The 57,671-nt window shown below is 33.6% G+C and carries 45 protein-coding genes and 1 pseudogene (2 of these 46 cut by a window edge); 8 read left to right on the top strand and 38 right to left on the bottom strand.

What is annotated here, in order from left to right; genetic code table 11:
* From ABD816_RS10350 to ruvB, 28 genes are all read right to left on the bottom strand, one after another.
* Window positions 1-244, bottom strand: the 5' end (the start) of a protein-coding gene (locus ABD816_RS10350; RefSeq protein WP_344927095.1) for a glycosyltransferase family 4 protein. Its footprint begins 929 nt before the window's first position; 244 of the gene's 1,173 nt are visible here — the first part of the coding sequence; it begins with the start codon at window positions 242-244; the stop codon falls past the left edge of the window.
* 28 nt (window positions 245-272) lie between these two features.
* Window positions 273-1,469 (bottom strand): hypothetical protein, encoded by a 1,197-nt coding sequence (locus tag ABD816_RS10355; RefSeq protein WP_344927097.1) that lies wholly within the window; start codon window positions 1,467-1,469, stop codon window positions 273-275.
* A 55-nt stretch (window positions 1,470-1,524) separates the two neighbouring features.
* Window positions 1,525-2,709, bottom strand: a complete 1,185-nt coding sequence (locus ABD816_RS10360; protein WP_344927098.1) for a lipopolysaccharide biosynthesis protein — start codon at window positions 2,707-2,709, stop codon at window positions 1,525-1,527.
* A gap of 393 nt (window positions 2,710-3,102) precedes the next feature.
* On the bottom strand, window positions 3,103-4,230 hold the full coding sequence (locus ABD816_RS10365) for an MraY family glycosyltransferase (RefSeq protein WP_344927101.1): 1,128 nt from the start codon (window positions 4,228-4,230) through the stop codon (window positions 3,103-3,105).
* A gap of 584 nt (window positions 4,231-4,814) precedes the next feature.
* A complete protein-coding gene (locus tag ABD816_RS10370; RefSeq protein ID WP_344927102.1) occupies window positions 4,815-5,786 on the bottom strand; it encodes a ketoacyl-ACP synthase III in 972 nt (323 codons plus the stop codon).
* A 258-nt stretch (window positions 5,787-6,044) separates the two neighbouring features.
* Window positions 6,045-6,605, bottom strand: coding sequence for a serine O-acetyltransferase (locus tag ABD816_RS10375; RefSeq protein WP_344927104.1), 561 nt, complete (start codon window positions 6,603-6,605; stop codon window positions 6,045-6,047).
* Window positions 6,606-6,781: 176 nt separating this feature from the next.
* Window positions 6,782-7,006 carry a phosphopantetheine-binding protein gene (locus ABD816_RS10380; RefSeq protein ID WP_344927105.1) on the bottom strand — a complete coding sequence of 75 codons (225 nt, stop codon included), beginning with the start codon at window positions 7,004-7,006 and terminating at the stop codon, window positions 6,782-6,784.
* A gap of 6 nt (window positions 7,007-7,012) precedes the next feature.
* Entirely contained in the window at window positions 7,013-7,645 is a 633-nt protein-coding gene (locus tag ABD816_RS10385; protein ID WP_344927106.1) for an acyltransferase, read from the bottom strand.
* 251 nt (window positions 7,646-7,896) lie between these two features.
* Window positions 7,897-8,139, bottom strand: a complete 243-nt coding sequence (locus ABD816_RS10390) for a hypothetical protein (protein ID WP_344927108.1) — start codon at window positions 8,137-8,139, stop codon at window positions 7,897-7,899.
* 43 nt (window positions 8,140-8,182) lie between these two features.
* Window positions 8,183-8,725, bottom strand: a complete 543-nt coding sequence (locus tag ABD816_RS10395) for a DUF420 domain-containing protein (protein ID WP_344927109.1) — start codon at window positions 8,723-8,725, stop codon at window positions 8,183-8,185.
* Window positions 8,726-8,728: 3 nt separating this feature from the next.
* Window positions 8,729-9,463 (bottom strand): SCO family protein, encoded by a 735-nt coding sequence (locus ABD816_RS10400; protein WP_344927111.1) that lies wholly within the window; start codon window positions 9,461-9,463, stop codon window positions 8,729-8,731.
* 60 nt (window positions 9,464-9,523) lie between these two features.
* Window positions 9,524-10,177 (bottom strand): hypothetical protein, encoded by a 654-nt coding sequence (locus tag ABD816_RS10405; protein WP_344927113.1) that lies wholly within the window; start codon window positions 10,175-10,177, stop codon window positions 9,524-9,526.
* 108 nt (window positions 10,178-10,285) lie between these two features.
* Window positions 10,286-10,642 (bottom strand): cytochrome C oxidase subunit IV family protein, encoded by a 357-nt coding sequence (locus ABD816_RS10410; protein ID WP_344927114.1) that lies wholly within the window; start codon window positions 10,640-10,642, stop codon window positions 10,286-10,288.
* Between the two features lie 21 nt (window positions 10,643-10,663).
* Window positions 10,664-11,731 carry a cytochrome c oxidase subunit 3 gene (locus tag ABD816_RS10415; RefSeq protein ID WP_344927117.1) on the bottom strand — a complete coding sequence of 356 codons (1,068 nt, stop codon included), beginning with the start codon at window positions 11,729-11,731 and terminating at the stop codon, window positions 10,664-10,666.
* A gap of 47 nt (window positions 11,732-11,778) precedes the next feature.
* Window positions 11,779-12,360, bottom strand: coding sequence for a cytochrome c oxidase subunit 3 (locus tag ABD816_RS10420; protein ID WP_344927119.1), 582 nt, complete (start codon window positions 12,358-12,360; stop codon window positions 11,779-11,781).
* Complete coding sequence (gene cyoE, locus ABD816_RS10425; RefSeq protein ID WP_344927318.1) at window positions 12,351-13,253, bottom strand: heme o synthase; 903 nt, start codon at window positions 13,251-13,253, stop codon at window positions 12,351-12,353. Before cyoE ends, ABD816_RS10420 begins: the two co-directional genes overlap by 10 nt.
* Before the next feature lie 670 nt (window positions 13,254-13,923).
* A complete protein-coding gene (locus ABD816_RS10430; protein ID WP_344927121.1) occupies window positions 13,924-14,103 on the bottom strand; it encodes a hypothetical protein in 180 nt (59 codons plus the stop codon).
* 217 nt (window positions 14,104-14,320) lie between these two features.
* Window positions 14,321-15,073: an energy transducer TonB gene (locus ABD816_RS10435; protein WP_344927123.1), complete on the bottom strand. Its 753-nt coding sequence runs from the start codon at window positions 15,071-15,073 to the stop codon at window positions 14,321-14,323.
* A gap of 270 nt (window positions 15,074-15,343) precedes the next feature.
* On the bottom strand, window positions 15,344-16,258 hold the full coding sequence (locus tag ABD816_RS10440) for an energy transducer TonB (protein WP_344927125.1): 915 nt from the start codon (window positions 16,256-16,258) through the stop codon (window positions 15,344-15,346).
* Window positions 16,259-16,375: 117 nt separating this feature from the next.
* Window positions 16,376-17,101, bottom strand: coding sequence for an energy transducer TonB (locus ABD816_RS10445; protein ID WP_344927127.1), 726 nt, complete (start codon window positions 17,099-17,101; stop codon window positions 16,376-16,378).
* A 157-nt stretch (window positions 17,102-17,258) separates the two neighbouring features.
* On the bottom strand, window positions 17,259-17,645 hold the full coding sequence (locus tag ABD816_RS10450; protein WP_344927128.1) for a VanZ family protein: 387 nt from the start codon (window positions 17,643-17,645) through the stop codon (window positions 17,259-17,261).
* Window positions 17,638-18,018 carry a glycine cleavage system protein GcvH gene (gene gcvH / locus ABD816_RS10455; protein WP_344927130.1) on the bottom strand — a complete coding sequence of 127 codons (381 nt, stop codon included), beginning with the start codon at window positions 18,016-18,018 and terminating at the stop codon, window positions 17,638-17,640. The genes ABD816_RS10450 and gcvH overlap by 8 nt, the downstream gene beginning before the upstream one ends.
* A gap of 136 nt (window positions 18,019-18,154) precedes the next feature.
* A complete protein-coding gene (gene sov / locus ABD816_RS10460) occupies window positions 18,155-25,279 on the bottom strand; it encodes a T9SS outer membrane translocon Sov/SprA (protein WP_425549115.1) in 7,125 nt (2,374 codons plus the stop codon).
* Between the two features lie 47 nt (window positions 25,280-25,326).
* Window positions 25,327-25,908 (bottom strand): Holliday junction branch migration protein RuvA, encoded by a 582-nt coding sequence (ruvA, locus tag ABD816_RS10465; RefSeq protein WP_344927134.1) that lies wholly within the window; start codon window positions 25,906-25,908, stop codon window positions 25,327-25,329.
* A 127-nt stretch (window positions 25,909-26,035) separates the two neighbouring features.
* Window positions 26,036-28,348 carry an NADP-dependent malic enzyme gene (locus ABD816_RS10470; RefSeq protein ID WP_344927136.1) on the bottom strand — a complete coding sequence of 771 codons (2,313 nt, stop codon included), beginning with the start codon at window positions 28,346-28,348 and terminating at the stop codon, window positions 26,036-26,038.
* Window positions 28,349-28,628: 280 nt separating this feature from the next.
* Window positions 28,629-29,552, bottom strand: coding sequence for a tRNA epoxyqueuosine(34) reductase QueG (queG, locus tag ABD816_RS10475; protein WP_344927137.1), 924 nt, complete (start codon window positions 29,550-29,552; stop codon window positions 28,629-28,631).
* An 8-nt stretch (window positions 29,553-29,560) separates the two neighbouring features.
* The gene (locus ABD816_RS10480) at window positions 29,561-30,892 is read right to left on the bottom strand and encodes a cytochrome P450 (RefSeq protein ID WP_344927138.1); all 1,332 of its coding nucleotides are present in this window, start codon (window positions 30,890-30,892) and stop codon (window positions 29,561-29,563) included.
* 22 nt (window positions 30,893-30,914) lie between these two features.
* Entirely contained in the window at window positions 30,915-31,937 is a 1,023-nt protein-coding gene (ruvB, locus tag ABD816_RS10485; protein WP_344927140.1) for a Holliday junction branch migration DNA helicase RuvB, read from the bottom strand.
* Window positions 31,938-32,336: 399 nt separating this feature from the next.
* On the opposite strand from ruvB, the gene ABD816_RS10490 reads away from it, so the two are divergent.
* The 7 genes and pseudogenes from ABD816_RS10490 to ABD816_RS22300 form a co-directional block, all read left to right on the top strand.
* Entirely contained in the window at window positions 32,337-34,121 is a 1,785-nt protein-coding gene (locus tag ABD816_RS10490) for a type VI secretion system Vgr family protein (protein ID WP_344927142.1), read from the top strand.
* Between the two features lie 3 nt (window positions 34,122-34,124).
* Complete coding sequence (locus ABD816_RS10495; protein WP_344927143.1) at window positions 34,125-35,483, top strand: tetratricopeptide repeat protein; 1,359 nt, start codon at window positions 34,125-34,127, stop codon at window positions 35,481-35,483.
* Window positions 35,480-35,740: an immunity 17 family protein gene (locus tag ABD816_RS10500; protein ID WP_344927144.1), complete on the top strand. Its 261-nt coding sequence runs from the start codon at window positions 35,480-35,482 to the stop codon at window positions 35,738-35,740. Before ABD816_RS10495 ends, ABD816_RS10500 begins: the two co-directional genes overlap by 4 nt.
* A gap of 36 nt (window positions 35,741-35,776) precedes the next feature.
* On the top strand, window positions 35,777-36,031 hold the full coding sequence (locus ABD816_RS10505; RefSeq protein ID WP_344927145.1) for a hypothetical protein: 255 nt from the start codon (window positions 35,777-35,779) through the stop codon (window positions 36,029-36,031).
* Between the two features lie 19 nt (window positions 36,032-36,050).
* Window positions 36,051-40,592 carry a DUF6531 domain-containing protein gene (locus ABD816_RS10510; protein WP_344927147.1) on the top strand — a complete coding sequence of 1,514 codons (4,542 nt, stop codon included), beginning with the start codon at window positions 36,051-36,053 and terminating at the stop codon, window positions 40,590-40,592.
* Window positions 40,593-40,602: 10 nt separating this feature from the next.
* A complete protein-coding gene (locus ABD816_RS10515; RefSeq protein ID WP_344927149.1) occupies window positions 40,603-41,037 on the top strand; it encodes a hypothetical protein in 435 nt (144 codons plus the stop codon).
* Window positions 41,038-41,074: 37 nt separating this feature from the next.
* Window positions 41,075-41,277: pseudogene (locus tag ABD816_RS22300) on the top strand (hypothetical protein); the annotation flags it as partial.
* Window positions 41,278-41,321: 44 nt separating this feature from the next.
* Here ABD816_RS22300 and ABD816_RS10520 read toward each other — a convergent pair.
* From ABD816_RS10520 to ABD816_RS10560, 9 genes are all read right to left on the bottom strand, one after another.
* Window positions 41,322-42,833, bottom strand: a complete 1,512-nt coding sequence (locus tag ABD816_RS10520) for a hypothetical protein (protein WP_344927151.1) — start codon at window positions 42,831-42,833, stop codon at window positions 41,322-41,324.
* A 206-nt stretch (window positions 42,834-43,039) separates the two neighbouring features.
* Window positions 43,040-44,866, bottom strand: a complete 1,827-nt coding sequence (locus tag ABD816_RS10525; protein ID WP_344927152.1) for a cytochrome c oxidase subunit I — start codon at window positions 44,864-44,866, stop codon at window positions 43,040-43,042.
* A 41-nt stretch (window positions 44,867-44,907) separates the two neighbouring features.
* Entirely contained in the window at window positions 44,908-45,984 is a 1,077-nt protein-coding gene (locus ABD816_RS10530) for a cytochrome c oxidase subunit II (protein ID WP_344927154.1), read from the bottom strand.
* A 30-nt stretch (window positions 45,985-46,014) separates the two neighbouring features.
* Entirely contained in the window at window positions 46,015-47,382 is a 1,368-nt protein-coding gene (locus tag ABD816_RS10535) for a quinol:cytochrome C oxidoreductase (protein WP_344927155.1), read from the bottom strand.
* 41 nt (window positions 47,383-47,423) lie between these two features.
* Window positions 47,424-48,095 (bottom strand): c-type cytochrome, encoded by a 672-nt coding sequence (locus ABD816_RS10540; protein WP_344927157.1) that lies wholly within the window; start codon window positions 48,093-48,095, stop codon window positions 47,424-47,426.
* Between the two features lie 5 nt (window positions 48,096-48,100).
* On the bottom strand, window positions 48,101-48,637 hold the full coding sequence (locus ABD816_RS10545) for a DUF3341 domain-containing protein (RefSeq protein WP_344927158.1): 537 nt from the start codon (window positions 48,635-48,637) through the stop codon (window positions 48,101-48,103).
* Between the two features lie 5 nt (window positions 48,638-48,642).
* Window positions 48,643-50,370, bottom strand: a complete 1,728-nt coding sequence (nrfD, locus tag ABD816_RS10550) for an NrfD/PsrC family molybdoenzyme membrane anchor subunit (RefSeq protein WP_344927319.1) — start codon at window positions 50,368-50,370, stop codon at window positions 48,643-48,645.
* Between the two features lie 33 nt (window positions 50,371-50,403).
* Window positions 50,404-53,544 (bottom strand): TAT-variant-translocated molybdopterin oxidoreductase, encoded by a 3,141-nt coding sequence (locus ABD816_RS10555; protein ID WP_344927160.1) that lies wholly within the window; start codon window positions 53,542-53,544, stop codon window positions 50,404-50,406.
* Between the two features lie 51 nt (window positions 53,545-53,595).
* On the bottom strand, window positions 53,596-54,927 hold the full coding sequence (locus ABD816_RS10560; RefSeq protein WP_344927162.1) for a c-type cytochrome: 1,332 nt from the start codon (window positions 54,925-54,927) through the stop codon (window positions 53,596-53,598).
* A gap of 234 nt (window positions 54,928-55,161) precedes the next feature.
* On the opposite strand from ABD816_RS10560, the gene ABD816_RS10565 reads away from it, so the two are divergent.
* Entirely contained in the window at window positions 55,162-55,593 is a 432-nt protein-coding gene (locus tag ABD816_RS10565; RefSeq protein ID WP_344927164.1) for an SPOR domain-containing protein, read from the top strand.
* Window positions 55,594-55,836: 243 nt separating this feature from the next.
* Here the strand turns inward: ABD816_RS10565 and infB are convergent, their stop codons facing one another.
* Window positions 55,837-57,671, bottom strand: partial view of a translation initiation factor IF-2 gene (infB, locus tag ABD816_RS10570; protein WP_344927166.1) — the 3' portion only. Its footprint extends 943 nt past the window's final position; the window shows 1,835 of its 2,778 coding nt (coding positions 944-2,778); its start codon lies beyond the right edge, outside the window; it ends in the stop codon at window positions 55,837-55,839.

Here is a 57,671-nt window from a genome sequence, read left to right on the forward strand (position 1 = left end):
TACCCGTCTGCCACAATAAGCGTTCTGGTTTATAAAAATAATTTCTTGTCTTTATCCATCTAATACCTTCTTTACCCTTTTTGGAAGCATAGGTATAAGGTATCGGTTCAATACCTCCTTGTTCTTGGGTATCTCCAAAAAATGTAAACTCATATTTCTCAGTTACAGCACTAAGACTCTGAAAGACCCCTAATCGATAATAGGACATTAATTTACAGGCCATAGCAACATTAACTTTTTCCATTGAATGAATTTTAAGTATATAAAATTTCTTACTGTATTATAGTTGAAATACGATTTTTATTCTCCTTAGAATCTTTTTTAATGCGAACTCTTACAGTCGTATTATTAATAATAATTATAAAATAAAATAAGCAAGCAATTAGCATAAAAGGTTGCACTAAAAAACTTTCAAAAGTTGCACCTACGAGAATGCTAGCGACAATACTTCTATTAATAGTCGTTAATGATTTCCAAGTTTTTAAAATAATCTTGATAAAAAAGAAGATAATTATAACTCCTCCACCCGCAACTAATTCTACATAAGAATTGTGAAATGATAAAGAATTTAAGCTGTCTAAATAATAAAGTCCTATCCCCTGATTCTGCTTTAATATAATATCATTTAGATTAAATAAACCATTACCAAGAATCAGAAAACCTCTGGCAAACATTTCCTCAAAAGCTAAAACCCAAATACTATATCTTCCCGACGTGATTTCAATAATCTCTTTTTCTGATATATCCTGAAAAAGAAAATTCACATTAACCCCAATAATTACTATTGTGAAAAGAAAAACCCGATAAAACTTATTTTTAATCTTTGAGATTATAAAGTAATAAAATACAGCAACTAGTATGATCAAAAAGGCGTTTCTTGAGGTAAATAAAGCCATTCCACCATACATAAATAATAATATTAAATTAAAATAAGAAGTATCTCTTATAGTATCATTATATCGAAAATACAAAGAAATTAAAAAGCCGGTTACTACAAAAAAACCAAAATGAATTTCATCCTGAAAAAAACCTCCGAAACCTCCACTTTCTTCAAACATAGGAATTCTTCCTACAATTGCAATAGCAAACCAGAAAAAGAAATTGATGTATAAAGCTTTTCTAAAAACTGATAATATCCTGAATTGAATTACTTTAGATAAATCCCATTTATTATTTATTTCTATAGATCTTAAAATAAGCTTCACCAGAAAATAATAAAAAAGAAAATAAACAGGAAAAGCTAAATTAGGTAGCATATTAGTGCGAGAACCAGTCAACAAAATATAGCACGTGGCGAATATTAAAAGAAGAGAAAAGATGATTATGGATTCTTTTCGTCTAATGAATTCTATTTTAATTTTCTCTTTATTAACTAATAAAATAACAGCCCCAATAAAAAGTAAGCAAAAAAGTAGCTTTCCTACACTACCAATTGTGGTAATCAAACTACTAAACTTTATTGAGTTCATTATGACTAATGATAAATAAACGAATAATGAACCTTCTAATATGCGTTTTTCAACTTTATTCATGTATCAAATTACTATTAATTATTTTTGTGTACATAATATAATAACATATTTGATAAAATAAATTTTCCAAAATCATAGTATAAAAAACTCCAGAAATTCCATAGTTAGAAATAAATAAATATCCTAATCCTACAGAAATCAAACTTCTCGGAATTAAGATCCAAAAATTAATATCTGTCCTTTTAACTGCATTTAAAGCAACTTTATAAGGTTGAAAAACAACATTAATAGCTTGTACAATGAAAGGATAGAGTACTAATATCCCTAAATTATCAAATTTTCCTCCAAAAAGTAATTCTATAATTTGTTGTCCGAATATATATCCAATAAAAATTAGCATTAGGCCCATACCTCCAAAAAGAACAACCCATTTTCGAACATTATTGCTGATACTTTTATAATTTTTATTCAGTTTCACAAATAATGGCAAAAGATAAGAACTCAAAGCTGTTAAAATAGGGTTAACCAAACCTGCAATACTCATCAAAACACCAAAAATAGCAATATCATTCTTGTTAGTTATATATAGTAATAACCAAGGATACGCATTAGAACTAATATGAAATAAAAAATTGGAGCCTAATAGCCATTTACCTATTTTCCAATTAAGATTCCAATAAAAATGATATTGATTTTTTAAAATTTTAATTCTTTCAATGTTCCTATACAAATATATTGTTGTAATAATGATATAAATTATTGAAGCTAATATCAAAAAATAACTTATTTCCTGAGTTTTACTAAAAAAAATGACTAACAATAATACAATAATGCTGATAGAACATACTAATCCGTAAACTAAATTTTGTTTAGTCTTTCGTTCACTTAAAAGAGCTTCTCTTACAAAAAAGTATGATGAATGTGCAATAATATAAAATAGAAATAAAAAAAACTTATAACCATCGTGTTGATCAAATGAAAAATAATAGAGCAATGGAAATATAAAGATGATTGCAATAGTAAATACTAGTTTTAGATTTATATTAAAATAAAAATAACTTTTAGAATGATGCTCCTTAAAATCATTTAGGTTAATAGCATATGGTTTAGAAATTATAGCACTTTGAAAACCTAGTATAAAAAGTGTTATTGAAAAAAGTAATACTAAGTCTGCATAACTTGTTTTACTATATGTCCTCGCCAAAACAACTGTAGTGAGCAAAGTGGTGACACTCATAAAACCCTGGTCCACTAGTACACTTAGTAGTTTTGGTAGTTCTTTATTTTTTCTAAAATTGTATTTTTTTAACACTAAAAGTGAATTTATTCTGTAATGAAACTTTAAAATCTATAATTCTTGCCCCAGTATTAATTTATATTACCTCCAATAACATTAAGAAATTTTTCTCAGAACCTTCCATATAGTAAAGCAATCCTCTTTTTTAATTAGAATCATAAACACTCAAAATAACTTAAACATTTGTTTTTAATTTTAAGCGATTGCTAAGGTTACACAGATTATTAGACTTTTTAAAAAACTTTATAACACAGTTGATCACGAAATAAAAGATACACACACTTTTATAATGATAATAAAAGCGTAAAAAACTTGAATTAAAATTTACTGTAATCAAAAAGTTAATTTTGGAAATGTGAATCGAATATTTCCCTTTTTCTGTTCCAACACAAATGGGAAAAGATATAAAACAGGTGCCAATAACAATACTAATAGCAATTCAATATTCGCATTCATATAAAAAGAATCAATTAATAATGTGGAAGAAATCATTAGAGAGGAAATCGAAACAATGATAATTGTTGCAGAAGTATGACTAAAACCAAGATCAATTAGACGATGATGTATATGATTTCTATCTGCACTAAAAGGACTTCTACCTTTTCTAATCCTTATTAAAAAAACTCTTACCGTATCCAAAATAGGAAATGCTAACACCGACAGCACCAAAATAGGCAAACAGTTGAAGGTAAAATTAACTGTCGTTATACTATTCATGGCTAACAGCGATATCCCTTGAAATGCTAATATAAAACCAACAAACATAGACCCTGAATCTCCCATAAATATCTTACGAGTATTGGATAAGTTAAAACTTAAAAAACTCAACAAACCTCCAATTAACGAAAATGAGATCAATACCATGAAAACATCTCCGTTCATCATAAAATAAAAACCAAATACCAAACTTGACATAATAGCCACAGAGGCTGCTAATCCATCAATACCATCCGTTAAATTAAAAGCATTAATAATAAAAACAAATGAAAAGATAGAAAAAAGCATAGAAAACCATGCTGCTAATTCACCAACACCTAAAATACCACTAAAATCATATATCTTCACATCAGTCATAATTACAACTATAGCCGCAGCAGCAATTTGACCAATTAACTTTTTTCTGGGTGACAATACTAAAAGATCATCTTTAATTCCTAGAAAAAGGAGTATGATAACACCAGCAAGCAAAGACAGTATCTTAATTAAATCCGGTTGTTCTAGTTTTTTGAAAACGGCAAATAATATCAATGTAATTGAAAAAGAAATAAATACTCCAATACCTCCCAATGTAGGAGTCTTATTTATATGTGAACTTCTTTCCTCTGGATCATCCATTAAATTCTTAGTATTAGATAAATATATAATGGCAGGGAATATCCTAGATGATATGAGAAATGCGACTCCAGCTGAAATGAATAAAAGAAAATAAATATTCGAAGTGATTGATTCTAGAAAATTCATTTTGTTGAGTTTTGGGGGTTGTGTGATTTGTATACTTAGTTACAAAAAAGTTAAATTTTAAGCAAATTATTAACCTATAATTTATAAGCAGACCTAGGGCTTTAATAACGTTCACAACCTAGGAATGTTGTTATGTTTGGATTAATTTATTTTTAAATTTAACTTAATGGTTCTTTGTTGTTTATATCTATTACAAAATTAAAAGATAAAATTTTAAACAAATTGCTATTTAAAAAATAATTTTGACTTATTCGATGATCTCAATTTTTACTCGACGTAAGACACAAAAAATTAAAAAAAAGATGAAATAGCCATCTTTTTCTTTTCTTTCTATTTAACCAAAACAACTTGACTAACAATATGTTATAAAATATATTTTTATGAATACCTCATATATTCAGCTAATAAAATAAGAGTTCTGTGAAAAAATATTGTTATTATTTACTATTTGATATTAATAAAGCTAATTACCAATATTACTCATAAAATATTGTTAAAACACAAGATTCATAATATCACTTAGTATTTACAGTTGCGAAAACATTATAATTAATGAATACATATAGAAACAAACACTTTATAAATTAGTTTTTTTCAAGAATACAACCTGCCCAAGAATACCCAACTCCAAATCCGGCTAATAGTATCTTATCATCCGCATCGAAAATTTTGTCTTTCAAAACTATTGGAATAGTAGATGAAACAGTATTACCTGTCCTTTTCATGTCGTTATGAAATTTATTCTTTTCTATTTTACACAATCTCCTCATTGTATTAAGCATAAAACTGTTCGCCTGATGAAACACAAAATAATCTATATCTTCTTTATCTAATTTATTTTTATTTAAAACGTTTTCTATTAGCAAAGGAACCGACTTCAATGTAAAATTAAATACATTACTACCATTCATATACAAATAATCATCGGGATTATAATTAGTGTCCATACTTAGTTTATTCCTTGCTCCACCATTTTTAACAATTAAATCCCGAGAACCAGAACCATCACTGCCAAAAATAAAATCACCTATATCTAACAAGCCTGTAGTTGAGATTAAAGAAGCAGCAGCTGCATCGCCAAATATTGCTCTATTACTTTTATCACTATGATGAATATATTTTGAATATGTTTCTGAAGTAATCAACAATACATTATTACAAATACCTGAGCTTACTAGCCCCTTGGCCAATGAAAGGCCATAAACATATCCTGAACATCCCTGGTTAATATCTAACGCCCCAGTTGATTTTGATAATCCAAGCCTCTCATGTACTAAACATGCCGAAGTGGGAAGAAAATAATCCGGACTTTGTGTACACAAGATCACGTAATCGATTGATGACTTATCAACATCATACTCCTCAAATAGCTTTACTGCAGAATTAACAGCCAAATCAACTGATGTTTCACTTTCAGAAGCAATATGTCTTTTTTCAATACCAATTTTGTCGGTGATCTTATCTACAGACCATTCAGGAAATTCTATTGACAACTCCTGATTACTTAATGTTTTTTCTGGTAAATAATATGAAATTCCTCTAATACTTGCATTCATATGTTATAAGTTAATATGGTTAAGAAAGGTTTAAACAATATTATATTCTGATTTATATATTTTCTACTTTAGCTATAACGTAATCAGTTTTAATCACACCGTTAACTAATTTATTATTAATAAATCCTAAATTTCTCATTTCCTTTTTGCACTAATAGAAACACTGATATCCTACAATTGATTTTTGAAACTTTCAATAATACCTCTAATTTAAAGGTTCTTATTTCATAACATTTTTAATATGATAGGACAACAAAATTAATTAATCGCATAAAATTGAGTATGCTCTAATCCTTTCATGTTTAATATCTTTGCGGGAATTCCACCCACAACAGCATTATCGGGAATATCATTCACAACCACTGCGTTTGCTCCAATCATAACATTATTTCCAATAATGATATCTCCTAACACTTTAGCTCCAGTCGCAATTACCACATTATTTCCAATAGTAGGAACTCCTTTACCTCTAACAGAACCGATGGTAACACCATTGAATATTGTACAATTATCTCCGATCATCGCAGCAAAGTTAATGACCGTTGATGAATAATGTACAAAAGTCAAACCTTTACCTATGTTAGTTTCAATAGGGAGCTGAATTCCTGTTTTAAATTGATTCTTTCTATGTATTAGAAAAATGAATGGATACAGTAATTTAAGTAGGCGTTGTTTTTTTATATAGCCTCCTATTCTGAACCAAAAAGTTATTTTAAACGAGGCGTTAAATAATAAGTATTTAATCAGATTTAATTTAGAATATGGTGTCATCCGCTCCAAATCTGATTTAATTAGATTTTTAAGACCAACATTATCCATATTTTACAAGTTTTGTTTTAAATGATATCTAAATTTTCTTCGATTTAAGACTACCTCTTGTACATTTCTGCTCAGACGAATACTACACTTTTTTTATAGTTTCAAGTTCAATTCTTGATTATAAGATGACATTTTCTACAAGCAAAAACAGTATGCTCTACACTATCATTTACTTATTACGAGTTGATGATATGATTAAAAAGGTCTAAGACAGTATTACATTCTCCTATTTCTGTTGCAGTAATATCCGTGTCATAATCAGTTTTCACCATTCCAATAACTAACATAGTAGTTAATGAATCCCAATTATCTAAATCTTTAAAATTTGTTTCTGCACTAATGGGAACACTCGTGTCTTCTAACTGATCCTTGAAGTTTTCAATAAAACTTTCTAATTTCATAATTCTTTATTTTAAATTATTTCTTATTTCCTTAATCCTTTTAATGAAATGCTTTTCATAATTAATTTGTAACAACTCTAAATCTAATCGTTCCTCTGGAGCATATAACTTTTCTTCATGAATTATAGTCTCATCTGGTGAAAATTTAAAACCAACTACTTTAGCAACATTTCCTTGAACAATAGCATAGGGAGGTACATTATTTCTACAAATAGAACCACTTGCTATTATCGAACCTCTACCTACTACAACACCTGGGAGTAAAGTGACATTTGTCCCTATCCAAACATCTTCTTCTACTATAATATCCTTTGCAACTTGAATATCTTTTGCTGCATCTATAATAAAAAACTCTCCTACTTTATAAGGATGGGTTCCTGTTATTACAGTTAAGCCTTCAGCTGCACCAGAGTTTTTTTTAAGAATAAATTTTGCTTTACTCGAAATTATTTTTGAGGACCCCATAATATGCGAATTCTCATAAATATATACGTTTTGAATCCCTTTAATTAACGCTGGAAAACGGATTTTTGCCGATTTATGTATATATCCAAACTTTCTTCTTTTAGCAAAGAAAAAGTTCTGATATATGGAGTGCAAAGCTGATAAGAAAAAGTTTTTTTTTAAAGTATTGATCAATTTAAAATTATTTAATTAGAACCTAGTACGTCAACGAACAAAAGTAAACTTTATTATCTAATAGATAATGATTGAACCACCCTCTGAAAGCTTCAAACACAGAGGATAAAGTCAAAACATGACCCTAACTACTCTAAATTATCTGTCTTCATAAATATGAAAACAAACAATCTATATCAAATTCATTTTTATAGCTCTATTAATCAATAAACAAAGGATAAAAAACTACTTTTTTGACAATATCATAAATTTTATTCTACCTGATCTACTTGCTTTTTTGTTTGACTCTTAATGCTTCGATATATAAAATACCCAACTATCCCAATAAGAACATAAGGAATAATCATTAAATAAACAATCCCATCATTAACACCTTGCGCAGTTTTTTGACCTTCTTCACTTTCTAAAACGGCACGACACATAGCGCATTGTGCATCCACTTGCCATGAAAATAACAGTACTACTAACCATATGTATACATTTCTATGCTTCATTAATTACGCATTATAAATACACTACTTACATTTTACAAAATCTTTATACATAATACGGAGATATCATTACATACACAATTACTCCTGTTATCGCTACATACAACCAAATAGGAAAGGTTATTCTTGCGATTTTGCGATGTTTATCAAAACGTTGACTTAATGCTTTGACAAAAGTTACAAGAACAAATGGAATCACAACAATGGATAAAATAATATGTGTAATTAAAATAAAATAATATATATAACGAACCATACCTTCACCACCAAACTTAGTAGAATCACTGGTCATGTGATATGCAACGTACATTATTAAAAATAAGACAGAACAAAATATTGCAAATTTCATAAGCCGCTCATGCAATTTGATTTTCTTATTCTTAATTGCCCATAATGCTAATACTAAAATAACAGCGGTCAAACCATTTACACTGGCATAAATTGGCGGTAAAAAGGAAAGTGGCTTGACATCAAATCCCAACTCACGCAAATTCACTCCAAAAAGTAAGGCTACCACAAGCGGAATGACGATGGATAACACTACAATCCATCGATTATATTTTTTTTCTGTTTTTGATATTGCACTCATATCTTACCCTTCTTTTTTCAATAATTTCTTAATATCTTCTAATAAAATAGAAATCTGTTCCTCTTCTCCATTTTCATCTTTACCTTCTTCAATATCAATTGTACCTCTGTAATAAATAATAGGATTTCCGGATGCATCATATCGGGAACGGATATAACCATCCTGATCAATCAAAGCAAAAAATCCATTATGTTCAAATCCACCCAAAACCTCTGGATTTTCCGCTGCATAAATATTAAAACCAGAGTTAGCAAGATCAAATAAATCTTCACGTTCTCCGGTTAAAAAGTGCCAATCAGGGTTTATGACACCATGATTTTCAGCATACTTTTTAAGAATATGTGGTGTATCCCTTTTAGGATTAATTGTAAAGGAAGCAACTCCAAAGTCTTCAACCCCTTTTAATTGATCCTGCAAAAACACTAAATTTTTAGTCATCTTTGGACATATTGTAGGGCAACTGGTAAAGAAAAACTCTACAACATAAACCTTACCTCTATAATCATGATTAGTAATCAAAAGACTATCCTGATTAAGAAAAGCAAACTCAGGTACTTTTCTTGGCTTTCCATTAATTTTGATGTATGATAATTTCTCATTGGCTACAGGATTATTAGCACTCATTCTATCATTCTTCACTACAGAAGTATCTTGTACCCTGTTAACAATCTTTGGAATAAATATGATTCCAAAAACTAGAATTATAAAGGATATACCTACATAAGAATATTTTTTCATTTCTTTATATTATATAAATATTGTTGCTAAGACATATTTTGTTATAAAAACATTACATTCTTAGTTCTCTTTTCGATCTGCTTTATACTTTTTAAGTGCTAATCTATATTCTGCCAGTATTACCTTTACGTCATCAACCATTACATTAGCCAAATCAGCAACAGAACTAGCATCGTAGCCATATACCTCTTGTTTATTTTTTTCAACATCTTCATCTCTTCCCCTTAGGTTCCCTTTTTTATCAATTATAAAAACGAAATCTGTTGCTAGTTTTTCATCTAATTGATAAGGAGTTTTAAGGCTGCTATAAAAACTTTTGATGTTTTCTGATGTCCCAAAAATAAAATTCCATCCAGATACATCAACCAGAGTTCCTAATTCATCTAAAAGCGACTTTGCCTCGTCTTCGGCACCATATGGCGCCAGTATCACAAATTGGAAATCCCTGAATTCATGATTTTTTTTATAAATTTTCAAATTCAAATTAAATGCATTGCCTTGCTTACTTTTTATATCCTCTCCGAAAAAACCGACTACACTTATCTTATCCTGTAAAGTAAGTTGCTCTTTAGAAAACGTCTCAAATGCATTCAGATTTCCCACAGATTCTTGTAGCACGGGAAGCTTAGAAAAGTTATCTACCGCAGATGCAAAAAACAAATACATGACAATAGGTAATATAAACAGAATTCCAAGGGTTAGAAACTTCTTCATTAGTATGAATTTATTCAAAAGACAAAAATAAAAAAGACGGTTGAAAACAACCGTCTTTTACTATCTTTTATTATGTTTTTAACTTAAATAAGTGCTATGAAAATTTTATTAAAAATCCCAGCTTTTATGTCCACTCTTAAATACCTCATAAATATAATCTCCTTCAGTAAGTAGAATAAAAATAAGATAACTAATTAGAAAAACAGCTGTCCATACTACTGCTCTTCTTAATCCTTTTGTTTCACCCTCCATATGCATGAAGGCCCAGGTAATTAAATAAGCTTTATACAAGGTAAGTATGATAAAAAACCAATTCAGCAATTTCATACTTATAAAAGTAGCCATCATAAAATCAGGCTTCCAAATTCCAAAGATTACTTCAACAATTGTAACAACAGATAGAATCATGAATACTTTCCATATTCTTGATGTACCTGATTCGTGTTGTCCTATATCGTGTGCCATGTTATTCTTAATTCTATATTGTTAAACCAGGTAAAAGAATGTAAATACAAATACCCAAACTAAATCTACAAAGTGCCAGTAAAGGCCAACTTTTTCGACCATCTCATAATTTTTCCTTCTTTCGTATGTACCTATAATTACATTAAAAAATATAATAATATTTATAACAACTCCAGACAATACGTGAAATCCATGAAAACCAGTGATGAAGAAAAAGAAATTGGCAAACAATCGAGTCCCATATTCATTATGTACTAAATTAGCACCTTCAACAACTCCTACAGCAGTCTCTATTCTGTCCAAAGAGAATTCTCTTTTATAGATTGCTTTTTCTCCTTTAGCTTCAGGATTAACTAATTCTTTTTCTAAACGAGCGGCCTCTTCCTTATCTCTTGGACTTACAGATGCTTTGAGCTTTGCAATATCCGGCACTAGCTCCTGAGTTCTGATAAGTGCATCCTTATTTTTCAAAAATCCAGCGGTTACTTCATCTACAGTAAATGAGGGCAATGTTCCTTCTCCAGTAAACCAGATTCCATTTTTATTCTCATGTTGTGTTCTCTCCGCATTTGCATCAGCGATTGCAAGATCTTTAAGAGCAATCCTATGTCCATCAGCATCTGTGAATTGAAGAATATTACCTCCTTTAGTCTCCACAGCACCATACTCACCTTTAATAAAGTTTTTCCATTCCCATGCTTGCGAACCAACAAATATAGCCCCTCCAATAATGGTCAGAAACATATAAATAATAACCTTATTTTTTTTCATATGATGACCAGCATCTACCGCTAGTACCATAGTTACCGAAGAAAATATAAGGATAAAAGTCATCAATGCTACATAATACATTGGTGCATCCACTCCGTGAAGAAACGGAAAGTGATTAAATACTTGATCTGCTATAGGCCAAGAATCAATAAATTTAAATCTCGAAAAACCGTAAGCAGCAAGAAAACCAGAAAATGTAAGTGCATCTGATAAAATAAAGAACCACATCATCATCTTACCATAGCTCACCTTCAGCGGTTGATTACCACCACCCCAAGTTTTTCCTTCTGTACCTGTGTTAGTAACAGTTGTTTCCATAAAAGAATTTGGTATTATTAAATTTCCAACAAAAGTAATCAATTTTATTATCTAACGAAATATAAAAATAAAAAGAGATAAACCCACAAAACATCTACAAAATGCCAATACATAGCACCGAGTTCTAAACCAAGGGTTTGCCCTGCTTTGTACTTTTGTTTAAAATGATTATAAATTACGACAAAAAGAACGATTAGCCCTCCTAATATGTGAACTATATGCAATGTTACAATAATAAACATAAAAGTAGAAACTATATTAGAGGTTGGACCTGTAAAATGATATCCCTGCCCCATCATTTGATCAAAACCCTGAAATTGCAAGAATATAAAAACGATTCCTAAGCCTAAAGTTGTCAACAATAAGCCAGTCGCTAATCCCCTATTATTATTTTCTATCGCTTTTTTTACTAAAAACAATGTAAGACTACTTGTCAATATAACAAATACACTTATTATAAAGGCATTAGGAAATACTAGATCAGTAGCCCAATCATCTCTACTCTTACTTACCACATATGCACTTGTAAGACCTGCAAAAGTCATAGACATGCTCACCATCCCAAACCACATCATGGTTTTCTTTGCTCTATTCTGCTTTTCTTTTGTAGTACCTTGTGTTAAATCCATACACGAATAAATTTATCAGCTACATATATAATTTGTAGCAATGTAATATACGATACACTCGCCAGCATTAATTGTTTTGCTGTTTTGGCATCTCTTATTTTATATAATTTGATAGCATATCTCAATAAAAACAGCCCCAACACACCAACTAAAACTCCAGAAACTGGTGTAATATAAAGCGCTCCCGTTACCTTAAAAACTGGTATTAATGAAGCTACAATAGTCCAAACAGTATAAATTAATACCTGAACTGCTGTTCCTTTATCTCTTTTTCCGGTAGGCAACATAAAGAATCCTCCTTTTTTATAATCATCGAACAAAAACCAACCTATTGCCCAAAAATGAGGAAATTGCCAAAAAAACTGAATCATAAATAAAGTGCCTGGTTCGATCCCAAAATCATTAGTTGCTGCTACCCATCCTAGCATAAAAGGAATGGCTCCGGGAATGGCTCCAACAAAAACAGACAAAGGAGTCTTTGTTTTTAAAGGAGTATATAAGCTCACATAAATAAATATAGAAACTGCTCCAAACATCGCTGTTTTAGGATTGATACTATACAACACTGCTATCCCCAAAATAGTAAATACCACAGCAATAACAAATGCAGTACTTACAGACATCCGTCCTGATGGAATAGGTCTGTTTTTAGTTCTATCCATCAACACATCAAGATCACGCTCTATAACCTGATTAAATGCATTAGAAGCACCCACCATAAAATACCCTCCTATCGATAATAGTAATAAAATAGTCCAGGAGATCGTTTCTACACCCAATAAATATCCAGCAACTGAAGAAAACACAACACTCAATGAAAGTCGCATTTTTGTGATTTCTTTAAAATCCTGAATTACAGAAACTTCAGACGTATTTATTTGGGTTATCCTCAATTCTTCCACCTTTTATTTGCAGTTTTTTTAAAAGTGGTGCAAAGATATACCTTAAAAGCATTTTAGACAACTTATAGTCTCTTATAATCAAACTTTTAACAACTGTTCGTGTAAAACAATACATTAAACAAAATGAGAGCTTACATAAATCTCAACAAAAGAACTGATAATCAAATAGCTATTTTGAAGCTACACTTTGTTTAAACAATCAACTAAGACTTTAATTTAAAATACATAGTCAATTGCACTTGCTATAGATTAAAAAAAATGATTTCTTTTTACACAACGTATTCATTATTTTTCACAACAACGATACGAGAAAAAATAATTAAAAAATGGTAGTAAACTACCTGTCATTTGTTATTTTATTCATTTTTCAAAAAATACGTTACTTACTATTTATTCCAATCCCGTATCTGAAATAAAACAGGCGATTAATATTTTACAGTAACCGTTCTATTTCTTTTTCTTTCCGGTATCATATCAGGAACGAGATTTACCCCTCTTTTCTCCTCTTTCTCTAATGTGAGAAAAGGCCCTCTTACTATAGCCTGTTAGATCGTTCCATCTAAGGCAACATAAAACTGAATATACATCTTTTGTAATCCACTAAGACCATACTCCACTCCTAACCCTCCATTAATTTTTTGACACTAATTTTTTACTCTTATTAGAAAAAAGCAATCTTTTTCTGATAAGCATCTGAGGTATCATACTCCGAAAAGACAAGTTCATGAGTCACTCTATTTATTGGAAACGTAACACCATCCACTTCAGGAACATCAATTATCGAATCTACTGCTGAAATAAGCTTCCCTTTGATAGAGCCACACCCCTTGCAACTGCGCATATTTCGAATATTTTACAGGCAAATAAAAGGCTTGCAATGACCCTTACCTAAAAGGCTACTAATGTACTTTTTCGTACATTTGTATCGTGCTTGTTACTCATAATATTTAGTTTTAACGTTACAATTAATTCTAAACCAACAAGCATAACAAAAAGGAATCCCGTCTACAGTTTATCGCGACGGGATTCTTATATTTTTATTATTATTAAAATGTATATCAGTCTTGTATCTGAAAAACGATTGGCAATTGATATTTTACAGTTACCGGAGTGTCTCTTTGTTTTCCGGGTGTCATTGTAGGAAATAAATTAATCACCCGTATCGCTTCTTTTTCCAACCCACGATGTGCAGCTCTTACTTTTATATTTTGAATAGTTCCATCAGTAGCTACATCAAACATTGTATAGATTCGTTGTATCCCTGTTAGTCCATATTCACTGCCGAGTCCAGAGTTAAACTTCCTTGAAACAATCTTAGTAATTTTCTCAGAAAAACAAGCTGCTCGCTCTTTATTAGTGCCTAATTTTTCGCATCCCGGAAAAATCGGCACAAACTCTACTACTGAAAAAGGAACCTCAACAGGAACATCGATTATCTCATCAGGAAGATTATTTAAAGCACTAGGATCAAAAGGAGTTGATGATTCTGGTATAGGTTCGCTTTTAAATTCTTCTTCTAATTTTTCTAAAACCTTATCATCTTCCACCACTTCTGGTTCTATAAATTCCGGCACCTTTGGTTGTGTGATTTTAGCAGCTATTTCCTCTGGAGGCTTGCTTTCGACTATAAAGGTATCCATTGTAAAATTTACATCTTCGTAAACTTCATGATCAACTATAGCGTCCTTGATCATAGGTTCTGCAGTATACACCTCAAACATAAGGTATGTAAATAAAAGGCTTGCAATAAGCCCAATCTGAAAATTGACTAATGTGCCTTTTCGCGCATTAGCATCATGCTTGTTACTCATAATATTTAGTTTTAACGTTACATCAAACTCTAAATCAACAAGCGTACCAAACAGTTAAAACCTCATAACCAATTAGAAAATGAGATATATCTCTACACTAAAGACTCGTACCTAACAACATTTCAAATTTGAGCACAGGTCGAAAAAATCAAAATATTATTCAATACTGTCAATTACAAAATTCAATCATTTTTAAAACAATGGTTATAATTCACATTATTAGACAATAATAATGGTCAAATCAACTATACACTACAACTCTATTATGAATCACTCAACACGAAATACAATTGGAAGCGCGTAACTTATACTTACTTTATTTGCATTATATTCTGCAGGCACCAGAGCAGGAAGTAAGCCGACAACCCGTAATGCTTCTTTTTCTAATCTGGGATGAGGTCCCCTTGCTTTCGCATCAATAATATTACCACATTTAGAAATAACAAATCGCACATAAATTCGATTAACACCTGTTAAACCAAGATCATTTCCCAAACCGCCATTAAAATTTTGACTTACAAATTTATTTATCTTTCTACTCGTACATTCGGTAAAATTAACACTTCCTAAAGAACTACACTCGTCAAAATGAGCAGGAACAATACCCTCAACAAGAATCCCATCATCTCCCTGTCCATAATCTTCAGATAGCATAATAAAGTAATCTGTATCTCCATTTTCTTTTCTCTTCTCACTTTCCTTTTTAAGAATCAAAAACTTTTTTTGATACAAAACATTAACTTTCTTCTTTCGTTGTTGTCCAGGAATCATTTCAGGCAAACCAGAAATAACTTTCTCAATTATAGTATTCACTTGTAATTGCCCTCCGTTGATTTTCGTCTTATCAATGGAGCCAGAAGTTGTAATTATAAATTGCAAATCTAACCGTAGTGCTCCATCTATAAATGTTTCATCTTCCTCTAGTAATTTTTCCAATTCTTCATCTAATGCTTTTTGTATTGTTTGAGCTACGCAATTCCTTCGCTCACAATCCTGCTGAACATCTTTACAGTCTTCGAAAATCGGTGGAACTTCAACCGCTTCAAAAGATATAGTTTTTATCTTATCAAATGAATGGATAGTATGATATATTTCATTCTCTGATCCATTGATAAACCCTAAATTAGAAAAAACAATTAATACTAATGATGCTACTACACTACTAATCTTATTTTTATATATCATTTTAGTATGTTTTTATATGGTATAATTTGACTATTAATGTTTAGCAATTAGCATTAAAAAATCCCGTTAACATTTGCTGTTACGGGATTTTTCAATTTTATTATTTATATAGTGTACTTAATCCTGTACCTGAAATACTACTGGAAGAGAATATAAAACACCAACGGCTTTTCCTCTCTGCTTACCTGGTGTCATTTTAGGCAACATTTTTATAACCCTTGCTGCTTCTTTTTCTAATCTTGCGTGAGGTCCTCTTGCCTGCACACCAACTATATCTCCATTTTTATCTATTTTAAAACGAACATATATTCTATTTACACCAGTAAGACCTAATTCACTACCTAGCTCTGTATTAAATTTACGATTAACAAATTTCTTAATCTTATCACTCATACACTTTTTCTTCGCATTGTTACCTGATTCTTTTTCACATCCAGGAAAAACCGGTACGTTTTCGATTACTGCAAAAGGTACATCAGAGATCTCTTCCTCTTCCTCTACATCCTCTACTTCTTCTACTTCTACAATCTCTTCTTCCTGATTTGTTTCTGTAGACTCAAGAACATCTTCTACAACTTCTTCTTCATCCTCTACCACATCAATAATCTCAGGTGCTGGTGGTGGAGGTGGTGGAGGTGGAGGTGTATTCAGGTTTTGAGTAATCGGAATTTCTTCCTCTTCTAACTCATCAAGATCAACCTGACCTATATCTACATTACTTCTATCATAAGTTTTCCACTCTATTGCCTGCCAAGTAACGAAAAGAACTAAAATTAAGCCTAATTGTAAAAACAAGGCACTTCTTTTAGTTAAATCAACTTTAGGATTCTTTTTTGGTTCCATATTACAATGTTATTAAACAGTTGCTAAAATAGCTAATTTCTTTGGTAATTTACAACTAATGGTAAAAATGTAAACTAAAAAAATTAATTTTTAACTTTTATTCATTATTCGAGTTTTATAAATTTAAGTAAAATCTCATAGATTTTACACGACTCATTTAATACCTTCTTTTTTTTACTAATTTCTTTTGCAGCACACTTAACACACATACAGACAGAATAATACCACTGGTATTTGCAATAAAGTCATACCAGTCCGGGCTTCTATAATCAGTGAAAATTGCCTGACAAAATTCCATCAAAATTCCATATAAAAAACCAGCTAATGATGAGATCCATAAACTTTCAAAAAATCTTCGCTTTTGCCGTTCAGAATAAAAAAAGAATAAAAACCAGATAATTGTAAACACAAAATAAGCCAACAAATGTCCAATTTTGTCACTTCCCTGAACCGCGATGTTTCCCGGAATTATAATTTTACCCAGAGACAACCATGTAATCAATCCAGTATATAAGAGTGCTACAGGTAATAAATATTTATGCACTAATAAGACTTTTATAACCATCTGCAGACAGCAAATCATCGATCTGATCAGTATTTGATATTTTTATTTTAACCATCCATCCCTTACCATAAGGATCTGTATTAACTAACTCTGGATCATCTTCCAGTTCCTCATTAAATTCAGTAATTTCTCCGGACAACGGAAGAAATAAATCTGATACGGTTTTGACTGCTTCTACGGTGCCAAAAATGGCTTCTTGATCTAATTCTTCTCCAAGAGTCTCTACCTCAACATAAACAATATCACCCAATTCTCCTTGTGCAAAATCCGTAATACCTACAGTAGCGATATCATTATCTATTTTCACCCATTCGTGATCTTTTGTGTATTTTAAATCTGAAGGAATATTCATCCGAAATGTTTTTTATAAATAGTTATTATTATAGCAACGAAAATAAATCTATTTTATCAAATTTTAGAAAAAACAATCGTAAAATTATAAAAAACTGTGATAGAGGAAATGATGATATGGTATACAATCCAAGTTTTTAATTCCCGAAATTATACCTAAGCGTAAAACCTGCTCTTATGGTAGTTTGAGGAAACGCAGTAGAAATAGAATACTGTGAAAAAGTATGATCATAAAACAATAAAGCCGTAAGGTTTTTACTCAAGGCATAATCTGTGGTAAACTTAATTCCATAAATATCTTGTCCGGCAGTGACCTGTGTATTATCTACATCTAAATACCGTATAATTGTTTCATTTTGACGAAGAGATAAATCTGCCCTAAAATTAAGATCACTTTTTAGGGTTGTTTTCTTACCTCCAATTCTGGTTACAAAAGTTAAGTCCTCTAATCTATATCCCAATCCAATAATATATTCATTTCCTCTGATCTCTGTTAACAAATTATTATCAAAACTCAGAGATAACGCCCTGTCTTTTTTCCATTCTGCAAGAATCTTTACAGAGTTTTTCATTTCCATATCTAATCGGATTAATGGACTAAATTGCTCCGTAATATTAACATTAGAATACAATTCCGGATTTTTAAAATTATCTCCCTGATCCCGTTCTCTCGGATTATTAATATTGTAATCTAAATTAGTCCGGAACTGATTAATCGTATAATTGGCACGATATCCATGTGCCATGGAAAATCTTTTAAAACGTTTCTTAAACCATTTAATATTCATAAGACCCGTATACTTCATGTCCCAGTTGGGTAAAGGCACATCTCTAAAAGCTCCTTTCTGAACCTTTTCAGCACTACCTCCTGTATAAGCAGCAAGAAAGGCTGGTAGTAATACTGCCTGATTAGTTTTACCAAAGCCTTCGGGATAGCTATATCCATTTGACTCTACTTCTTCACTTCTTGGGAAATCTGGTGTGCCATAAAATTCTGTAGCCAGACGATCTGCGATAACCTGCCTGTTCTCCCTAAACTCATCAAATGTTTCAGAAGAGAATTCAGTACTTTCAGAAAATGCTGTTCGTATCAGCATAGTAGAGATTGTATAGTTACCGTATGTATTGGGAGTTAATGAATTATATTCTAAATCACTATCTACCCGATAATTCTCTGTAAAGGTTTCTGAGTAATTTCTGCTACCACTTATATCAATTTTGAGATCTTTAAGCAAATCCACTGAGGCCTGAATATTTAACTGTCTACCTTCTACTTCTCTATATTGTTCATTATAATCTTCATATAGTGTTAGCCAACCATTTCTGGCAGCAATATCACGTATCTCTGACTGACTACCAAAAGTAAATCCTACTGTAGGTTTTAATGTTCCCACAAACCCCGGATCTCTTAAGTATCCTGGTAAAAAGATACCATTATCCTGTTGGTAAGTAACATTTACTTTCTTTACCGCAGTTACAAGTCCGATAGCCGTATTCACTACCTTATCCACAGGACTCAATTTACTGGATCTTTTTCTAGTTTGTTTACCCTTAGTTTCTTCAGCTACCTTCACTCCTTTTTCATCCGTTTTTTTAGATGCTTTCTTTGAAGCTTTCGCTCTCCCAGGTCTTTTCTTCTTAAGCCCTACATATTTGTACAAACTATTCATGTCCAATGCTCCATTTAAAGCATGTACATTAGCGTTCTGCACACTATTTCCTAAGTCTGGAATACCATCTAGATTTTTTAGCGCCTCACTACCTTTAGTCCATTGAAAATCGGCTGAATATGAATACGTGGCTCTCATAAACTTAAGTAAAGGAATTTTACTAAAAGGAATTTCATAATTAGCCTGCAATTGCTGACTATGAAAGTTAGGATCTCCAATCTCGAAAAAACCACTCCAAATATCAATTTCATCAATAACACTACCTTCATCATCAATAAAATTTTTGACAATCCTGTTATTTGCAGCATTAAAACTTACATTAAGAGATTTGCTAAGATTATAATTAATTCCATATTGCCAATCAAATAGAAAATTACGTTGCACTAAGGCTGGCGGTCCAAGGCTACCTTCATCCAATGTAATGTCTCTAAATATCTGTTCGTTGTATTGTCTGTTTATATTAGATCCCACAGAAATACTTGCTGGCATTAGGTTAAAGTTAAAATCTTTCAACAAATCAAAATATTTACTTTTACCCAAAAATTTTACTTTTTTGAAAGGCTCTACCTCTTTTGGCTGGAAGCTAAAATCATAGGTTCCACCTAATCGTACAGTTTGATCTATGGATTCTTCGATTTCAAAATCGTGATGATCTGTTTGATTATACGTTCCAGAAAAAGTAAAATTCTCTACATCATATACTTTTGGCTTCTTTTCACCTACTCGATCCTTACGTAATCCAATGACATTAAAACTTTCTCTTTTTGTATAATCAATGGATTGCTCCTCGATCTGATCACGCTCTACCTCATTATCAATGTTATCCAATCGATCTTGTAATTCTATATCCAGAAACTCAGGATCATATTGCGGTGTAATGACTTCTACCCCTCTACTATAATTAAAAGGAACTTGTATCCCCCATTTTTTTGGCAACAATTGCCCAAGATTTACATTTGTGGTTAGATCATATTGTTTGATATCTTCATTACTACGCTCATTAGGTCCTTGCTCAATACCTCCAAATCCGATTGTACTAAGCCTTCCTGATGCGCTAATGGTAGCAAAATCGGCAATATTAGCATCCATGCTGCCTACAGTAGCCCAACCTCCTTGGTTTTTAAGATCACTAAGACGCATTTCATTAAACCAAACAGTACCGGATTGTGTCGAACCACTTGTGTTTTTTACTCCCACCATCATCACTCTGATATCTCCAAAGTTAGGGTTTCCTTTAATTCCTAGTCTTGTATTATCAGAGCCATCAATAAAATTAAGGTCTGCACTACTTAAACTTGGATTCCCAATAATCGATGATTTCAATTGCTGAAGCTGCTCTAAAGGAAGGTTTAATCTATTAGCTTCTGGCCAAACTCCATCTTCTGATGTATCTGTGCGCGAAGAAACCTGTAATGGTATTTCTATTTGGTAAAAATTGTTAGTAAAATCATTACCCATTCTCACAAAAGCTGTCAAATCTCCATCTCCTAAGCCCGTTGGTACTGGTAAATCTTCTGCGTGTAAAAACATTTCCAAGTTCTCGTACTGACGCATATCCACATTAAAATTTTTATAAACCCCTCGTGCATCCGGAGACTCTAAATTTTCAACTGTTAACGCTAAAGAACGCTCATCTTCCCTTATTACTGAATTATTATTAATCAGTTCTTCTCTCACTACTCCTGGTGGAGTAACATAATTAGCAGTTTCTTCAGCACTCACTGAAGTAACTAATACTTCACTTCCATTCTCATTAAGACCTTCTGTTATATTATTTTCAGTGTTTTCTACCACATATCGTCTATAATCTCCTCGTATTAAATCCAGCGTAGCAAATCGTAAGGTTACTGGCTGATCAAAATCAGTAACGATCATTCTCATAAATCGAATCGATCTAAAATCGCTAATATTATTGACCCCTGTAGGCTCATAGATCGGAATTTTAAATCGCACCCATCTGGTCTCTCTAAATTCTCCATTGAGCACTTCAGTTTCTGATAAAAGAACATCAGAAATATACCCTGTATCACCATCATTCCCAACATTCATTCCTTCAAAAATCGGAATTTCATATTCGTAATAACTATCAATGGTATTCATAGTGTTATCTCTATTCACATCTTCTGTAGTTGGAGTAGCATCATTACCACGATCTTCATTTGATAATTCTGTAGGAGAATTGCCTTCTGTACCATTATAGTTTCTATATCTATTCACAATACTTCCTTCTGCCTGTAAATAATATTCGTAGTTATCTGCAGAAGGATCCTCTAGTGCTGCAAATTCAGGGAATTGAAGCTTTTCTGACGCATCATTTAATCCATCAAAGCCGACGTCTTGATTATCTCTTGCGGTTCCTTCTGAGTCAAATGCATAAATTAATGATTGATTAACTGGTACTCTTCCGAAATCTGTTTCTACAATTCCATCATTGGAACCATCTGCAGGCAATCCATTTTCATATTGTTTCCTTCCATCTTTTAATACATCCTCGCTTATGTTTCCAAGATTAAAAATGATTTTACCATTTGTGGCTTCAGTCAATTCATCAGGGCCCCCTGTGGGTCCATTATAAAATGGATCCATTAACCAAAATTCAATAAACTCTACATTAGCTTGTTCAAAATCGGTAGATGTAATTTGTCTTGTAATTCCACCAAAATTTTGATTTGGATCTGGTGGTGTTCCTGATAAATATGCCTCGTTAAAGTTATAAGGCCCTCTTTCCTGAGGCTCATAATGCAAGTCAAATGTAAAAAGAGCTGTTGTATTTCCAGCAACGATATCAGTAAATGGAAAAACCTCATCATTAAATACCCTTCTAGCTGAATTTGTAGCCAGATCTTGATCAGTGACGCCATCAGGACGCGCACTACTATAAAAAATATTATCAATCTGATACCACGATAATTTGGCTCTTCTGTACCCATTAGAAAGGGTGCTATTACCTGTTCCCTCAAAACCGATAGGTACACTAGACAATTCCCAAGACAAAGGGGAAGATACATCTATTCCTGTCTGCGCACCTTCAAAATCATCAATATAAGTTGTTACCTTTCCATCAAAATCTGCTCCTTTTGGTGCTCCTGCAATGAGATAAGCTGCCTCTGCTCTTACAGATACATTAGATGGAACATCTGTATCAATATTTGGTAATTTATTAACCATTCTGGTTAAAAATGGTACTTCTGTAGAATAGTTTACATTAAATCCTAACAAGGTATTATTAATCGGCTCATAATCATAACTTGACTTCTGAGTAATAGGTCGTTCGTTCAGGTTTAAATACGTACCTCCAATAATAAAATCATCATTAAATTTATGCTCTATATTCAATCCCGTAAACCGCTTAGTTTGCTGACCAAATACTGCATTATTTTCTGTAGAAACCTGAATCGGAGTATTAGACGCTAATAACGATTCATCTAATATATTAACTCTACCCAATTGATAATTTACGGTATAGTCCACCCCTTCTTGCAAAGTTCTTCCACCTGCAGTTACTGTTACAGAACCTTGTGGTACATTAAAAGCTCCTAGTGAAATCCCATCCTGACCAGAAGATTTGTAACGTCCTTTTAGCTGAAAATAATTTTTATCCGCAGCTTGTTGTTCTGCCGCTACTTTAGTCTGTGTATACAATTCGCGAAAGACATATTGCTGTTGATTAGCATTATAATCTCCTTTGTCCAACTCTGAATAATCACTTGGGTTTACTATATTATCATTATCTAACTTATTAAAAAGATACTGACCAAAAGGTTCAACCGAGGTAAATATAATACGTCCATTTTCTGTATCGACCGTCAATCCTGGTACGTAATCAAAAAAACCATCACCTGCACCATCAGATCCCTGAACCGGATCATTATTAGGGTTCAGTCGATCCATATTAAAAACACTAAGTAATCTAGTCTGCTCTACATCATCTGGCAAAGGAGTTGCAGCACCTTCTGCTGTAGTTATATAATTGACCGGAGAAGGATTGGTATAGACAATGTTTAATCTAAAATCATCTTGCTCCAGTCTAAAAGCCCCTGTACTGTAGATATTCTTCATCATCAAATCCCAAATCGGACGATCCACATTAGTAATTGGACTTTTTAACATTTTTACCATCAGACTTTGACTAGAACCTACTTCTGTATCTGTACTTGTATTAGCACCTACAGTAGCATCTACTCCGTCATTCGCAAATTCACCCACCTGATACACCTGACCACCTACAGTATATTGAAATGCAACTGCGAGCACTTCATCATTATTTAATTTTTGATTTAATGATATATAACCTAATTGTGTGTTTAGTGTGTATTCATTAGTGGTTAATTGTCGTGCATTTTCTAAAACAGCGTAATCAAAACCTTCATTAAAGCCAGTAATTGCGCCTGTAAAGGCTTGCTGAACGGAAGATATTTGTCGTATACTTTGAGTTACTGGACCTGAAGCACTAATAGCCTCCGGATCTAACTTATTATTTGAATTATCAGGAAACGATCCTGCAGGTCTGTTAAACAATGAAGCTGGTATCGAGAAGTTACCTGTCTCCGGAGATTCCCCTAAATCTTGTAATGCTACAATATTACGTGCTCCAGTTAATGTCTGCGTACTTGTAGCTCTATTTGTTATCCATACTTCTACCCTGGTGATCTGTATATTATTGTTAATAAAAGGATAGTTAGTTAAAGCATTATCATAATTATCTCTAAAATAATGTCCTAAAAAATAATGTCTGTTTTCATCATAATCCAAGGCAAAAATTTCAAAATCTTCTACAGTTCCACCTCCTTGCACATTTACAGAAGTAGATTCTGATCGTTGTTCAGAAAACACTGCAGTTACGCTGGTTCTTCCAAATTGCATTCCCACTTTGGCACCAAAAAGACTTTGAGACCCTTGTATTAATGAATTATTAATTGGCATGGTAACATTACCTACTTCGATACTCCTGATAATATCATCTTCTGTAGGTGTATATTCTAATTTTATTTGATTCTGAAAATCGAATGTAGATTCTGTATCGTAATTCGCAGTGATTTGAAGTCGCTCACCAACTTTTCCTAGCAAACTCAAACTAATTCTCTGATCGAAATCAAAAGTAAAGTTACTACGGTTTCTGGGTGAAAATGCAGGATTATCCTGTTTAGTAAAAAGAATCCCCAAATCCATTTCTACAGAACCTTGAGGAATTACTTCTATCTCATTACCCCCAAAGATGGTTTCAAAGAAATTAGAATTTACATAAAATATAGGCAATAAATTCTTTCGTTTTTCTTCACTTCCTTCCGTCTTTCCACTGAAAGCATCTATTTTTTCCTTAAAATAATCTCTTCTACTTTCTGCTTCTACTAAAGCCTCAAATTCCTCTGGTGTCAAAAATAATGGGTATCGCACATTAAATTTACCCAGCATTTCCCGATAGATATACCTATTGGTTACGGGATCATATTCATATTTAGCAATAATACTATTGGGGTCTGGCAAAGAAATTTCACCTAAAGTAAACCCAGTACTTGTAGAATCTTGAACAATTTCATTTTCCTGACCAAAAATAACATTGCTATAAATACAAAATATACTTATACAAACCAGTTTTTTCAAAAATTTAAGATGTAATGAATATAGTGAGCTCAATGCTATTATAAATTTTTTAGTGCTTGTTTGATAATATTTTCTAACGTTTCGGCCGGGCTCTGTTTAAGGATTTTATCTACAACTTTTTCAACTTGTTTCTTATTGAATCCTAAGGTTTCTAATGCAGATAACGCTTCATCCCTATTAGTATTGTTTTGAGATAAAGAAACTTCGTCAATATTATATACTTTAAGAATTTTATCCTTTAGATCAAGAATTACTCGTTGCGCTGTCTTTGCACCTATTCCTTTTATTGATTGAATCGTTGCAATATCATTGGATGCAATGGCATCTTTAATTTGATCGGGATGTAAAGAAGACAACATGGTTCTTGCAGTACTGGATCCTATTCCTGATACGGAAATCAAAAGCCTAAAAATTTCCCTCTCTGATTTCTCTGCGAAACCAAATAAACTATGAGAATCTTCTTTTACTTGTAAATGGGTATATAGTTGTAAAACTTCTGTATCTGGAATCAAAGAAAACGTATGTAGTGAGATATTTAAAAAATACCCCACACCATTGCAATCTATAACTACATCTGTAGGATTTTTTTCTACCAGTCTCCCTTTGATTTGTGTAATCATTTGTTTTGTGAATAATAAGGGGTTAAAAGTAGTAAAATTATCCTAGACAGAGGATAAAAAAATAAGCTTCAAAAAACCAAGGGTTTCTGAAGCTTATTTTTATAAGATTCCTTTTACCCTAAAAAAGCTACACTTTTTGAGAAACTAAGGGCTCTTCTTCTGAATTTCTTTTCTCTTTTTCCTGTGCATCAATTACAGCAACTGCTGCCATATTGATAATCTCCTCTACACTCGCTCCCAATTGTAATATATGAACTGGTTTACTCATTCCCATCATAATAGGCCCTATAGACTCAGAATTATTCAACTCCTTAAGCATTTTATAAGTACTATTTGCAGAATCCAGATTTGGAAAAACGAGCGTATTTACCTTTTGACCATTTAATTTTGAAAATGGGAATTTATCATTTCTCATTTCATTATTAAGAGCAAAGTCCATCTGGAGTTCGCCATCAATTATTAAATCCGGAAAATATCTATGCAAGTAAGAAACAGCTTCTTTGACCTTTGATGCATTAGCGTGTTTTGACGATCCGTAATTAGCATAAGAAATCATAGCTATAACCGGTTTAACGCCAAACATTTCTACAGTCCTAGCTGTCATCTGCGCAATTTTAGCCAGTTCTTTAGAAGTGGGATCTATATTAATAGAGGTATCACTAATAAACATAGGACCTCTATCTGTCATCATTACATTCATGGTAGCAATACGAGTTGCTCCTTTTGCCAATCCTACAAGGTCTAACATGGGCTTCACTACTGTAGGATAACTACGGGAATATCCAGAGAGCAATGCGTCTGCATCCCCTTCATTCACCATCATAGCTGCAAAATAGTTACGTTCTCTCATTACACGTCTCGCCCCATATTGTGTAATTCCTTTTCTTTTATTTTCCTTCCAATACCTTTCTGCATATACATTTTTCCTGTCAATTTCTTCATCTGCCTTTGGATCAATAATAGTTATGCCCTCGGGATCAAATTCAATTTCTTTCATTAATTCCAAAATGACATCCTTACGTCCCAGTAGAATAGGAATAGCAATTCCCTCTTCTTTCACAGTTTGAGCCGCCTTGAGCACATCCAGATGATCTCCTTCTGCAAAAACCACCTTTTTTGGGTTTCGTTTTGCCCTATCCATTAGTAATCTCACTAATTTATTATCATTACCCATACGCCCTAATAATTCATCCTCATACTTTTGCCAATCTGTTATAGGTTCTGTAGCGACTCCGCTTTCTATAGCTGCTTTAGCCACAGCTGGCGGCACTTTAGATATTAATCTTGGATCAAATGGTTTAGGAATAATATACTCTCTTCCAAAATTAAGACGTGTTTCTCCATATGCAATATTTACTTGTTCTGGCACAGGCTCTTTAGCAAGTTCAGCTAATGCTTTTACTGCTGCCATTTTCATTTCTTCATTAATAGCAGTAGCTCTTACATCTAATGCCCCTCTAAATATAAAAGGAAACCCCAGTACATTATTCACCTGATTAGGATGATCGCTTCGTCCGGTTGCCATAATAACATCTTTGCGCGCCTTGATTGCCAAATCATACTTGATTTCGGGATCTGGATTCGCCATAGCAAAGACAATAGGATCATTTGCCATAGAAACTAACATATCTGTATCTACAAGGTTTGCCATCGACAAACCAATAAATACGTCAGCATTTTTCATAGCATCCTCTAATGTATGCAGATCAAGATCTGTAGCAAATTCTGCTTTCTCTTTTGTAAGGCTATCTCGATCTTTTCTGATCACTCCCTTACTATCTGTCATGACTATATGCTCTGATTTTGCTCCAAAAGCCTTATATAATCTAGTACAAGACACAGCAGCTGCGCCCGCTCCACTTACTACAATTCTTACTTTATCAATGTCTTTTCCTGCTATTTCCAGCGCATTCAATAAGGCTGCAGCAGAAATAATTGCAGTACCGTGTTGATCATCATGCATGACCGGAATATCTAATTCTTCTTTAAGCCTCCTTTCAATTTCGAATGCCTCCGGAGCTTTTATATCCTCTAGATTAATCCCGCCAAAAGTTGGTGCAATATTCTTTACCGTCTCTATAAAAGCATCCACATCTTTTGTATCCACTTCAATATCAAAAACATCAATATCTGCAAAAATTTTAAATAACAAACCTTTACCTTCCATGACAGGCTTAGAGGCTTCTGGCCCTATATCTCCCAAACCTAAAACTGCTGTTCCGTTTGATATCACAGCAACCAAATTTCCTTTAGCCGTATATTTATAGGCATTAGAAATATCCTTTTCTATCTCTAAACAAGGTGCTGCAACACCAGGAGAATATGCTAATGATAAATCCCTCTGAGTTGCATATTTTTTTGTAGGTACTACTTTTATCTTCCCCGGTGTTGGTTTGGCGTGATATACAAGCGCCTCTCTTCTTTTGCTTTCGATACTCATACTAAATCAATAAAATTATGTGTGAACGCCAGAAACTACTGACAATATTATTGTTACATTTCTTTATTCGTTATCCATACAGCAGTACCACTTTTTATACAAACAGTACTCCCTATTTAATAAGATGCAGTAAATGTCAAACTTTTTTGTTTCAACATTTATCTAAAATATACAAAGGTACACCTCTACGCGATATGCAAAAACTTAAACAGTATTATCTTTAAAAAAAATTAATTACTAAAGGTATTATCTATATTTTTAATAATTAATTGCGAATATTTTACTTTTTTAAGAATAAAATATTTCTCTGTAATCCAGAAAACTTAGTTCTTTTTACTGCTGATTTTTGAAACACTTTTGAAAAAACTTCTTGTGTAACTTCTTCCCAATCTTTTTTAGTCATCTCAAGTAATTCCGGATGAGGGTTAAACAAAGGTTCGTTATGAGGTTTAGAAAACCGATTCCATGGGCATACATCCTGACAAATATCACATCCAAACATCCAGTTATCAAATTGTCCTTTATGGCTTAATGGAATTTCTTCTTTCAACTCTATGGTAAAATAAGAAATACATTTACTTCCATCTACGACATAAGGATCTACAATTGCTTGTGTGGGGCACGCATCAATACACGCCGTGCAAGTCCCGCAGTGATCCGTTACCGGAGTATCATACTCTAACTCGATATCTACTATCAACTCTGCTATAAAATAGAAAGATCCTACCTGTTGGGTAAGCAGGTTACTATTTTTACCTATCCAGCCTAATCCACTTTTTGCTGCCCAGGCTTTATCCAATACTGGTGCAGAATCTACAAAGGCTCTTCCATTAACCTCTCCTATGTTCTCTGTGATAAATTCCTGAAGTTGTTTTAGTTTTGTTTTTATTACGTGATGATAATCATGACCATACGCATATTTAGAAATTTTTGGTGCTTCAGAATCTTTTTGACTCTCTGAGGGATAGTAGTTAAGTAATACGGATATGACACTTTTAGCTCCATCTACTAATTTTGTAGGATCCAAACGTTTATCAAAATGGTTTTCCATGTAGGACATTTGTCCATTCATATTTTTGTTCAACCAGTTTTCCAATCGTGGCGCTTCTTCTTCTAAGAAACCTGCTTTACTTACACCACATGATAAAAAACCCAGACGGATAGCCTCTGCTTTAATATGCTTAGTATGTATAGCCTTACTCATAATACTACTTATCTTGACGTAAATTTTAACAATGCATTGCCTGGTTTCAGCGTAATCATGGGTTGAATTTCTATAGTTTTGACATCGGTAGTAATGGTATAGTTTTGCACCAATGCGCCTATAGTCAAAATCATTTCATACATAGCAAAATTACTACCTACACACATTCTAGGTCCGGCGCCAAATGGAAAATACCAATCTGAGTATTCTTTTTTATGACTTGAATGCATTCTATCAGGATCAAAGTTTTCTGGATCTTTCCAAAATTCTGAACTTCTGTGTATCTCAAAAAAAGAAATTAATATAGAGGTCCCTTTAGCAACACTCATATCTTTATAACTATCATTCTCAATTGCAATTCGATCAGAGAAATAGGCAGGTGGATATAATCGCATTGCCTCTTCAATACATTGAATTGTATATGGACTGATAGCAAATTGTTCCATAATAGATACCTTATCAGATTTCCACATACTAACTTCTTGATAAACCTTTTGCTGAACCTCTGGGTTCATTGCTAATAATTGCAACGTAAAGCTTAATGCATTAGAGGTAGTCTCATGTCCTGCTACAAATAATATCAAAATTTCATCAATGAGCTGCTCATCACTCATATGGCTACCATCTTCGTATGTAGACTCCAGCAGCATATCTAATAAATCGTCGTATTTTTTATCCGTGTTTCTACGATCATCAATAATTTTTTGCAGAATCTCCCGGGATTCACTTGAAAGTAATTGTGAAGCTTTAACCTGACCATTAAGATAAAACCACCAGCGTTTATAAGGTTGTCGTATCTCTTTAATAAGTGATTTTTGGGCTGTTTCTGTAATATATTGAAGTCTGGCAATTGTATCACCAGTATCTGTATAACTAAATAAAGATTTAGCAACAACCTTAAATGCTAAATCGCTCATCAACGGATGAATATCCTGCGTTTCATTAATTTTTATTGCTAACAATTCATCATGAATGGCTTTTGTAATCGTTTTAGCGATTACATCCAACTGCTTTTTATAAAACGCAGGTTGAATAAGTCTTCTTTGTTTTAACCAATACTCTCCATTAGATGTCAATAATCCATTACCTACATATCTTGCTAACTCCTCACTCTGTAAGGGCGATTTATGGTATCTTTTGTGTTGCGTTTGTAGCATATGCTTTGCAAAACCAGCATCTCTGGTAAAGATAGCAGATTTCCCAAACCCTAAGCTTACCTCAAATATTGAACCATGTTTTTCAAAATTTGTGTGGTGAAAAGGCAACGGATCTTTAAGAATATCCTTTGCACTTCTCAGCATTGTAAAGAATGAAACTTTAGGAATTTTATGTGCTTTCATATACTTACTTCTCTTCAATTTTTTAGAACAACCCTCCTTGAATTCCTCCTTTGGTTCTTCCCAGATGTTTATAGGCTGCTTCTGTGACTTCTCTACCTCTTGGAGTACGCATAATAAATCCTTGTTGTATTAAGAAAGGTTCGTATACCTCTTCAATTGTTTCCGGACTTTCACTGACTGCAGTAGCAATGGTAGTCAATCCTACAGGACCTCCCTTAAACTTATCAATCATAGTCAAAAGAATCTTATTATCCATTTCGTCTAATCCATGAGCATCAACATTCAGTGCTTTTAAAGCAAATTTAGAAATCTCTATATCAATACTACCGTTTCCTTTAATCTGAGCAAAATCCCGTACCCTGCGTAATAAAGCATTCGCAATTCTGGGAGTTCCACGACTTCTACCTGCTATTTCAATGGCTGCTTCCATTGAGATTGGCACATTCAATATATGTGCACTTCGCTCCACAATAGTGGACAAGAGTTCAGTCGTATAATATTGTAATCTGGATTGAATCCCAAAACGTGCACGCATAGGTGCTGTAAGCAGTCCTGACCTGGTAGTTGCACCAACTAATGTAAATGGGTTTAAATTAATTTGAACAGTTCTGGCATTAGGACCACTTTCAATCATGATATCAATTTTGTAATCCTCCATCGCAGAATATAAATACTCTTCTACAATAGGACTTAATCGATGGATTTCATCAATAAAAAGAACATCTCTATCATCTAAATTTGTCAATAAACCAGCTAAATCACCCGGTTTATCTAATACAGGTCCCGAAGTAACTTTAATACTTACTCCTAATTCATTAGCCAGAATATGAGCTAAGGTAGTTTTTCCCAATCCAGGAGGTCCATGAAATAATGCATGATCTAGTGCCTCATCTCTTAAATTAGCGGCTTGAACAAAAATCTTTAAATTCTCTAAAATCTGATCTTGCCCAGCAAAATCTCCAAAATCTAGAGGGCGCAATGCTCTTTCTATATCTAATTCTTCATTAGAAAAATTTTCACTAGTTGGATCTAGGTTTTCATTCATTTTTTATAATTACGTTTCTTTAAAGATATCAACTTCATTTATAGACTTAGCAAAGATAACAGAAAATAGATCGCCAAAAGCATCATACGGTTATCATACTTAGTTTCTTCTCTACAGTCACATAAAAAAATATTATTCCACAATAAGGATATCAAAAATATCTTGTGCTGTATCTATCAATAAAGAGTGATTTAACTCTGAAAAACAGGGGATAAAAACCCTTTTTTTTAGCAAAATCCAAAAAAGTATAATCTTGACTACAACTCTTTTAAAAAATAATTTATTTTTATAAAAGACTCATAATCAGCATTAAAAAAAATTGAATTTCTTGTTGACTTTAATCCTATTTTTTCTACTAATAAGTAGTGAGATAGCATACAGTATAAAACACAAAACATCATGGCTTTACAATCTGCGATACAAATATTCATTGGAGCAAAACCTATTATGGCTTATAAACACTTGAAACTTCAACAGAATATCAGTGCGCACCACAAATTAGAATTGGTTTGTAGAATGGATGTATTAGAAAAAACTGATAATGAACTAGCCTCTGACACTAAAAAATTTCTTGGAGAAACAATAACCCTACAAATTTCCTCTTTGGATGATGATATTGGATACACAGACCTAGAATTCAAAGGTGTTGTCACTACGGTAAAAAATATAAAAGGTTTTCATCAACATCAGGGAGACTTGATCTCTATACATGCTCAAAGTAGCAGTATTATTACAGATGATGGTCCTCATTACACCTCCTATAGTGATGTGAGCTTATCTGAAATACTTGAAAATACATTTAGAGGATACAACCGCTCTACCTTAGCTACAAACATTAATCCTCAAAACCAGCAAAATATTAGTTATAGCGTACAACATAATGAAAGTTCTTTTGAATATGCCCGTAGATTGGCAGCTCAGCATAGCGAATGGTTTTATTATGACGGAAGAAAACTAGTGTTTGGCCAACCTGAGGAAGAGGAAACTACAGAGTTGCATTATGGATTTGATTTACAAGAATTTTCTCTTCAACTACACCCTATCCCTAATAAATTTAAATATTTCACTAACGACTATTTAGCAGATGATCAGCACGAAGTAGCTACTGCAGAAATAAACTCTGGCATTAATGGTTATAATGGTTTTACTAATAACAAAAGCGAAGAAATCTATACTAAAGAGACTAGTATATTTTTAAACTCAGTTATTGACACAAGACTAAGACAACGATTAGACACCTATGTAGCCTGTCAGAAAAAAGCAGTTGAAATTAAACAAGTTAAAATTAATGGTGTCAGTGATAACCCAGGTGTTCATCTTGGACAAATCATAAAAATAAAGGATGAGCAGAAAGATCATGGAAGTTTTAGAATCATAAGTGTATCACATTCCTCGACAGAAAACGGAAAATACCAGAATCAATTTGTAGGCATCTCAAAAGATTTAGATGTGTACCCTAATACCGATATGTCTGCTTTTCCAAAAAGTGAATCGCAAATTGCTATTGTAAAAGACAATGCAGATCCTGAAAAAATGGGTCGAATAAGAGCACAATTTTTTTGGCAAAAAGCTACTGGTGAAATGACCCCATGGATTCGGATTATGACACCTCACGCAGGAGGTGATAAAGGGTTTCATTTCATTCCAGAAAAAGAAGAGGAAGTAATTATAGGGTTTGAAGGAGGCAATGCAGAGCGTCCTTATGTAATGGGCTCTCTCTATACAGGGAATAGTAAACCCGAAGCTAGTTGGGAAACAGATAAAAATGATATCAAAGCTATTCGTACTCGTGGTGGTCATACACTTTCTTTTTGTGATGAAAGCGGTGGTGAAAGCATATCCATCACTGATAAAAATGGCAACGCTATTGTGCTGGATACCGTAAAAAAAACAATTTCTATCAGTGCTCCCGATAGCATTAGTATCTCGTCTAAAGACATAAGTATTAGTGGATCTAATTCTATTAACATTAGTGGATCAAACATAAGTGCTAGCGGAGAGAATGTATCCGTTAGTGGATCATCGAAAACGGCAATCACCAGCGATGCACAAGTTATTGTAGATGGAAAAACATCGGTAAATGTAAATAGCAATATGGAAGTTGCCATTAATGGAATGGCTAAATCTACTATTACTTCTTCTGGTGTAACATCAGTAGAAGGAACCATCATTAAATTGAACTAAAAAATGAAAGGTAATAATCCTATACAAGAGCGTATATATCATCTACTTCAGAAATGGACAATTGCTATCAACACACCTGGAGTAAAAATTGTTCGTATCCTTTCTGCTCATGATGAACAAGATATGATACAAGCATTTTTTGAATATATGCTTGCTATAGACACAGATCAGGAAGATTTTGTTTTGATATTGGAACGACCATTTTCTAACCTACAAGATTTTAGCCGGGATTTATTAGAAGAAATTGAAGAAGAAATCAACATGTGGAATAGCGCTGAAGTACCAGAAGAACTTCATTTTAAAACTATTGAATGGAAACCAGATTACAGCTTAGCCAATAAAAACAACAGCGCCGCATTACTCATCAAAAACCTAAATAATTTTGCGAACTATTTAATTCCTGAAAAAGATATTGTTGTAAGTATTGTCATCAGAATGCATTATGCAAATAGTAAAGAAGCGTATAAATGGTTGAGTAATGCTTTAGAAATACCTATAGAGGATCATGTGGTGATAGGAATTAATGATTCCGAAAAATTCAGGATTTTTGACCAATTAGCTAAAGATTATCCTACAGAAGTATACACACTACTTCCCGATCTGGATATGGACGCTGCGGTAGAACAGTTATCAGCGGCAGGAAACCCTAATGAACCGGCAACTCCATACCGTACTCATTTGATAAAATTGATGAATGGTGTAAAGAATCGGGAAAAAGAAAAAATACAAAAACATGCAGAAGCATGCTTGAAGATTGCAACTAAGGAACTCAAAAAAGATCCCAATTGGCTGTCGCAAATTGTTACAGTATATACAATTCTCTACAGCGACCAAATTGGATACAAAAAATATGATGATGCCATCTACTTTGCAGGAAAAGCCATTGAAGCTGCCATATTAACTAAAGATGTACTGGATCCCTTTATGGCATACCGATTAATCGGACAAACGCATATAGGTAGAGGGAGTCTGTTTAGCCTCAAGAAAAAAAGAGATAAAGCACTCGATGACTATCAATCCGCTGCAGAGGCCTATGAAAGATGTAATGATCATCTAATGCTCTGTGAATCATTACGTCTTTGTGGCTGGATGTGTGAAAAACGATACGAACATAAAGAAGCGACTCAATATTATATCAAAGCTTATCAGCTTAAAGATCAATTGACTCCTGATGTCATGAGAAGCTCCACATTTCCATATGTCGTTAAAAAATTACTGAATAGTTCAAGTAGAAAAAAAGTAATTAGTAATAAGCAAATGGATAAGGATTTAGCCCCTGTCTTTGGTGAAAACTGGGAAGATACAATTCATCAATATGGAAAGAAACCAGAAAATCAACCGGAAATAGAACAAACGTTGTGATAGAAAATTTTAAAGAATTTATAGTATTACACCCTCATTATGGCTATCTGATAGCAGCTGCAGGTTGTACCTTATATCTCATTGGAGCCATTCTTGATTGGGACTGGGTAGTAGAGCCTGGTGGAGGGTATTTTAATATTGCTTATTGGATAAGAATTTTTGGGAGGAAAACAATCAGAATATGTATTGGGGTATTCACGAGTATTGGCATTATTTGTTGCATTGCACTATTTCTTTATTACAATTATATAACCTGAAAATTAGATGCTATTTTAAAAATTATATCCCATAGAATGATACAAGAATCTATTATACATGCACTGGAAATCTCCTGGAAACGTATCGGTGCAATTGCTATTATTGCTATACTAGTATTCTTAGGCTTTTACAAGGAAAAATTTTTAATAAACAGTCTTGAAAGAAAACACCTAAAACTACTCCAGCAAAAATCAAGAAGTAGATATTCTGGAAGAGTACTGCTTGCAATAATTGGCTTTTTATTGGTACTCATCAGTTTATTAATAGGATATATATTTTACTCGAATTAATAAGATCTAAAAAAAAGATATGGCTGGCCTGAACACACCTTTTCACGATAATCTTAGTAGAGACATTAGCAATACTATACAAGGAGATGCTAATTATTTTGGGGATAATACTAATAGTGTTAGTGCCAATATGAATTTAACTACGGGTAGACAAGTTCAAGGGATTGCGGCTAATGTCGAGAATGCATCACGAATATCAGAAAACACAAACCTCAGTACCGGCACAGCAGTCACTGCACAAGCGTTAAATGCGGTAGACACAGGCATACAAGCTTTTGGAGCCATTACTGGATTAGTAGATAATATCTCAGAATCAGTATTGTTACCTGCATTATCAGCACTGGGGATGAAAGGGATCGCTTCCTTACCCGTATCCAAGCAATTAGATCCTGTTATGGGAATTGATGTACACATGGTCGTGTTTCCTCCCGTTCCCGCTCCAATACCCATGCCTCATCCATATATTGGCGTCTTATTAAGACCTAAAGATTTTTTGAGTGCCACGATGGCCTCTTTTTTACCACCACCTCCACCACCACCAGAGCTCCCGGAAGTTCCTTCAGACGAACAACAATCAGCTGCCAATGTAAATCAAGCACTAAACATAGGTCATACCGTCGCGCAAATAGTAATTTCGATGATAGGAGCTACTGTCTTAGTGGGTGGATTACCCAGAGTAGTTGCTGGAACTCCTACTAAAAGTGTTCCTCATTTTCCTATGGGACCTTCTTTTCATCCTGCAACATCTGCAATGATGGTCAAAAATGTAGGACATGCATTTCTTGGAAGTTTATTAGCACTAGCAGATAACGATCCTATCTCAGGCGGTATGGCACATATGCACAATAATTGCTGGGATGTGGGATTGATTTCACCTCACACGTTACGCCCCAGTAAAAATACTTCTGATGAAACTAAAGTTGGATTGCAGCTCTTTGCACCTACAGGAATGATTATGTCCATTCCTATGGGAAAAACAATTCTTACTAATCCCGTACCAGCACCATTTAATCCTATGGCATTACTTCAAAAAGCATTAAAAGGTGCTTTTGGAAGACTTTTTGGAAGGCAGATGAGAAGACTTTCTGATAGCTTACATAATAAAATAAATGACAAAATAGGCAGTGGTAAACTTAACAATCTATTACACCGTGCTGCCTGTACAGTTACAGGACATCCTGTTGATGTAGCATCTGGTATGTTTTTTACTGATGAAGAAGATTTTAATTTACCAGGGCCAATTCCGTTATCATGGGAACGTGTCTGGTATAGCAAAAGTGATTACAAAGGACCACTGGGCAATGGATGGCATCATCAGTATGATATTGGTTTATTAATTGATATAACAGAAAAAGTTGCCACGTTACGTATGGCAGATGGCAGACCCATAGCCTTTGTGTTACCAGAAATTGATACTCCAACGTTTAATAAAGCGGAACAATTAGAATTTCGAAAAAATGAAGAGGGTGAATACTATATCTGGAATATCAAAGAAGATCTTTTCTATTATTTTACTAAAACCGTTTACAATCAAGTTCATCAGTTACGTAGCATTGTAAACTCCAATAGTTTTAGCATACAATTTACATATAATAAAAAGGGACATCTACTGCAAATCATTGATAGTGCGCATCGCATGCTTACTGTAGAAAATGATGCTGAGGGACGTATTATTAAAATCATGGCTCCAAGCCCAAGCTCTCGAAACGTTAATAGAACCTTTGCTATTGCATCTTACACATATAGTAAGCAAGGTAATATGATACAACAGACAAATGGCGTGGGGGATTCCATGTATTTTGAATATGAGAATAATCTTATGGTAAAAGAAATCTGGCGCAATGATCTCGTATGGCACTTTAGGTATGATGGCACGGAAATCGGTTCTCGATGTATTCATACTTGGGGAGATGGGGGTATCTACAATCATAAACTCACATATCTGGAAGGAAAAACTATAGTAGAAAATAGTTTAGATCAACTCACTACATATGACCATAAGGGTGGATTAGTCTATAAAAAAACAGATGCAAATAATGCTGAACATCTATGGTTATACGACAAAGACAATCAGTTGATCTCTGAAACCGATCCTATGGGGAACTGCCATATGTATAGTTATGATGATTTTGGCAATAAGACAACTAGTATAGATCCAACAGGTGCTAAAACAACTACTGAGTTTATCAATCCTAAATTGCCACATAAACCTACAGAAATTAAAGATGCTAATGCTGGAATATGGAAATGGAAATATGACGATCACGGTAATAAAATTATGCAATTCAATCCCATGGGAGCTTCTTTCAAAATGACCTATCAAGATGGGCTTCTCCATACCATAACGGATCCTATGGGGAATATCACAAAATTGGTATATGATAGTTGTTATAATATATCTGAAATTTTTGATAACCAAGGAAATCTAACCAAATACTGGTATGATTCGCTAGGTAGATGCACCAAAATAATGAATGCAAAAGGAGCCGTTCAGAAAAGACAATTTGATCTGAATGGTAGAATTATAAAAGTACACGATTTTGATAGTAATTATATTGAACTGGACTACGATGGTATTGATAACCTGTTACTCTACAAGGATGCACAGCAAGAAGTTAAATATCGATATACTGGTATGTGGAAAATGACCAGCCGCACGGATCAGCGTGGCACCACTTTATATCAATATAATAACGAAGAGCAACTTACCAAAGTTATTAATGAAAAGCAGCAACCTTATAACTTTCTGTTAGATGCTGTAGGTAATGTAATTCAGGAAACCAGTTTTGATGAGTCAATCAAAATTTTTGAGAGAGATCTTGCTGGACGTGTCACCCAGCTTACAAAAGCTAGTGGAAAAAAAGTTAGATACGAATATGATAATGCTAATAGAATAACAGAAATCATATATCAGGGAAATGAAATTGATCATAGTACCCAAAGTTTTGAATATAATGCTGCAGGACAACTTATAAAAGCTATTAATAAAAATGCTGAAATTGGTTTTATCCGCAATCCATTAGGGTTAATTACCGAGGAAACAATCAATGATGAAACAATTCATCATCAATACAACGCATCAGGTACTAGAATAGGACTTAAAAGTAGTTTGGGGGCTCATATTAATCTTGAACACGACACTTTTGGCAATCTAATTAATCTTAAAGCTAGTCAGGAAGATACGCAATGGGAAGCCAATTACGAGTATGACAGCTTAGGTTTTGAACTGAATCGTTTATTGCCAGGTAATGTACAACAAAACTTTAGTTATGACACATTAGGAAGGCTAACTGCTCAACAAACACTACAAAATAATAATGAAAAACATAAGCGACGATATACTTGGGGTAAAAATAGTCAGTTACACAACATAAGTGACAGCCATCAGGGTACTACTGTATTTGGATATACACCTACTGGGCACTTAGAAAAAACTACTTTTGGTAGCGGTCTGCAACAACACCGAAAAACAGATTCTGTAGGTAACCTTTATAAAAATGAAGAAAAAAACGATAGAATCTATAGCATTGGAGGACGATTAGAAAAAAAAGGAAGTTGGCTTTATATCTATAATGAAGAAGGGTTTCTGGTAGAAAAATATAAAAGTAGCGGTAGTTTACTTAAAGACAGGAAAGACTATTGGCAATACGCTTGGAATCAAGAAGGGATGCTGGAACAAGTAATTCGCCCTGACGGTCATAAAGTTACATTTACCTATGATGCTTTAGGCAGGAGATTGAGCAAAACTTTTAAAAACACTATAACTAAATGGCTTTGGGATGGTAATATACCCTTACACGAATGGAAAGAAAACATTCAGACTGGACAGATTTTAAGTAACAGTACAATAGGTGACGATGGTATCATCACCTGGGTGTTTGAAGAAAACAGTTATATCCCCACTGCCAAACTTAAGGGAACTAAAAAATATAGTATCTTAGTAGACCATCTGGGGACTCCTACCTCTATGTATAATCAAGAAGGAGAAGCCATCTGGGAGCGTTCTTTAGACAGTTATGGTAACATCCATAAAGGAAATCATGATAGTTGTCCATTTATGTATCAAGGGCAGTATTATGATCCTGAAATTGAGCTTGCTTATAATCGATTTAGATATTATGATCCGGAAGATGGGAGGTATATTTCTGTAGATCCAATTGGACTTCTAAGTGGAGAATTTAATTTTTATAGTTATGTTGATGATCCTAATGGATGGATTGATGTTTTTGGGTTAGTAAGCAAAATTTATAGTGTAGAAAGCTTACAACCTAATAGGCCTGTTGACAAAGGCGTGGAACTTACACATATTGAAGCAGTAAATCACGTTCGAAATGGAGGAGATGTTATTGTTTCGGGAGGAACTAGAAGGCAAAAAAGAAAAACAGCAAAGAGTATTGCTGATGATGCAGGAGGTAATAATGGAACCATGTTTCACGGTAAAACTATATCTGCAGGAGAGGGTACTTTAGCTCATCATCATCCATTAGACGGTAGTGGAGAAAAAATGCCTGCACACGTTTTTATTGATGACTCGGGAAGATCAGGAAGTCCGAATTTTTAAAAATGTAATAATGAAATATTTTAAATGGAAAATTCACGAAAAGCTTCAATCAAATGAAGACAACTTATTTGAAAAAGCAGAACGAGACTGGGAGAAAGCTAATCTTGAATATGATATTCATTTAAACAAAAACCATATTCTTAATACTTATAAAAGTATAAATTTTCATGATTATGAATTAAATAAAATTAAGTACTCAGATCAAAAATTATATTTAATGTTGAAAAACAGAAATAATAAATTTGTTTTTGAATATGATTTATTAAGCTTTAATATATTCAAGAATGAAATATCTAAAGATTATCCTAAAACACAATCCAATAATTTGGGAACTATTTTAATTAGCGAATTTCTTTACGAAAATCATTTACATAACAACATATTATTTGACAATGGATTAGAATTAAATGTAGGATTTAAAGAATTAAAAATCCTCCATCTTTGATCCTGAAATGCACTATTGCTTGTGTCTAAAGTTTCAGCATATTAAAACTTTATTTTTTCAATTATGCAATCGATTTATGACAAGACGAAACTATACAGAATCTTTGATGGGTTTTAAAATATAATCTTATCTAAAATCAGAGTAATGACTGTGGCCCAGTATATCAATAAGTTTGTTTTTAACAGAAATATGAATAACCTAAATGCACAACAGATTTTTAAAATCTCTAAGAATAGCTAAACATCGCAATCATTAATAAAATTATAGTTAATTAATACATACAGCTATATGGTATTCATAAGTTCTTCCAGATAATCGTAATCATCAATTTTTGAGTTTTTTGGTTGTTGATTTCCTATTTTTCTCATTTTAGGACGTGATGAATTATACACATATACCCCATTAGCATCCATAAAAAAATAATACACATCGATTTCCACATTAAATTGACCGTGTCCACCATCGCAAGGCGAAATTACACGCACTGTAGAGCCGAGAAACTGGATACTTTTCCAATCCGCGATGTTTTCAATTTCTTTATTTTCTATCAATATGTTATCATCGTAGGCATATGCTAATTTCAAATCTTTAACTGTTGAGTTATGTTCATATGTTTCGGTAATCTTATCAGGATGGCTTACAAAATAAAGTTGTTTATGATCCGCATAAAATGAACTTGTCATATTACCATATGTATCTATTGATGGATAATTAATGACGTCTCCTGGTAAGGATTTTAAAATTTCAAATTTATTTTGATCATAATTAAAAACATAACTGTTTTTCCCATCACTATAAAAACTATCACCCAACTTTTCCAACTCATTACTGTTTTCTACCATTGACATATCAATGGATTGATATCCTTTAAGTAGATTAGATGCATCATCATATACTTTACCTTCAAACGTTATGAAAGTTTTATTCTTACCTGTATATGTAGCTCTTATTGGTACAATTTTAGTTTGTCTCCCATTTTTATCTATTATAGAATGTCTAAGATACAACCAAATAATTCCATCCTTTGTATCAATAGAATACCCATATAGATGTTTAACAATTTCTGCATTTGCAAAATCCTTAAACTCTTCATATACTCTAAATTGGTTTGTATAGTCTGTTAATTCATCAAAGCCAATAAAATAGCAAGTATCATTATCATATAAAAAACCTTCATTAAATCTATCACTGGCTTTTACAAATTGGACATCCTCACCTCTAAGTTGAGGGATTTTTTTAAACGTAAGCTTATTTCTATCAAAAATATAGACCGCCTCATCGTTTTTTACTAAAATACCATCACGAACAATTCCTGATTTAAATAATTCTAAATCTTTAGGTACATTTTTAATTTCTTTTTCAATAACTTTTGAAGAATAACCTTCTGGCATCAAATAATACCAAATTCCGTTTCTACAGATAAGATCAGCTCCAATAATTTGAGTTATTTCTTTAATGTTAGCAACCTTAGAAACGCCATATTCTTCAATTTCGTAAAGTTCTTTTTCTGCAATAAAACAACCATCTAATGTTGAAAACAAAATCTTATCAGAATCTTCTCCCAGTATTTTAAAACCTTCAGTATTTATGGAATCTAAGACAATTTCTTCTCTGGAAACATAACTAATGGCATTAGGGTCTTTTACGGTATGTTGAAAAACTATATGATCTTCTTTAACAAACAAAGCATAATAATGTGGAGTATGGTAACTATAGCATTCACTATAAACAGTCTCATTTTTTGTGTTCAATAACGAAGAAATACAAAATGAGAAAATGATGATTATGTTATTCATAAGTTTATTATTAATTAGAATTTTAACTTTCAGACATCCACTATTTACAATAACGAGATCAGATAGTTCTTAAATTTAACTAATACAGATTTAAAAATTCAATAAAACTGGTATCACTTGGATAATATCATCTTTCCATATACTGGATTAATAAAAAAGCCTTCTCATAAAAATGAAAAGGCTTGTATATATTAAAAGAGAAACTTTTAATGATGCATTTCCTCTTCTCCTTCTTGTAATGGTATAATCTGAGAAACAAAATCCTGTCCTGCTATAACATATTCGCCATTCTCGTTGGTTTTACTATAATCATAAGGCCATCTATGCACACTAGGTATCTCTCCAGGCCAATTCCCATGAATATGCTCTACAGGTGTTGTCCATTCCATTGTATTAGAATTCCATGGATTCTGAACTGCCTTTTTACCATAAAATATAGAACTTATAAAGTTATATAAGAATACCAATTGAGCTGCAGCTGTGATCAATGCAAATACTGTAATTAAAACATTAGTATCTGCCAAATCATCAAAATAAGGAAAATAGCTATTCGTATAGTAACGACGTGGCAAACCAGCCATACCAATAAAATGCATTGGGAAAAAGACTCCATAAGCTCCTATAGCCGTTACCCAAAAGTGAACGTACCCTAAGTTTTTATTCATCATCTTACCATACATCTTAGGAAACCAATGATATACTCCGGCAAATAAACCATATAATGCAGAAATACCCATCACTAAGTGAAAATGCGCTACTACAAAATATGTATCGTGTACGTTTATATCAAGTGTACTATCCCCTAGAATAATTCCTGTTAGACCACCTGTAATAAAGGTAGATACTAGCCCTATAGAAAATAACATGGCAGGATTCAATTGTAAATTACCTTTCCAGAGTGTTGTTATATAGTTAAATGATTTTACTGCAGATGGAATTGCAATTAATAATGTTGTAAATGTAAATACAGATCCTAAAAATGGATTCATTCCTGAAATAAACATATGGTGACCCCAAACAATAGTAGATAAGAAAGCAATTGCTATGATAGATGCTACCATCGCTCGATATCCAAAGATTGGCTTACGCGAGTTGGTAGCTATAATCTCTGAAGTAATTCCTAGTGCTGGTAGTAATACAATATATACTTCAGGGTGTCCTAAAAACCAAAACAAATGTTCAAAAAGTACTGGTGATCCACCTTGATTGTGTAACACCTCTCCTGCAATATAAATATCACTTAAGTAAAAAGAAGTTCCAAAACTTCTATCCATAATTAATAATAGTGCAGCGGATAATAACACTGGAAATGATACAATTCCAATAATTGCTGTTACAAAAAAGGCCCAAATAGTTAAAGGCATACGTGTCATTGACATCCCCTTCGTACGAAGGTTAATCACTGTCACTACATAATTAAGAGAACCTAATAATGAAGATGCAATAAATATTGCCATAGATACTAACCATAAAGTCATTCCTGTACCAGATCCACCTATAGCTTGTGGCAACGCACTTAAAGGAGGATAAATTGTCCATCCAGCAGATGCAGGACCTGCCTCTGCAAATAATGATAAAATCATTATAACACTACTCAAAAAGAATAGCCAATAAGATACCATATTTAGAAATCCAGAAGCCATATCTCTGGCTCCAATTTGCAATGGTATTAATAAGTTACTGAAAGTACCACTTAGACCTGCAGTTAATACAAAGAATACCATAATGGTTCCATGAATAGTAACTAAAGCTAAATACATACTAGGATCCATCACACCATCAGTGCCAAATTTACCTAACAATACTTCAAAAATGGTAAACTTATGGTCTGGCCATGCTAATTGCATTCTAAATAATAGAGACATAGCGATCCCAATAATCCCCATGATTAAACCAGTAACCAAATACTGTTTAGAGATCATTTTATGATCCTGACTAAAAATATATTTAGTTATAAACGTTTCTTTATGATGTCCGTGATCGTCGTGAGCGTGCTCCTCTGCGTGATCATTTACGTGTGCTATTGCTGACATACAATTTTTTTTTATGAAATATATTAATCTTTCTTTTTCTCTTAATTACTAGCTTGTGCAGAGATTTGTTCTTTAAACGTCTTCTGCTCTGCTAACCAAGCATCGTAGTCTTCTTGTGACTCTACCACAATTTTCATTTGCATATTGTAGTGTGATGCACCACATATCTTATTACATAGCAAGTAATAATCAAATTCATAGTTTTCTAATGCTTCATCTCCATTAGCTGTTAATGCCTTACTTTTCTCTCTTCTGATATTATTAATAGTCGATACCTTTTCTACCATAAACTCGCTATTTCTCATTTCTTCTGAAGTAAGAGTAGGAGTATAAGCAAATTCAGTGATCATTCCCGGCACAACATTCATTTGCGCTCTAAAGAAAGGCATATATGCAGAATGTAATACATCCTGAGAACGTAATTTAAAAATAATCTTTCTATTTACAGGAAGGTGTAATTCATTTACCACCTTATCATCCATAGCATAACTATCTGAAACGTCAAGACCCAAGGTATTTACTCCTTCAATAAAACGAACATTGGCTTTCCCTAATTCCTTATCTTCTCCAGAATATCTAGCTCTCCAATCAAATTGATAAGCATATAACTCTACAATTATAGGATCTCCTTCCTGTTCGTCGATATTCATAATATCAGTCCAGGTAAATAATCCATAAATAATCAATCCAGCTAAAACAATAACCGGAATAATTGTCCAGATGAATTCTAATTTATCATTATCTGCAAAAAATAAAGCCTTATTTTCTTTCTTTCCTCTGTACTTATAAGCAAAGAAGTGTAATAATCCTTGCGTAATAAACTGTACAACAAAAATTAAAACCATCGATATTACCATTAATCGATCATAATCCACGCCATGTTCTGAGGCAGACTCCGGAAGAAAAAAGGTATGATACTGAACGAAACAGTATATGGTTAACAAATACATAAATATTACAAAAGCAAGCATTAACTTACCGTGTAAATTATTATCCTTGTCATTAGCAACCTGAGAATTATCCGCGCCTGAAAGCTGGGATAAACTCAATATTTTAGACATTTGCCAAAAGGAAATTCCTATAAGTGCTACAACTACTATGATTAAGAATACAGTCATTTTATCTATCTTCTGTTTAAGATCAAATTTTTAATAATGGAAGTGTTTACTTTCTTCTATAAAAGGATTACCCTTAGCTAATAATGGAGCTTTTGTTAATGCATTAAACACCACGAATAAGAATATCCCTAAAAACAATAACACAGCACTAATTTCTGGAAGTCCAATAAACCAAGACGTTCCTACGGTCGCTGGCATTACCATATTGAATACATCTACATAATGTCCACATAAGATAACTACTCCAGCCATAACTACAAACCAATTCATACGTTTATAATCACTATTCATTAATAATAGCAATGGGAAAATAAAATTCATTGCTAGCATACCGAAAAAAGGCAATTTATAATCTTCAATTCTAGTTATAAAATAAGTTACTTCTTCAGGAATATTAGAATACCAGATCAACATAAATTGCGAGAACCAAAGGTACGTCCAGAAAATACTGATCCCAAACATAAACTTAGCCAAATCATGTATATGACTATCATTTACAAACTCCATATACCCTTTAGACTTGAGATAAATTGTGATCATGGCAATCGTTGTAATTCCACAAACAAATAGTCCTGCAAAAACATACCATCCGAATAATGTACTAAACCAATGTGGATCAAAACTCATAATCCAATCCCAGGACATCATAGATTCTGTATATATAAAAAACACTAAAAAGGCTGCTGATATTTTGAAACTCTTTTTATACCATTTATTGCCAACTGAATCCTCGTCTTGTTTTCTTGAATATTTAATCGCAAAATGACGATATAACATCCATCCTCCTAAGAAAATGATAGCTCTGATAATAAAACCAGTTCCATTTAACCATCCTGCCTTACCCTGCAAAAGTTTATCTCCTGCAACCACCTCTGGATCTGCCCATACGAACAGATGATTTATATGAAAACCTGACAAAGCAAGTATTATCAGCATTATGATACCTCCAGGTACTAAATACGCAGTAATCGCTTCCATTACTCTAAAAAGAACAGGAGACCATCCTGCTTGTGCTGCGAATTGTATCGCATAAAAAGCAAGTACTCCCAACGAGATCATAAAAAAGAAAAAAGCTGCGATATATAAGGCTGCCCAAGGCTTATTTTGTAACTGATGTAATAAGTGTTCATAATGTGCATCTCCACCGTGAGCATCTTCACCATGAGTTTCTACTTTTGCGTGCTCCTCACCATGTCCAGCTTTGTGAGCATCATCTCCGTGATTATTAGTTGCGTGTGCATCACCATGTTCTCCACCATGAGCATTATGGGCTTTCTCCATCTCCTCCACCTCTTTGATAGAGCTTGGCGTACTAAGAAAGCTTGAACCAAGTCCGATAGCACCAACAACCACAAGAATGATCGAAAATAATTTTAATTTACTTGGTAGCGTATACATATCTTTATAATATCGTTATTCTTAATTTTTAATTCCTAAAACTAGTGAGCTTCTGTTACTTCTGTTTCTGACTCTTGAGATTCCTCTGGGCGTTCTTCAACTGCTGGTATCAAATTTTCAGGAGCCTTTACATCCGTATCTATTCTGGGTGTTTTCCCTTCTAGTTGCGCTTTTAATCGTTGTACATATTGCACAATCTGCCAACGTTCCTCTTCAGTTGTCTGAGAAGCGTAAGAACCCATTGTATTAATACCATAATACATCACATGATAAATACTACCTTCTGTAATTGCTCTACCAACATCATCATAACTAGGAACACCTAAAATCTTTTCTCTTTCTACAAGTGTACCTTTACCATTACCCTTATCACCATGACATATGGCACAATAAATAGTATATAGTTCCATCCCGGCAGCTTCATTTTCTACTGTATATTTTATAGGATTCTTTAACGAATCTTTTGCTAACTGATAGTGCTCATTAGTATTCTTGTAATCATAAGGCATCCATCCTCTAGGAATCGACCCCTCTGCAGGCAATTGAGCCTCCTGACCCGTAGTCCCAAAAACCTCATATTCACCATAGGCTTCATACCCTACAGATTCATACATGTTAGGCATATATTGATAATTAGGTCTCGAGTCCTTTTTACAAGAACCAATACTTATAGTCAGTATTGCTATTACTATTATAATTATACTATTCTTCATTATAACTAATGATTATCGTGCTTATCAATTATTTTAATTTCTACAGCTCCAGTATTACTAAGAAAACCTGTCATAATTTCAATGTCGTGATTAGCAACATCTATCTCCATCAAAAAATGATCATCTGTAGTTCTAACATCAGGATTTTCAGCTTCTTTAAAAGGCCATAATCTACTTCTCATATAAAAAGTAATTACCATTAAGTGAGCAGCAAAAAATACCGTGAGCTCAAACATAATTGGAACAAATGCTGGCATGTTCTCTAAATAACTGAAGCTGGGTTTTCCTCCAATATCCTGTGGCCAATCTTCGATCATTATATAATTCATCATCGTAATTGCCACTGTTAAACCAACACAGCCGTACATAAAAGCCGTGATAGCTAATCTAGTTGGTGCGAGACCCATCGCTTTATCAAGACCGTGTACAGGAAAAGGCGTAAAAACCTCTTCTATATGATAATGTTCTGCCCGAACCTGCTTTACAGCGTCCATTAGGACATCATCATCTGTATATAATGCATGTATAACCTTTGATGCCATACTTTCTAGTTGTTTTTTAATTTTGCTGCCTGACCTGACCAATCATCGCGTTGCGCTCTTCCTGGGAAAGATCCTGTAATACTATCTAATAAATCGTACTCTCTCTTGGTCATTTTACTAACCTGTTCGAAAGTAAAAATACCTAATTCATTTAGTTTAACCTCCATAACCGGCCCTATGCCATTCACTTTTTGAAGATCATCTGCTTTTTGTGTTACAGAATCAAAAGTTCCTATGTTACTCAGAAGCACGTCTAAATTTTCTTGTTTCTTATTAGAATCTATATCCTTAACAATATTTTCAGAGGAAACTTTCACTCCTACTTTAGGAAGTTCATCTCTATGGTCAATTCCTGCTTCTCTTAATTTCTTATATTTCTCTCCTGACGATTTCAAAATTGTTTTTACTTCGGCCTGAGCTATTACAGGGAATGTACGTGCATACAATAAGAATAACACAAAGAAAAACCCAATCGTTCCTATAAATATTCCAATATCAACAAACGTAGGTGAAAACATGGTCCAGGATGAAGGCAAGTAATCTCTATGAAGCGATGTTACAATAATTACAAAACGTTCAAACCACATTCCGATATTCACCACAATTGAAATAAAGAATGAAAACATAATACTTCTTCTCAACTTAGGAAACCACATAAATTGAGGTGAGAATACATTACAAGTCATCATTGCCCAATATGCCCACCAATAAGGTCCAGTTGCTCTGTTCAAAAATGCATACTGTTCGTATTCTACTCCAGAATACCAAGCAACAAATAATTCTGTAATATATGCTACACCAACTATAGAACCAGTAATCATTATTACAATATTCATCAATTCTATATGCTGTATGGTGATATAATTCTCAAGATTAGATACTTTTCTCATAATAATAAGAAGTGTATTTACCATAGCAAATCCAGAGAAAATCGCTCCTGCAACAAAATAAGGAGGAAAGATTGTTGTATGCCACCCAGGTATAACTGACGTCGCAAAATCAAAGGATACTATCGTATGTACTGAAAGTACTAATGGTGTTGCTAAACCTGCAAGCACTAATGATACCTCTTCAAAACGCTGCCAATCTTTTGCTCTACCACTCCAACCAAAAGAAAGTATACTATATATCCTCTTATTAAATGGTGTTATAGCACGATCCCGAATCATTGCAAAATCTGGCAATAAACCTGTCCACCAGAATACCAATGACACAGAAAGATACGTTGATATCGCAAATACATCCCATAATAATGGAGAGTTAAAGTTTACCCATAATGATCCAAACTGATTAGGTATTGGTAATACCCAATATGCCAGCCAAGGCCTTCCCATGTGAATAATTGGAAACAAACCAGCCTGTATTACAGAGAAAATAGTCATTGCCTCTGCAGATCGGTTAATTGCCATTCTCCATTTTTGTCTGAATAATAACAATACAGCAGAAATCAGGGTTCCTGCGTGACCAATACCTACCCACCAAACAAAATTGGTGATATCCCAGGCCCAACCTACTGTTTTATTTAATCCCCAGGTTCCTATACCAGTAGATACTGTATATAATATACATCCTATTCCCCAAAGAAAAGCAACAAGCGCAATGGAAAATACAATCCACCAAGATTTATTTGCTTTCCCCTCTACCGGTGCCGCTACATCCACAGTTACATCGTGGTATGTTTTATCGCCAGTTACTAAGGGTTTTCTTATAGGTGCTTCGTAATGAGACATAATCCTTTATAATTGAATTGGTTCTTTATTTATTTATTAAGCTTTGATTTCTGGCTTGTTTCTGACTTTAGTCTGATACATCACGTTAGGCTTTGTACCTACATGCTCAAGTAAATGATACATACGATCATCTTTTGTAAGCTCAGCGACTTTACTTTTCTTATCATTAATATCTCCAAATGTCATTGCACCAGAAGAACATGCAGCAGAACAAGCTGTCTGGAATTCTCCATCTTCAATAACTCTTCCATCTCTCTTAGCGTCCAAAATAGTTTTCTGCGTCATTTGGATACACATAGAGCATTTTTCCATAACACCTCTGGAGCGTACAGTAACATCAGGATTAAGCACCATACGACCTAAATCGTTGTTCATATGATAATCAAACTCATCGTTGTTATTATACAAGAACCAGTTAAATCTACGTACTTTATATGGACAGTTATTTGCACAATACCTAGTACCCACACAACGGTTATATGCCATGTGATTTTGACCTTGTTTACTATGTGCTGTTGCTCCAACAGGACATACAGTCTCACAAGGTGCATGATTACAATGTTGACACATTACAGGTTGAAAAGCTACTTCTGGGTTATCAGAAGCCATTTCCATCTCACCAAATTCTGACAGAGAGCTTCCTAAACCACTCATATTATTCTTCTTATCATTATCACCTGTAAAAGTTTCCTGAGAAGAATAATAACGATCAATACGTAACCAGTGCATATCTCTTGATCTTCTTATTTCTGATTTACCTACTACAGGAACATTGTTCTCTGCATGGCAAGCAATCACACAAGCACCACATCCCGTACATGCATTTAAATCAATAGAAAGATTGAAATGATGACCAACTGAGCGATCAAACTCATCCCAAAGATCAACCTCTGGGGAAGTTACCTCATATTCTATATGATTTTTACTAACTTCCGGAATTGCATTCCAATCGTGTTTATCTTTTGTATTAAATATTTCAAGCGTAGTTTCTTTAATAATATCACCACGACCCATCAATGTATTATGCAGTTGTACACAAGCAAATTCATGAACACCTTCTGCTGGAGAGAGCGATACCGTCTGTACAGCATTCTGATTTTGATATAAAGAAAAAGCATTGACTCCAACTTGCATATCTTCTTTCAGACCTTCTTTTTTACCATAACCTAAAGCCAATCCAACAGAACCTTTAGCTTGTCCTGGTTGAATAATTACAGGGACTTTAATTGTACTACCTCCTTGGATAGCAATATTAACATAACTTCCATTTAAAGCTCCATTAGCAACATTTTCATTCATAATACCTAACCCCTCCATTTCACTCGCATCAGCTCTGGAAACGGTTAGATAATTATCCCAGGAAGCTCTGGTAATTGGATCTGGCATCTCTTGTAACCAAGGGTTATTGGCCTGCTGACCATCTCCAAGGGATGTTTTTGTATATAATGTGAGTTCTAATCCTTTTGACTTTGCAGAAGACAATCTTCTAGCGGCTGCACCAACATTAGGCCCTACCGGAATAGCTGTCTCTATAGTATTATCTGTTAATTCTCCTTCTGGAGTATCAATAGCAGTTTCTAATTCTTGTTTAGCAAATACAGGTTTTACTAATACTCCATCATGTAAAGCCTGATTCCATGAAGTTCCTCCGAGAACACCTGTCCAAGCATTTTTTATATAATCTGTGTATGTGCTAGTATTTCCAGTCCACCTTAGTAAGGTTTCCTGAAACTGACGTGTATTAAATAAAGGCCTTATGGTAGGTTGCATTAAACTATAGCTACCTTTTTTAAGTTCTACATCACCCCAGGATTCTAAATAATGGGGTGTAGTAGCGATATAGTTACATAAAGAAGATGTTTCATCAGTATGCATACTAAATGCAACAGAAACTTCAACTTTTTCTAATCCTGATTTAAATTCAGCAGCATTAGGTAATGAATAAACAGGGTTAACTCCTGCTATCAACAATCCACCCACTACTCCGGCATTCATATCTGATATGAGCTGAGTAACAGCTTTTGCGTCACCCTGACGAATTCTGCGTGGAGTATCTTTACTAAAAGCTCTACTATTTATATGTTTATTAATTGCTAAAACTAACAATTGCGCATCTACATCCTGAATTCCAGAAACTACAACTGCATTACCCTTAGCGCTGTTAATTTGTTTCACTGCTTTTAATACTTCTGCTTCGAGTTTAGCATCTAATGTACTAGTAGACCCTGAACCTGTTATCCTTGAATATAATGCAGCTAATATTTGTTTTTGTTGCGTAGGAGTAGCCTGAACTCTTTTATCAGCATTTGCCCCTGACAGTGACATATTTGCTTCAAAATGAATATGCCTAGACATTTTTCCATTTTTAGGAATACGTCCTTTTGCATAACCACTATCATATCCTCCTCCTTGCCAATCTCCAAGAAAATCCGCACCTACACTTACTATGGTATTTACTTTCGAAAAATCATAATCTGCTAAAGCTCTTTCTCCATACATCAATTGATATGCATCCAATGCTTCACTTGAAGAAATCGTATCATATACTACATGAGAAACATTACCATACTTAGCTTTGAATTCTGAAATTAACTTAGCAGTAGAAGGACTAGCAAAAGTTTGTGTCAACAACACTATTTTCTTACCACCCAAGTTCTTCAACTTAGCTCCTACCTCAGCATCCAATTCTTTCCAACTAATATCTTTACCTGATTTTTTAGGATCTTGTAAACGCGATTGATCATACAAAGACAAAACTGAAGCATGAACTCTGGCATTAGCATCACCATTAGTCGTTGCTAAGTCGTTGTTCTCAACTTTAATTGGACGTCCTTCTCTAGTTTTGATTAATATACTTGCAAAGTCAAACCCATCTGCAATTGTTGTCGCATAATAATTTGCAACGCCAGGAATGATTCTTTCTGGCTGAACAACATACGGTATTGATTTAACAACTGGACCTTCACATGCCGCTAATGAAGCAGCTGCAGTACTAAAACCTACATATTTAAGAAAATCTCGACGCGTAGTCGAAGAATTCTCCAGAGATGATTTATCACCTAAAAACTCATCTGTAGGAATCTCCTTTACAAATTCATTTTGTTGTAGCGTCTCAACAATAGAGCTATTTTCGTTTAGCTCTTCAACACTTTTCCAGTATTTCTTGTTTGATGACATATATAATTGATATTAGCTTCTTACTATTTCCGAGACCGGATTACTTTGTTATTAATAATGGCACTTGCCACATTCTAGACCACCCATTTGAGCAGCTGTTAACTTATCAACACCGTATTTTTTTGACAATTCCTCATGAATTTTTTCATAATACTCATTGCCTTCAACTTTCACGTTTGTTTCTCTATGACAATTTATACACCACCCCATTGTTAAAGGTGCATGTTGATACATAATTTCCATTTCCTCTACAGGACCGTGACATTTCTGACATTCTATTCCTGCTACACTTACGTGCTGCGAGTGATTAAAATAAGCAAAATCAGGTAGATTATGAATACGAACCCACTTCACCGGCTCTGTTTTACCTGTATAGGACTGCGTTGATTCATCCCATCCTACAGCCTTATAAAGTTTTTGTATTTCTCCGTCGTAGAATTCTTTAGAATATTCTTCTGTCGCAGTTGCTTCTGCAACCTCACCGATAGATTTATGACAATTCATGCAAACATTTAGCGAAGGAATTCCTGAATGTTTTGATACCCTGGCAGAAGAATGACAATATTTACATTCTATCTGATTATCTCCTGCGTGAATCTTATGAGAGTAATGAATAGGTTGAATTGGCTGATACCCTTGATCAATACCTACCTGCATTACAAATCCATATACAAAATAAGCACTGGATAATAATAAGAATATCGCTGTTACTAAAACTAAAAATTGATTCTGAACAAAAGCTTTCCAGATTGGGGTTCTTTTTTCTGCTTCTGGAATTACAACCCCATTAGCCGCAGCAAAACTTCTTAGTGTTTTATTTACTAAAAACAATACAACCACCAACATTAAAAACACCAATGCCAGTGCTGCCAAAACAAGATTAGAAGAAACTCCAGAACCTCCACTAGTTCCAGCTCCATTATCAACAGTTGTTCCACCAGACACAGCAACTTCAGCTTTTGGCACCATTACATATGCCAAAATATCATCGATATCATTATTAGACAATTGAGGAAATGCGTTCATCGCAGTTTTGTTATACTCCTCATAGATTGCTATTGCTGCAGCATCACCAGAAGCGATCATTGCTGCACTGTTTTTAATCCAAGAATATAGCCATTCTGTACTATGTCTATCTGTTACTCCAAAAAGTGCAGGACCTGTTGCTCTTTTGTATCGCTTGTGACAAGAAGCACAAAGTGATTTAAATAACGCCTCTCCTTTTGCTATATCTCCACCAGCTGCAACTTCCTCTGTTGCCGCTGCTTCTTCGGTAGTAGCTACCTCATCCTGTGCAAAAACAGGACTAAAAAATGTAACTAAAAAAACAGTTCCTAAAAAAAGGATTCTGGAGGCAGAATTTCGGTATTTAACCTGTTTCATATTGTTAAGTAGAATTATCGTCTAAATTTTGGTACGGTTTTTTCTTATTTATAAAACAAAGATGCAAAACCAACGCATTTTAATTCGTCTGCAAAAATAGCATAATAAGTCGATTTTAGAAATGTTAGCGAATGCTTCGGTATTAATTTATAATAATTCTAAATAATATTTTTTTAAGATTTTGAGTTATTAAACTTTACCTTTACACCAAATCTATTTGTAATGAGAATTTTAATGAAAAAAAACACCATTTTACTTGCTGGTTTATGTTTAACTGGAACCGCATTTATAAAAGCACAAGATACAAATAACTCAAATGGTTTTACTACCGCAGAAGTGATAAGCCAACCTGATCCAAAAGTTACAATAAATCAAGATCCTAAAATAAAAATGTTATTGGATATCAAAACTAAACTGGATGAAACCGGGGTGCTTAGCGAAAACTATAAGGTTCAACTGTTTTACGGAAATATCACAAAAGCAAACGAAATATTAAATAAGGCTACCGCTGCATTCCCACAATGGAAATCTGATATCATTTGGGAAACTCCTAATTACAAAGTATGGATAGGCACATACAGAACTAGAATTGAAGCTGACAGAGCTCTAAAAGAAATCAGAACAGAATTCCCTAATGCGTTTAGCTTCAAACCTGAAAAAAGCTAATCTGAAATTACCATCATAACACGTTATTATTAACAGCATTTTTCCCTAATATTATACTGTATTACAAAAAACACAAATAGAACCCAGGTCTTTATTTCTAAGGAATTATTTTTACGTTGAATTTTTCATCTATATAATTTCACCGAACTTAAAAATTCCCAAACAAACATTTATTATAAAAGTAAAGCCCGATATTCTTTTTTAGAATATCGGGCTTTACTTTTATTGTTATTTTCTCAAAGATTACAATTTCTTCTTAACAGCAACTTCCTGATAAGCCTCTATAACATCTCCGATTCTTATATCATTGTAGTTTTTAATCTGTATACCACAATCGTATCCTTTTGCTACTTCTTTCACATCATCTTTAAACCTTTTTAAAGATGCAAATGTACCCGTGTAAACCACGACACTTTCTCTAATTACTCGAATCCCTGAATTACGGAAGATTTTACCAGTCATTACCATACAACCAGCGATGGTTCCGACTTTAGAAATCTTAAATGTCTCTCTAATCTCCGCAGTACCAGTAATTTCCTCTTTCATTACAGGAGAAAGCATTCCCTCCATTGCATCCTTTAGATCATTAATCGCATCATAGATAATAGAATATGTTCTGATATCAATTTCTTCTTTATCAGCTACCGTTCTGGCATTACCAGCCGGACGTACATTAAACCCTATAATAATAGCATCAGATGCAGAGGCTAATAACACGTCACTTTCTGTGATAGCACCGACTGCTTTATGTATAATATTCACATGAATCTCTTCTGTAGATAATTTCTGGAAAGAATCAGTCAAAGCTTCAACAGAACCATCCACATCACCTTTTAGAATTATATTCAACTCCTTAAAGTCTCCTAATGCAATCCTACGTCCAATCTCATCAAGTGTTATATGTCTCTGAGTACGCACAGATTGTTCCCTGTGCAATTGAGCACGTTTAGCAGCTATATCTTTAGCTTCTCTCTCATCTTCTAACACACTAAACTTATCACCAGCCTGTGGCGCACCATCTAAACCTAATATTGATACAGGTGTAGAAGGTCCCGCTTCTTTCACATTATTACCACGCTCATCCTGCATTGCTTTTACCTTACCACTATTTTTACCAGCAAGCACATAATCACCAACGCGCAATGTTCCTGCCTGAACTAAGATAGTAGACACATATCCTCGACCTTTGTCAAGGAATGCTTCAACTACAGTTCCCGCAGCTAATCTATCAGGGTTTGCTTTGAGCTCTAATAACTCAGCTTCTAATAAAACTTTTTCTAATAACTCTTTGACCCCTAAACCTGTTTTAGCAGAAATATCATGGGATTGGATTTTTCCACCCCAATCTTCAACCAATAAATTCATTGAAGCTAACTTCTCTTTTATCTTTTCAGGATTAGCTTCTGGCCTATCAACTTTGTTAATAGCAAAAATTATAGGAACTCCAGCAGCCTGTGCATGACTAATTGCTTCTTTTGTCTGTGGCATTACGTCATCATCTGCTGCTATCACAATAATTGCTAAATCCGTTACTTGCGCACCACGAGCACGCATTGCAGTAAAGGCCTCGTGTCCTGGCGTATCCAAAAATGCTATTTTTTGACCATTTCCTAGTTGCACTCCATACGCACCAATGTGCTGAGTAATTCCCCCACTCTCTCCGGCAATTACATTTTCTTCCCGAATATGATCTAATAAAGATGTTTTACCATGATCAACATGTCCCATCACTGTTACAATAGGTGCTCTGGTAATCAAATCTTCTGGCGAATCTACAATCTCTTCAATAGATTCTTCTATATCAGAACTTACAAAATCAACTTCAAAACCAAATTCATCTGCCACAATAGAAAGTGTCTCTGCATCCAATCGCTGATTCATCGTCACCATAATACCGAGCGACATACAAGCAGAAATCACTTGAGTAGTAGGCACATCCATCATAGTTGCAACTTCTGACACAGTAACAAACTCAGTTACTTTAATAACTTTACTTTCTTGTTCTTGCTGTGCTACATCATCTTCAGCCTTTTGACGGTGCTGATCTCTCTTATCTCTACGATACTTAGCTGCTTTTG

The organism is Aquimarina addita (assembly GCF_039539305.1).
Classification (GTDB): domain Bacteria; phylum Bacteroidota; class Bacteroidia; order Flavobacteriales; family Flavobacteriaceae; genus Aquimarina; species Aquimarina addita.

What these genes read in the sequence shown, in the direction of transcription:
- ABD816_RS10430 (WP_344927121.1), bottom strand. Translation starts at nt 14,103, where the DNA reads ATGCGCAGTTGCAAGGGGTGTGGCTCTATCAAAGGGAAGCTTATTTCA.
- ruvB (WP_344927140.1), bottom strand. Translation starts at nt 31,937, where the DNA reads ATGAATGAAAACCTAGATCCAACTAGTGAAAATTTTTCTAATGAAGAA.
- ABD816_RS10440 (WP_344927125.1), bottom strand. Translation starts at nt 16,258, where the DNA reads ATGATATATAAAAATAAGATTAGTAGTGTAGTAGCATCATTAGTATTA.
- ABD816_RS10365 (WP_344927101.1), bottom strand. Translation starts at nt 4,230, where the DNA reads ATGAATTTTCTAGAATCAATCACTTCGAATATTTATTTTCTTTTATTC.
- ABD816_RS10390 (WP_344927108.1), bottom strand. Translation starts at nt 8,139, where the DNA reads ATGAAGCATAGAAATGTATACATATGGTTAGTAGTACTGTTATTTTCA.
- ruvA (WP_344927134.1), bottom strand. Translation starts at nt 25,908, where the DNA reads ATGATTACACAAATCAAAGGGAGACTGGTAGAAAAAAATCCTACAGAT.
- ABD816_RS10530 (WP_344927154.1), bottom strand. Translation starts at nt 45,984, where the DNA reads ATGACTGTATTCTTAATCATAGTAGTTGTAGCACTTATAGGAATTTCC.
- ABD816_RS10495 (WP_344927143.1), top strand. Translation starts at nt 34,125, where the DNA reads ATGAAAGGTAATAATCCTATACAAGAGCGTATATATCATCTACTTCAG.
- ABD816_RS10380 (WP_344927105.1), bottom strand. Translation starts at nt 7,006, where the DNA reads ATGAAATTAGAAAGTTTTATTGAAAACTTCAAGGATCAGTTAGAAGAC.
- ABD816_RS10435 (WP_344927123.1), bottom strand. Translation starts at nt 15,073, where the DNA reads ATGAGTAACAAGCATGATGCTAATGCGCGAAAAGGCACATTAGTCAAT.
- ABD816_RS10520 (WP_344927151.1), bottom strand. Translation starts at nt 42,833, where the DNA reads ATGAATAACATAATCATCATTTTCTCATTTTGTATTTCTTCGTTATTG.
- ABD816_RS10540 (WP_344927157.1), bottom strand. Translation starts at nt 48,095, where the DNA reads ATGAAGAATAGTATAATTATAATAGTAATAGCAATACTGACTATAAGT.
- gcvH (WP_344927130.1), bottom strand. Translation starts at nt 18,018, where the DNA reads ATGAATATTCCTTCAGATTTAAAATACACAAAAGATCACGAATGGGTG.
- ABD816_RS10490 (WP_344927142.1), top strand. Translation starts at nt 32,337, where the DNA reads ATGGCTTTACAATCTGCGATACAAATATTCATTGGAGCAAAACCTATT.
- ABD816_RS10565 (WP_344927164.1), top strand. Translation starts at nt 55,162, where the DNA reads ATGAAAAAAAACACCATTTTACTTGCTGGTTTATGTTTAACTGGAACC.
- ABD816_RS10525 (WP_344927152.1), bottom strand. Translation starts at nt 44,866, where the DNA reads ATGTCAGCAATAGCACACGTAAATGATCACGCAGAGGAGCACGCTCAC.
- ABD816_RS10510 (WP_344927147.1), top strand. Translation starts at nt 36,051, where the DNA reads ATGGCTGGCCTGAACACACCTTTTCACGATAATCTTAGTAGAGACATT.
- ABD816_RS10420 (WP_344927119.1), bottom strand. Translation starts at nt 12,360, where the DNA reads ATGGATTTAACACAAGGTACTACAAAAGAAAAGCAGAATAGAGCAAAG.
- ABD816_RS10505 (WP_344927145.1), top strand. Translation starts at nt 35,777, where the DNA reads ATGATACAAGAATCTATTATACATGCACTGGAAATCTCCTGGAAACGT.
- ABD816_RS10410 (WP_344927114.1), bottom strand. Translation starts at nt 10,642, where the DNA reads ATGGCACACGATATAGGACAACACGAATCAGGTACATCAAGAATATGG.
- ABD816_RS10415 (WP_344927117.1), bottom strand. Translation starts at nt 11,731, where the DNA reads ATGGAAACAACTGTTACTAACACAGGTACAGAAGGAAAAACTTGGGGT.
- ABD816_RS10360 (WP_344927098.1), bottom strand. Translation starts at nt 2,709, where the DNA reads ATGAGTGTCACCACTTTGCTCACTACAGTTGTTTTGGCGAGGACATAT.
- ABD816_RS10545 (WP_344927158.1), bottom strand. Translation starts at nt 48,637, where the DNA reads ATGGCATCAAAGGTTATACATGCATTATATACAGATGATGATGTCCTA.
- ABD816_RS10445 (WP_344927127.1), bottom strand. Translation starts at nt 17,101, where the DNA reads ATGGAACCAAAAAAGAATCCTAAAGTTGATTTAACTAAAAGAAGTGCC.
- ABD816_RS10395 (WP_344927109.1), bottom strand. Translation starts at nt 8,725, where the DNA reads ATGAGTGCAATATCAAAAACAGAAAAAAAATATAATCGATGGATTGTA.
- queG (WP_344927137.1), bottom strand. Translation starts at nt 29,552, where the DNA reads ATGAGTAAGGCTATACATACTAAGCATATTAAAGCAGAGGCTATCCGT.
- ABD816_RS10480 (WP_344927138.1), bottom strand. Translation starts at nt 30,892, where the DNA reads ATGAAAGCACATAAAATTCCTAAAGTTTCATTCTTTACAATGCTGAGA.
- ABD816_RS10375 (WP_344927104.1), bottom strand. Translation starts at nt 6,605, where the DNA reads ATGGATAATGTTGGTCTTAAAAATCTAATTAAATCAGATTTGGAGCGG.
- ABD816_RS10470 (WP_344927136.1), bottom strand. Translation starts at nt 28,348, where the DNA reads ATGAGTATCGAAAGCAAAAGAAGAGAGGCGCTTGTATATCACGCCAAA.
- ABD816_RS10535 (WP_344927155.1), bottom strand. Translation starts at nt 47,382, where the DNA reads ATGTATACGCTACCAAGTAAATTAAAATTATTTTCGATCATTCTTGTG.
- ABD816_RS10560 (WP_344927162.1), bottom strand. Translation starts at nt 54,927, where the DNA reads ATGAAACAGGTTAAATACCGAAATTCTGCCTCCAGAATCCTTTTTTTA.
- ABD816_RS10400 (WP_344927111.1), bottom strand. Translation starts at nt 9,463, where the DNA reads ATGAAAAAATATTCTTATGTAGGTATATCCTTTATAATTCTAGTTTTT.
- ABD816_RS10515 (WP_344927149.1), top strand. Translation starts at nt 40,603, where the DNA reads ATGAAATATTTTAAATGGAAAATTCACGAAAAGCTTCAATCAAATGAA.
- ABD816_RS10370 (WP_344927102.1), bottom strand. Translation starts at nt 5,786, where the DNA reads ATGAATGCAAGTATTAGAGGAATTTCATATTATTTACCAGAAAAAACA.
- ABD816_RS10355 (WP_344927097.1), bottom strand. Translation starts at nt 1,469, where the DNA reads ATGAACTCAATAAAGTTTAGTAGTTTGATTACCACAATTGGTAGTGTA.
- ABD816_RS10405 (WP_344927113.1), bottom strand. Translation starts at nt 10,177, where the DNA reads ATGAAGAAGTTTCTAACCCTTGGAATTCTGTTTATATTACCTATTGTC.
- ABD816_RS10555 (WP_344927160.1), bottom strand. Translation starts at nt 53,544, where the DNA reads ATGTCATCAAACAAGAAATACTGGAAAAGTGTTGAAGAGCTAAACGAA.